45 protein-coding genes (2 of these 45 running past the window's edge) are annotated in these 57671 nt (G+C 63.4%); 27 read left to right on the forward strand and 18 right to left on the reverse strand.

All coding sequences use genetic code 11. The features are described from left to right. The 5 genes from ccoG to ccoN form a co-directional block, all read right to left on the reverse strand. On the reverse strand, nucleotides 1-475 hold the start of the coding sequence (gene ccoG / locus BO74_RS00850) for a cytochrome c oxidase accessory protein CcoG (protein ID WP_496439322.1). 932 nt of this gene lie to the left of the window's left edge; only the first 475 of its 1407 coding nucleotides appear in the window; its start codon is at nucleotides 473-475; the stop codon falls past the left edge of the window. A 70-nt stretch (nucleotides 476-545) separates the two neighbouring features. Next, on the reverse strand, nucleotides 546-1475 hold the full coding sequence (ccoP, locus tag BO74_RS00855; protein ID WP_496439324.1) for a cytochrome-c oxidase, cbb3-type subunit III: 930 nt from the start codon (nucleotides 1473-1475) through the stop codon (nucleotides 546-548). After that, nucleotides 1472-1675, reverse strand: coding sequence for a cbb3-type cytochrome oxidase subunit 3 (locus BO74_RS00860; protein WP_496439326.1), 204 nt, complete (start codon nucleotides 1673-1675; stop codon nucleotides 1472-1474). Before BO74_RS00860 ends, ccoP begins: the two co-directional genes overlap by 4 nt. Nucleotides 1676-1678: 3 nt before the next feature. Then, the gene (gene ccoO, locus BO74_RS00865) at nucleotides 1679-2293 is read right to left on the reverse strand and encodes a cytochrome-c oxidase, cbb3-type subunit II (protein ID WP_496439328.1); all 615 of its coding nucleotides are present in this window, start codon (nucleotides 2291-2293) and stop codon (nucleotides 1679-1681) included. A gap of 16 nt (nucleotides 2294-2309) precedes the next feature. Then, the gene (ccoN, locus tag BO74_RS00870; RefSeq protein WP_496439329.1) at nucleotides 2310-3734 is read right to left on the reverse strand and encodes a cytochrome-c oxidase, cbb3-type subunit I; all 1425 of its coding nucleotides are present in this window, start codon (nucleotides 3732-3734) and stop codon (nucleotides 2310-2312) included. A gap of 320 nt (nucleotides 3735-4054) precedes the next feature. On the opposite strand from ccoN, the gene BO74_RS00875 reads away from it, so the two are divergent. Beyond that, nucleotides 4055-4771 (forward strand): Crp/Fnr family transcriptional regulator, encoded by a 717-nt coding sequence (locus BO74_RS00875; RefSeq protein ID WP_496439331.1) that lies wholly within the window; start codon nucleotides 4055-4057, stop codon nucleotides 4769-4771. Between the two features lie 7 nt (nucleotides 4772-4778). Here the strand turns inward: BO74_RS00875 and ccoS are convergent, their stop codons facing one another. The 3 genes from ccoS to BO74_RS00890 form a co-directional block, all read right to left on the reverse strand. Continuing rightward, the gene (gene ccoS, locus BO74_RS00880) at nucleotides 4779-4946 is read right to left on the reverse strand and encodes a cbb3-type cytochrome oxidase assembly protein CcoS (protein ID WP_496439333.1); all 168 of its coding nucleotides are present in this window, start codon (nucleotides 4944-4946) and stop codon (nucleotides 4779-4781) included. A 6-nt stretch (nucleotides 4947-4952) separates the two neighbouring features. Next, the gene (locus tag BO74_RS00885) at nucleotides 4953-7391 is read right to left on the reverse strand and encodes a heavy metal translocating P-type ATPase (protein WP_496439335.1); all 2439 of its coding nucleotides are present in this window, start codon (nucleotides 7389-7391) and stop codon (nucleotides 4953-4955) included. Between the two features lie 138 nt (nucleotides 7392-7529). After that, a complete protein-coding gene (locus tag BO74_RS00890; protein WP_496439336.1) occupies nucleotides 7530-9746 on the reverse strand; it encodes a SulP family inorganic anion transporter in 2217 nt (738 codons plus the stop codon). A gap of 271 nt (nucleotides 9747-10017) precedes the next feature. Between BO74_RS00890 and BO74_RS00895 the strand changes: the two genes are divergently transcribed. The 5 genes from BO74_RS00895 to BO74_RS00915 all read left to right on the forward strand — a co-directional run bounded on the left by BO74_RS00895 (nucleotide 10018) and on the right by BO74_RS00915 (nucleotide 18746). Further along, entirely contained in the window at nucleotides 10018-12477 is a 2460-nt protein-coding gene (locus BO74_RS00895) for a glycogen/starch/alpha-glucan phosphorylase (protein ID WP_496439337.1), read from the forward strand. 1 nt (nucleotide 12478) lies between these two features. Next, nucleotides 12479-14671 carry a 1,4-alpha-glucan branching protein GlgB gene (gene glgB / locus BO74_RS00900; RefSeq protein ID WP_496439339.1) on the forward strand — a complete coding sequence of 731 codons (2193 nt, stop codon included), beginning with the start codon at nucleotides 12479-12481 and terminating at the stop codon, nucleotides 14669-14671. After that, nucleotides 14659-16647 carry a glycogen debranching protein GlgX gene (gene glgX / locus BO74_RS00905; RefSeq protein WP_496439340.1) on the forward strand — a complete coding sequence of 663 codons (1989 nt, stop codon included), beginning with the start codon at nucleotides 14659-14661 and terminating at the stop codon, nucleotides 16645-16647. Before glgB ends, glgX begins: the two co-directional genes overlap by 13 nt. 4 nt (nucleotides 16648-16651) lie before the next feature. Then, a complete protein-coding gene (gene malQ / locus BO74_RS00910) occupies nucleotides 16652-18211 on the forward strand; it encodes a 4-alpha-glucanotransferase (protein WP_496439342.1) in 1560 nt (519 codons plus the stop codon). A gap of 130 nt (nucleotides 18212-18341) precedes the next feature. Further along, nucleotides 18342-18746 (forward strand): DUF2934 domain-containing protein, encoded by a 405-nt coding sequence (locus tag BO74_RS00915; RefSeq protein WP_496439343.1) that lies wholly within the window; start codon nucleotides 18342-18344, stop codon nucleotides 18744-18746. A 133-nt stretch (nucleotides 18747-18879) separates the two neighbouring features. On the opposite strand, the gene glgA is transcribed toward BO74_RS00915, so the two are convergent. The 4 genes from glgA to pgi are packed head-to-tail and all read right to left on the reverse strand — an operon-like array spanning nucleotide 18880 to nucleotide 24977. Next, complete coding sequence (gene glgA, locus BO74_RS00920) at nucleotides 18880-20319, reverse strand: glycogen synthase GlgA (protein WP_496439344.1); 1440 nt, start codon at nucleotides 20317-20319, stop codon at nucleotides 18880-18882. A gap of 28 nt (nucleotides 20320-20347) precedes the next feature. Continuing rightward, on the reverse strand, nucleotides 20348-21619 hold the full coding sequence (glgC, locus tag BO74_RS00925; protein ID WP_496439345.1) for a glucose-1-phosphate adenylyltransferase: 1272 nt from the start codon (nucleotides 21617-21619) through the stop codon (nucleotides 20348-20350). 56 nt (nucleotides 21620-21675) lie between these two features. Beyond that, complete coding sequence (locus BO74_RS00930; RefSeq protein ID WP_496439347.1) at nucleotides 21676-23313, reverse strand: alpha-D-glucose phosphate-specific phosphoglucomutase; 1638 nt, start codon at nucleotides 23311-23313, stop codon at nucleotides 21676-21678. Between the two features lie 35 nt (nucleotides 23314-23348). Further along, the gene (gene pgi, locus BO74_RS00935) at nucleotides 23349-24977 is read right to left on the reverse strand and encodes a glucose-6-phosphate isomerase (protein ID WP_496439348.1); all 1629 of its coding nucleotides are present in this window, start codon (nucleotides 24975-24977) and stop codon (nucleotides 23349-23351) included. A 474-nt stretch (nucleotides 24978-25451) separates the two neighbouring features. On the opposite strand from pgi, the gene gap reads away from it, so the two are divergent. The 9 genes from gap to xth all read left to right on the forward strand — a co-directional run bounded on the left by gap (nucleotide 25452) and on the right by xth (nucleotide 36047). Beyond that, nucleotides 25452-26453, forward strand: a complete 1002-nt coding sequence (gene gap / locus BO74_RS00940; protein WP_496439349.1) for a type I glyceraldehyde-3-phosphate dehydrogenase — start codon at nucleotides 25452-25454, stop codon at nucleotides 26451-26453. Nucleotides 26454-26528: 75 nt separating this feature from the next. Beyond that, a complete protein-coding gene (locus tag BO74_RS00945) occupies nucleotides 26529-27698 on the forward strand; it encodes a phosphoglycerate kinase (RefSeq protein ID WP_496439350.1) in 1170 nt (389 codons plus the stop codon). Nucleotides 27699-27837: 139 nt separating this feature from the next. Beyond that, nucleotides 27838-28620 (forward strand): hypothetical protein, encoded by a 783-nt coding sequence (locus BO74_RS00950; protein WP_496439351.1) that lies wholly within the window; start codon nucleotides 27838-27840, stop codon nucleotides 28618-28620. A gap of 180 nt (nucleotides 28621-28800) precedes the next feature. Continuing rightward, nucleotides 28801-30225 carry a pyruvate kinase gene (gene pyk, locus BO74_RS00955; RefSeq protein ID WP_496439352.1) on the forward strand — a complete coding sequence of 475 codons (1425 nt, stop codon included), beginning with the start codon at nucleotides 28801-28803 and terminating at the stop codon, nucleotides 30223-30225. Between the two features lie 85 nt (nucleotides 30226-30310). After that, nucleotides 30311-31639 carry a DUF3422 family protein gene (locus BO74_RS00960; RefSeq protein ID WP_496439354.1) on the forward strand — a complete coding sequence of 443 codons (1329 nt, stop codon included), beginning with the start codon at nucleotides 30311-30313 and terminating at the stop codon, nucleotides 31637-31639. A 50-nt stretch (nucleotides 31640-31689) separates the two neighbouring features. Continuing rightward, the gene (locus BO74_RS00965; RefSeq protein WP_496439356.1) at nucleotides 31690-32628 is read left to right on the forward strand and encodes a phosphoribosylaminoimidazolesuccinocarboxamide synthase; all 939 of its coding nucleotides are present in this window, start codon (nucleotides 31690-31692) and stop codon (nucleotides 32626-32628) included. Nucleotides 32629-32698: 70 nt separating this feature from the next. Next, nucleotides 32699-34750, forward strand: coding sequence for a M3 family metallopeptidase (locus BO74_RS00970; protein WP_496439357.1), 2052 nt, complete (start codon nucleotides 32699-32701; stop codon nucleotides 34748-34750). A gap of 23 nt (nucleotides 34751-34773) precedes the next feature. After that, nucleotides 34774-35283 carry a DUF4124 domain-containing protein gene (locus tag BO74_RS00975; RefSeq protein WP_496439359.1) on the forward strand — a complete coding sequence of 170 codons (510 nt, stop codon included), beginning with the start codon at nucleotides 34774-34776 and terminating at the stop codon, nucleotides 35281-35283. Beyond that, nucleotides 35280-36047: an exodeoxyribonuclease III gene (gene xth, locus BO74_RS00980; RefSeq protein ID WP_496439360.1), complete on the forward strand. Its 768-nt coding sequence runs from the start codon at nucleotides 35280-35282 to the stop codon at nucleotides 36045-36047. Before BO74_RS00975 ends, xth begins: the two co-directional genes overlap by 4 nt. A gap of 15 nt (nucleotides 36048-36062) precedes the next feature. On the opposite strand, the gene BO74_RS00985 is transcribed toward xth, so the two are convergent. The 5 genes from BO74_RS00985 to BO74_RS01005 are packed head-to-tail and all read right to left on the reverse strand — an operon-like array spanning nucleotide 36063 to nucleotide 43125. Next, nucleotides 36063-36920 carry an oxidoreductase gene (locus BO74_RS00985; RefSeq protein WP_496439362.1) on the reverse strand — a complete coding sequence of 286 codons (858 nt, stop codon included), beginning with the start codon at nucleotides 36918-36920 and terminating at the stop codon, nucleotides 36063-36065. 38 nt (nucleotides 36921-36958) lie between these two features. Continuing rightward, the gene (gene rsmA, locus BO74_RS00990; protein WP_496439363.1) at nucleotides 36959-37738 is read right to left on the reverse strand and encodes a 16S rRNA (adenine(1518)-N(6)/adenine(1519)-N(6))-dimethyltransferase RsmA; all 780 of its coding nucleotides are present in this window, start codon (nucleotides 37736-37738) and stop codon (nucleotides 36959-36961) included. Further along, complete coding sequence (gene pdxA / locus BO74_RS00995) at nucleotides 37735-38718, reverse strand: 4-hydroxythreonine-4-phosphate dehydrogenase PdxA (protein ID WP_496439365.1); 984 nt, start codon at nucleotides 38716-38718, stop codon at nucleotides 37735-37737. The genes rsmA and pdxA overlap by 4 nt, the downstream gene beginning before the upstream one ends. Nucleotides 38719-38720: 2 nt before the next feature. Then, a complete protein-coding gene (locus BO74_RS01000) occupies nucleotides 38721-40031 on the reverse strand; it encodes a peptidylprolyl isomerase (RefSeq protein WP_496439367.1) in 1311 nt (436 codons plus the stop codon). Between the two features lie 10 nt (nucleotides 40032-40041). After that, on the reverse strand, nucleotides 40042-43125 hold the full coding sequence (locus BO74_RS01005; protein WP_496439369.1) for an LPS-assembly protein LptD: 3084 nt from the start codon (nucleotides 43123-43125) through the stop codon (nucleotides 40042-40044). 109 nt (nucleotides 43126-43234) lie between these two features. On the opposite strand from BO74_RS01005, the gene BO74_RS01010 reads away from it, so the two are divergent. The 12 genes from BO74_RS01010 to purD all read left to right on the forward strand — a co-directional run bounded on the left by BO74_RS01010 (nucleotide 43235) and on the right by purD (nucleotide 57314). Then, entirely contained in the window at nucleotides 43235-44254 is a 1020-nt protein-coding gene (locus BO74_RS01010) for an aminoglycoside phosphotransferase family protein (RefSeq protein WP_496439370.1), read from the forward strand. Beyond that, a complete protein-coding gene (murU, locus tag BO74_RS01015; protein ID WP_496439372.1) occupies nucleotides 44254-44934 on the forward strand; it encodes an N-acetylmuramate alpha-1-phosphate uridylyltransferase MurU in 681 nt (226 codons plus the stop codon). Before BO74_RS01010 ends, murU begins: the two co-directional genes overlap by 1 nt. Then, a complete protein-coding gene (locus BO74_RS01020; protein WP_496439373.1) occupies nucleotides 44931-46229 on the forward strand; it encodes an aminopeptidase P N-terminal domain-containing protein in 1299 nt (432 codons plus the stop codon). The genes murU and BO74_RS01020 overlap by 4 nt, the downstream gene beginning before the upstream one ends. After that, nucleotides 46222-47382, forward strand: coding sequence for an FAD-dependent oxidoreductase (locus BO74_RS01025; protein ID WP_496439374.1), 1161 nt, complete (start codon nucleotides 46222-46224; stop codon nucleotides 47380-47382). The genes BO74_RS01020 and BO74_RS01025 overlap by 8 nt, the downstream gene beginning before the upstream one ends. 132 nt (nucleotides 47383-47514) lie before the next feature. Beyond that, a complete protein-coding gene (locus BO74_RS01030) occupies nucleotides 47515-50643 on the forward strand; it encodes a bifunctional diguanylate cyclase/phosphodiesterase (protein WP_496439376.1) in 3129 nt (1042 codons plus the stop codon). 70 nt (nucleotides 50644-50713) lie between these two features. Next, complete coding sequence (gene minC, locus BO74_RS01035; protein WP_496439377.1) at nucleotides 50714-51508, forward strand: septum site-determining protein MinC; 795 nt, start codon at nucleotides 50714-50716, stop codon at nucleotides 51506-51508. A gap of 59 nt (nucleotides 51509-51567) precedes the next feature. Beyond that, nucleotides 51568-52389: a septum site-determining protein MinD gene (gene minD, locus BO74_RS01040; RefSeq protein ID WP_496439378.1), complete on the forward strand. Its 822-nt coding sequence runs from the start codon at nucleotides 51568-51570 to the stop codon at nucleotides 52387-52389. Next, a complete protein-coding gene (gene minE, locus BO74_RS01045) occupies nucleotides 52390-52656 on the forward strand; it encodes a cell division topological specificity factor MinE (RefSeq protein ID WP_496439379.1) in 267 nt (88 codons plus the stop codon). A 303-nt stretch (nucleotides 52657-52959) separates the two neighbouring features. Further along, nucleotides 52960-54000 (forward strand): tRNA dihydrouridine synthase DusB, encoded by a 1041-nt coding sequence (gene dusB / locus BO74_RS01050; protein WP_496439381.1) that lies wholly within the window; start codon nucleotides 52960-52962, stop codon nucleotides 53998-54000. Beyond that, nucleotides 53997-54233 (forward strand): Fis family transcriptional regulator, encoded by a 237-nt coding sequence (locus tag BO74_RS01055; RefSeq protein WP_496439382.1) that lies wholly within the window; start codon nucleotides 53997-53999, stop codon nucleotides 54231-54233. The genes dusB and BO74_RS01055 overlap by 4 nt, the downstream gene beginning before the upstream one ends. A gap of 147 nt (nucleotides 54234-54380) precedes the next feature. Continuing rightward, a complete protein-coding gene (gene purH / locus BO74_RS01060) occupies nucleotides 54381-55973 on the forward strand; it encodes a bifunctional phosphoribosylaminoimidazolecarboxamide formyltransferase/IMP cyclohydrolase (protein ID WP_496439383.1) in 1593 nt (530 codons plus the stop codon). Between the two features lie 72 nt (nucleotides 55974-56045). Further along, nucleotides 56046-57314, forward strand: coding sequence for a phosphoribosylamine--glycine ligase (gene purD, locus BO74_RS01065; RefSeq protein ID WP_496439384.1), 1269 nt, complete (start codon nucleotides 56046-56048; stop codon nucleotides 57312-57314). A gap of 43 nt (nucleotides 57315-57357) precedes the next feature. On the opposite strand, the gene BO74_RS01070 is transcribed toward purD, so the two are convergent. After that, a protein-coding gene (locus tag BO74_RS01070) for a heme biosynthesis HemY N-terminal domain-containing protein (RefSeq protein WP_496439385.1) crosses the window boundary here: on the reverse strand, nucleotides 57358-57671 show its 3' end. The gene runs 412 nt beyond the window's last position; the window shows 314 of its 726 coding nt (coding positions 413-726); the start codon falls outside the window, past its right edge; the stop codon is at nucleotides 57358-57360.

The raw sequence follows: 57671 nt of genomic DNA on the forward strand, positions 1-57671 counted from the left end.
AGAGCACGTGCTTGACCAGTTTCAGCCGGAACTTGCGCGCCGACGGGGGCTGGGCGTCGAGCTTCATCCGTGCCGGTCGATCGCCCTCGACCTTCCGCTCGATCCACATGAAGATCTCGGTATAAACCGTCTGCGGGCAGGCGTAGCCGCAGAACAGGCGCCCGCCGATGGCCGTGACCAGGAACAGCAGATACGCCGAAATCACCAGCAGGACGGCGAGGTAGATCGCGTCCTGCGGCCAGAAGACCATCCCGAAGATGTAGAACTTGCGCTCGACCAGATGGAAGAGCACGGCCTGCCGGTCGCCCCAGTCGAGCCAGCACAGCCCGTAGAACAGCGCCTGGGTGGCCCACACCATGATCCAGCGCCAGTTGTTGAACAGCCCGCGGACGCTGCGGGCATAGACCTTCCGCCGTTTTTCGTAGAGACCGGTCGTATTGACCGGTTGGGGTTGGGGCGTAGCCGTCTTGTTCATGAGGACGCTCTGTACCGAGTTGCCGAAAAAGGTTCGGGCGGCAGGGTGAAGCCGCCCGAACGTTAGCCGCTTATTTCCCGGCCGCCCCCGAGCTCAGGCCGAGCACGTAGGCCGCCAGCACGTGAATCTTCGCTTCGCCGAGGAAGTCCTTCCACGCCGGCATCTGGTTGTTTCGCCCGTTGACGATGGTCTCGACGATCTTCGCCTCGGCACTGCCGTAGAGCCAGACCCTGTCGGTCAGGTTCGGCGCACCGAGCGCCGCCATGCCCTTGCCTTCCGGCCCGTGGCAGGCGATGCACACCGCGCCGTAGCGCTCCTTGCCCTTGGCCGCCAGTTCGGCGTTATGCGAAAGGCCCGAGAGCGAACGGACGTAGCTGGCGATCTCCTTGGCGCCCGCCTCGCCGCCCACGGCGTCGGGGTTGCCGCCGTACGGCGGCATCATGCCGATCCGCCCGTTGGTGATCGTTTCGACGATCTGCTCCGGCTCGCCGCCCCACTGCCAGTCCTTGTCGGTCAGGTTCGGATACCCCTTGTCGCGCGAACCCTGTGCCGTCGCACCGTGGCATTGCATGCAGTAGGTCTGGTAGAGGCGCCCGCCCATCTCCATGGCGTCCTTGTCAGCCGCCACCGTCGCCAGATCCATCTTCAGGTATTTCTCGAACAGCGGCCGGATTTCCGCCTCAACGCGCTCGACCTCCTTCTTGTGCTCATTGGCCGTGCTCCAGTTGAACACGCCAGGGAAACGCCCGAGCGCCGGATAGAGCGCAACATAGACGAGAGCGAAAACAACGGTGGCGTAAAACAGCCACATCCACCAGCGCGGCAACGGATTGTTGTATTCCTGCAGCGTCTCGTCCCAGACGTGGCCGGTGGTATCGGTGGTTGGCCCGCCGCGCCGCGCCAGGCTCTGCGTCCACAGGAAGACGGCACAGGCGACGATGCTGATCAGGACGATCAGGACGATGTACCAGTTCCAGAACTCATTCACAAAGTCGCTCATGATGTTTTCCTTTGTCCCTCACCGGAAGAAAGCCCGCGTTCAGCGCGCTCGGCCTCGACGTCCGAAAACGGCAGATTGGCGGCTTCCTCGAAGCGTTTCTTGCTACCCCTGTAGCCGTAGGCCCACCAGACGATGCCGAGAAAGGTGATGAACGAGATCACCGTCACCGCGGAGCGCAAGTCGTTGATGTTGATGTCCATGGCCTAGCGAACGCCCTTCAGTTCAAGCCCGAGGCCCTGCAGGTAGGCAATCAGCGCGTCCATCTCCGTCTTGCCTTCCAGCTCCTTGGCGGCGCCGGCGATTTCTTCGTCCGTGTAAGGCACGCCGACCTTGCGCAGGGCTTCCATCTTGGCCGCAATTCCAGCCGAATCCGCGGGAGTTTTTGCGAGCCAGGCAAACGCCGGCATGTTCGACTCGGGAACCACGTCGCGCGGGTTGTTCAGGTGCGCGCGGTGCCACTCGTCGGAATAGCGGCCACCGACCCGGGCGAGGTCGGGCCCGGTACGCTTCGAGCCCCACTGGAACGGATGGTCATAGACGAACTCGCCGGCCACCGAATAATGGCCGTAGCGCTCGGTCTCGGCACGGAACGGGCGGATCATCTGCGAATGACAGAGGAAGCAGCCCTCGCGGATGTAAATGTCGCGCCCGGTCAGGCGCAAGGGACTGTAAGGCTTCAAGCCCTCGACCGGCGTCGTCGTCGATTTCTGGAAAAACAGCGGCACAATCTCCAGTAAACCGCCGACGCTGACCACCAGGACGGTCAGGACGATCAGCAGGGCCAGGTTGCGTTCGATCGAATCGTGGGTCAGTTTCATTTTCCGATTCCCCTTCTCAAGCGTGATGTCCCGCAGGCAACAGGACGGGCGCATCCTCGATCTTGCCGCCGGCCATCGTCTTGACCATGTTGTAGGCCATGATCAGCATCCCGGACAGGAACAGCACGCCGCCCATCAGGCGGATACCCCAGAACGGGTAGGACACCTTGACCGATTCGACGAAGCTGTAGGCCAGCGTGCCGTCGGCATTGACCGTGCGCCACATCAGGCCTTGCATCACGCCCGAAATCCACATCGAGGCGATGTACAGCACGATGCCGATCGTCGACACCCAGAAATGCACGGTGATCAGCTTGACGCTGAACATCTCCGGCTTGCCGAACAGGCGCGGCAGCAGGTAGTAGATCGAGCCGATGGAGATCATCGCCACCCAGCCGAGCGCGCCGGAATGCACGTGGCCGATCGTCCAGTCGGTGTAGTGCGAGAGGGCGTTGACCGTCTTGATCGACATCATCGGCCCTTCGAACGTGGACATCCCGTAGAACGACAGCGAGGTGATCAGGAACTTCAGGATCGGGTCGTCGCGCAGCTTATGCCAGGCGCCGGAGAGCGTCATGATGCCGTTGATCATCCCGCCCCACGACGGCGCCAGCAGGATCAGAGAGAAAATCATGCCCAGCGACTGCGTCCAGTCCGGCAGCGCCGTGTAGTGCAGATGGTGCGGGCCGGCCCACATGTAGGTGAAGATCAGCGCCCAGAAGTGCACCACCGAGAGGCGGTAGGAATAGACGGGGCGCTCGGCCTGTTTCGGCACGAAGTAGTACATCATCCCGAGGAAGCCGGCAGTCAGGAAGAAGCCGACCGCGTTGTGCCCGTACCACCACTGGATCATCGCGTCCTGCACCCCGGCGTAGGCGGAGTAGGACTTGGTCAGCGACACCGGTATCGCCGCGCTGTTGACGATGTGCAGCAGCGCGACAGCGAGAATGAAACCGCCGTAGAACCAGTTGGCGACGTAGATATGCGACACCTTGCGCTTGAAGATCGTGCCGAAGAAGACGACCGCGTAGGCGATCCAGACGGCGGCGATGAGGATGTCGATCGGCCACTCCAGTTCCGCGTATTCCTTGCCCTGCGTCATCCCGAGCGGCAAGGTGATGGCCGCCAGGACAATCACCAGCTGCCACCCCCAGAAGGTGAAGGCCGCCAGCTTGTCGCAGAAAATGCGGGTATGGCAGGTACGCTGCACCACGTAATACGACGTCCCCATCAAGGCACAACCGCCAAAGGCAAAAATGACGGCGTTGGTATGCAACGGGCGCAGCCGCCCGAAGTGCAGGAAGCCGAGATTGAGATCCGGCCAGACCAGCTGGGCCGCGATGATCACGCCCACGAGCATCCCGACGATGCCCCAGATCACCGCCATCACGGTGAATTGCCTCACCACCTTGTAGTTGTACGCCGACTGAGTATCCGCCATGGACCCACCTCATCAGTATCGAAGGAACCGGCGTATGCCGCGCACGACACCCGCCTTGAGAAACTATAGCCCGCCCGCTGTTGTTTTTTTGACTTCTGCATTCCCGGACGTGAAAAACCACTCCACCAGAAGTGCCATTGGCGAATCTTGATTGACCTGAATCAAACCGTCAACTCACCCGCCAGCAGCGTTTTCGTTGTTAGAGCTCGTTGCCGTCGGCAATTATCGCAATTTGCGATAAAAATTGACATACATCAATTGCAATTGGCAACATAGAATGCAATTCCATCCACCACCTGTGGTTTTTTGACAACCTGTCCGTGAAAGAACTGAGAATCTGCACCGCCTGGCGCGGCAACGCCGACTGCCTGGCCTGCGACGGCCACGAAAACGCCTTCTTCGCCGGGCTGCCGCCCGACGCCGTCGCGGGCCTGGACGTCGACGTGCACAACGTTGCCTTTTCGTCCGGCGAAACGCTCTACCCGGCCGGCACGCGGGCCGACCATCTCTGGGTACTGCGCACCGGCGCGGTCAAGCTGCTGGCCACGGCCTTCGACGGCGAGCAACGCATCGTGCGAGTGCTGAAACCGGGCGACATCGCGGGAATCGAGGGCTTGCTGGCAGGTAACTACGCACACACCGCGGTCAGCGTCGGCGAGGTTCACGCGTGCCGAACGCCGCTCCGCGCCGTGCAGCGCCTCTGCCTTGCCCAGGCCGGTTTCCAGTGGAGTCTGATGCAGCGCTGGCACGCCTCGGTGCGCGACGCGGAACAGTGGCTGGTGGACATGACCAGCACCGGCGCCACCGCCCGCGTGCGCATGGCGCGCCTGCTGCTCCGCCTGCGCGACGGCGAAAGCAACCGCATCTACAACTTCAGCCGCGAGGATCTCGGCCTGATGCTCGGCACGACGGTCGAGACCGCCAGCCGGATCATCGCCGCCTTCCTGCGCGAACGCCTGCTGGTCAAACGCGAACCGGCCGACGGCTTTTACGACGCAGACCTCGTGCGGCTTGAGATGGTCGCACGGGAAAACTGAAATCCCGTCACTCCTCCGACTTGTCCGGCTGAACCTTGTCGTTATCCATCAGGACGCGATGTCCTGGCCCTTCGAGGTCGTCGTACTGACCGCTGCGCAACGACCACCAGAACGCCGCGCCGATGACAAACACCAGAACCACGGACAGCGGGATCAGCAGATACAGGATTTCCATCGCCGCTCACCCCTTTCCCGGCTTCTGCAGACGCAGTGAATTGAGCACCACCAGCAGCGAACTGCCGGACATGCCGATGCCGGCCATCCACGGCGTGACCCAGCCGACCATCGCCAGCGGCAGTGCCACGACGTTGTAGCAGAACGCCCAGACGAGATTCTGCCGGATGACGCGCAGCGTCCGGCGCGCCAGCCGGTAGCCGTGTGACAGATGCGCCAGATTCTCCGACAACAGGACCATGTCGGCTTGCGTGCGCGCCAGTTGCGAGCCGCCGCCCATGGCCACCGAGACCTGCGCGCGGGCGAGCACCGGCGCATCGTTCACCCCGTCGCCGACCATCGCCACCACCGCCCCCCGTGCCTGCAGCGCTTCGACGTACGCATGCTTTTCCTGCGGCGTCGCTCCGGCGCGCACCGCGTCGATGCCCAGCGCCTCGGCGACCCGCGCCGCCACCGGAGCGGCGTCGCCCGTAAGCAAAGCCACGCGGCGCCCAGCCGCGCGCAATTCGGCGATCATTGCCGCCGCCTCGGGGCGAACCGCATCGCCGAAGCGGAACAGCGCCAGCCAGCCCGTGTCGTCGGCCAGCGCAACCACTGTGTCGCCGCAATCCACCAGCACCTGTGCGACCGGGGGCAGAGGCTGATTGTGCAATTCGCCGACCCACGCGGGACGACCGACGCGAACCGGCCTGCCCTCGCAAACCGCCTGCATCCCGCAGCCCAGCGTATTGCTTCCACCTTCGACGCAAACGGAGCCACTCGCCGCATCCCGCAAGGCAACACCGACAGGATGCTCGGACGTCTGCTCGATCGCCGCCGCCAGATCGGTGCACGCCGGTCCGTCCAGCCGTCCGAGCGGTAGCACCTCCAGCAGCACGGGGCGCCCAAGCGTCAGGGTGCCGGTCTTGTCGAAGACGAAATGCGTCGCCCGCGCCAGGGTCTCGACGGCATGACTGCGCGTCACCAGCAGGCCGATGTGCGCCATCGCACCGCTGGCGATGGTCAGCGCCACCGGCGTCGCCAGCGACAACGCGCACGGGCAGGTCACCACCAGCACCGAGACGGTGATCCACAACGCCTTGGCGGGGTCGAGGAACCACCACGTCACGGCCACCGCTGCCGCCACCAGCAGCAACGCCTGGAGGAAACGCGCCGCGATACGGTCCGCCAGCTGCACGATGCACGGCCGCTCCAGCGCGGCCCGTTCCATCAACTGGATGATCGCCGCCAGCCGCGTCGTTTCACCAACCTGCTCGACCCGCAGATAGAGCGGCCCCTCGACATTGACGCAACCGCCGATGACCGGCGCGCCCGGTGCCTTGGCCACGGGAACACTCTCCCCGGTCAGCAAGGCCTCGTTGGCGCAGCTCCGCCCCTCGACGACAACGCCGTCGGCTGGAATCGTCTCGCCCGGCCGCACCAGCACCACGTCGCCGGGCCGCAACTCGGCAGCCATCACCTGCGTGGCGGCCCGATCGTCCGGATAGGCGGCAACGCGCGTAGCGAAGGCCGGCATCAATTTGGCCAGCGCCTCGGTCACGCTGATCGCGCGCTGCCGTGCCGTCATTTCCAGGTAACGTCCGCCAAGCAGAAAAAAGACGAACATCGCCACCGAGTCGAAATAGACCTCGCCGGACGCCGTCAGCGTGGCCCAGACGCTGGCTGCAAACGCCGCGCCGACGCCGAGGGCCACCGGCACGTCCATCCCCACGCGCCGCAACCGCAGATCCCGCCAGGCACCGCGAAAGAACGGCGCAGCCGAATACGCCACCACCGGCACGGTCAGGACGAAGCTCGCCCAACGCATCAGCGATTCGATGTCGGCGCTCATGTCGCCCGCCCCGGCCAGATAGACCGGCACGGCGTACATCATCACCTGCATCATCCCGAAGCCGGCAACAAAGAGACGCCACAGCGCCTTGCGCCGTTCCTTGCGCGCCAGCTCCTCGCTGCGCGCCACGTCGTAGGGGTGCGCCGAATAGCCGATCGCCACGATCGCCGCCAGCACCGCCGAGAGTTTCGTCTGCGCTTCATCCCAGCGCACCCGCGCCCGCCGCGAGGCGAAATTGATCTCGATGCCGAGCACGCCGGGTTGCCGCGCGACATGCTGCTCGATCAGCCAGATGCAGGCGGCGCAGGTAATCCCGTCGACGATCAGCGCCGCCTCGCGCTCCGACTCGCCGCGTTCGCGCACGAAGGTTTTCTGGAACTCCGCATGATCGAAAAGTGCCAGCCCCGCGAGTTGCGCCGGCATTGCTTCGCGCGGCGACTCCGGCAGCGCATCGCGATTGCGATAGTAGTCGCCCAGGCCGTTATCGACGATCGCCTGCGCCACCGCCTGACAGCCACCGCAACACATGCGCTGCGGCCGCCCGTCGATATCAACGACTAGTTCCACGCTGCCCGGGATCGGCAACCCACAGTGGTAACAGCGATCCTCACTCATCAAAAATCCGGGGTCCCTGCAGAGAAATTTGTCGAAGGCGGCAACGAATCAAACGCGATTCTGAGTGCAAGGAGTATATGGCAGTTCCCTCTCCGGACTTTTCATCCAGAAAATACGCACCCACCCGAGGACACAGACTCAGTTGTCCTGCAGGATGCTCAACTCGTTGTTGGTATGCCGCAACCGGATGGCCAGCATCCGGGCCAGCTTGCCGAGCAGCACGAAAGCGATCCGTTTGTGCTGCTCGGCCAGGAAATCGAACTTCTCGATCGACAGCACGTACATGTCGCAGTCGGTAATCGCGATGGCGTCGTTGGTCCGCGGATAGCGGTCGAGAAACGCCAGCCCGCCGACGAAGTCACCCCGCCCGTACGTCGCGATGTGCTTGAGCGCGTTGCTGCGCCCGATGTACCCCATGACCCTGACCTGCCCCTTGCGAATCAGGAACAGTTCGTCGCCCCGCTCGCCGCGGGCAAAGATCGTCTCACCCGCCTTCACCGAGCGCTTCTCCAGGCACGCCTCCAGGTCGGTCAGCGTATCCGGCTTGCTGCCGCGGAACAGTTCGATCTCGTGCAGCTCGAGCGGCGGCGCATCTTCCTCCCTGACCACGTCGCTGCTTGCCGACAGGATCCGGGCCTCGACCCACTCGATCGCCGCCTGCAGCGTCGGCAGGTAAATCAGCCGCTCGCCGTCGCCCTCCAGACCGGAGAGCTCGAGGAATTCACGCAGATTGCGGCCGTTCGGCAAACGCTCCCGCACCGTCGACAGAAGGAGCGGTACGTGGCGCTCCGCCAGCGCATCGCTCACCCGCTTGAGCGTGTGCGCCGCCGTCACGTCGACCGACTGGACCCGCTGCATGTCGAGGATCATGAACGACGCCGTCGGCAGTTCGGGTTCGAGCAGCCGGTACAGTTGCTGCGCCGTGCCGAAGAACAGGCTGCCCTGCAGTTCTAAGATGACCGCCGACTGCCCCTTGGCTTCAAGGATGCGCATCTCGTGCTCCGGCCGGTACCAGGTCGAGGTCCGCTCGCTCACGCAACTCCGGCGCCGCAACACCACATTGCCGACCTGCTCGCGCAGAAACAGCATGATCGACAGCACCACCCCCGTCGCCGAGGCCGCGATCAGACCCACGCTCAAGGCAACGCCGACAACGACGAGCACCACGGAGAAATCGATCACGGTCGAGGTCGACTCGAGGAAACGCAGGGGATCGGAGTCGATCATGCGAATGCCGACGACAATCAGCACCCCGCTCAGCGCCGCGACCGGCACCCATGCGACGAACATGCCGAGGGCGAGCGCGGCGAGCACGGTCAGCACGCCCTCCACCACCCCGGACAGGCGCGTCTGCGCGCCGCTGTTCAGGTTGATCATGCTGGCGCCCATCGTTCCGGCACCCGGCATGCCGCCGATCCCGCAGGAGACGACATTGGCCAGTCCCTGGGCAACCAGCTCACGGTCCGAATCGTGCTGCGTTCGCGTCAATTGATCGAGGACCACGCAGGTTTTCAGCGTATCGATCGACAGCAGCGCCGCCAGCGTCAGGGCGCTGCCCACCAGCCCGCCCACCTGGGCCAGCTGCAGCGCACCGATCTGGTCCCAGCGATCGGTGATCACACCGAGGTAGCCGCGGCCGACCCGCCCCAATTCACCGATGACCAGCGGATTTCCTTCGAGCCGGAAAAGCGCCGGATCCGTCATACCGATGGCAAGAAACGCCAGAATGCCTGCGCCGATGCCGATGATCGTCGAGGGAACGCTTTTGGTGATCTTTCCCGCCAGGGACATCGCCAGCACCGTCACTCCGCCAATGACCAGTCCGCGCCAGTCCCACTGATGTGGCGCCAGCAGCACTTCCGCCCACGCGGAGCCGGGCGGCGCCCCGGCGAACTTCGGAATCTGGCTGCCGATGATGATCAACCCAACGCCGCTGAGATACCCGCTGACCACCGGATACGGGATGTATTTGATCAGCCGGCCGATCCCGAGGAAGCCGATCAGCATCTGCAACAGCCCGGTAAGCAAGCCGAGGACAGTCATCATCAGGACGATGTTTTCCGCGGCAACGCCTTGCTGCGTCATCGAGATGGCAAAAGCGGCCAGCACCGCGGCCGCCGGGGCGCAAGGCGCGCTGATCAGGCGATCGGTACCGCCGAATGTCGGCGCCACCAGGCCAAGCGCCATGGCCCCGAGAATCCCGGTCAAGGCACCGAACGCAGCGTAGCTCGGGGAAATGGTCGAGTAGACGGTCACCCCGAAGGCGATGGCCGCCGGCAAGGCCACCAGCATCGCCGCGAGCCCGCCCCAGAAATCGCCGGAGTAACGCATCCAGGTCCCTGAAAAGTAGCGCATGATTCGTCCGTGATAACCGTTTTGAGAATTCCCTGCAGGGACTGCAGCATAAGCTTAACGCCCGCCTTGGCAAAGCCGCATATAATTAACCACGCTGACGAGAGGAACATTTCCGGCCACTGCCAGTCTTTAAGGTGTTGCCATTTCAACCGCCCCCGGGGTGCCTGAATCCATGTACTAGTCCTCCATCTCCTACCACGCGGCCTCGAAGTGCCTGCATCCGTTTGCCCAACAGACGCTCAACGAAACCACTCCCAGGAGACACAGACCGATGTCTGAAACGTCCAAGAACAACGAAGGCGCTGCGTTCCGCGCCGAAATCGACGACAAGCTGCTGCACGCCGTCGCCGCCGAACCAGCCACGGCCAACACCAAGGAGCTTTACAAGGCGCTGGCCATCGTCGCCCGAGACCAACTGGCCCAGCGTTGGGTCCGGACCCAGATCGACGACCGCCGCAAGAAGTCTCGCCGCATCTACTACATGTCGATGGAGTTCCTGATCGGACGCACGCTGGACAATGCCTTGTCGGCACTCGACTTGCGCGAGAAAGCAGTGGCGGCATTCTCCGACGCCGGCGGGCCGAGTCTCACCGATGTCATCGAATGCGAACCGGATGCCGCGCTCGGCAACGGCGGTCTCGGGCGTCTGGCCGCCTGCTTCCTCGATTCGATGGCCACGCTGGAACTGCCCTCCTGGGGCTACGGCATGCGTTACGAATACGGAATGTTCGCCCAGTCGATCATCAACGGCGGCCAGGTGGAGCACCCGGACTCCTGGCTCCAGGATGGCACGCTCTGGGAATTCCCGCGCCCGGGCACGCTGTTCCCTGTACGCTTCGGCGGCACGGCCGAGCACCACGGCGAATGGGCGGAATGGAATGCCGCCGAGGCCGTCGAAGCACGCGCCTTCGACTACGTAATCCCGGGCCACGACACCGACCGGGTCAGCACGCTGCGCCTGTGGAAGGCCGGCGCCCCTGCGCATATCGACCTGAACGCGTTCAACTCCGGCGATTACGCGCGCGCAGCCGAATTCAAGAACCGGTTCGAGAACATCTCGTGGGTGCTCTACCCGAACGACAGCACGCCGGCCGGGCGTGAACTGCGTCTGCGGCAGGAATACTTCTTCGTTTCCGCCTCGCTGCAGGACATCATCTTCCACCACCTGGAAGAACACGGCCACCTCAACAACCTCGCCGATCAGGTCGCCATCCACCTGAACGACACCCACCCGGCGATCGCCGTCGCCGAATTGATGCGTCTGCTCTGCGACGAATACGGCATGCTCTGGGCAACGGCCTGGAGCCAGTGCAAGCGGATATTCTCGTACACCAACCACACGCTGATGCCCGAAGCGCTGGAGACCTGGCCGGTCAGCCTGGTGCATTACCTGTTGCCGCGGCACATGCGCATCATCTACCGGATCAATCAGGAGTTCCTGGCCGAAGTCGAGCAGCGCTTCCCCGGCGACATCGACCTGATCCGCCGCGTCTCGCTGATCGACGACGGCGATGGCAGCGAGGAAAGCAAGCGCGTCCGCATGGCGCATCTGTGCATCGTCGGCAGCCACCGAATCAATGGCGTCTCGCAGCTGCATTCGGACCTGATGATCAAGACGATCTTCTCGGGTTTTGCCAAGCTCTATCCCGACCGCTTCCACAACAAGACCAACGGCGTCACGCCACGCCGCTGGCTGGCCCAGGCCAATCCGGGACTGTCGTCGCTGCTCGATGCACACATCGGGCGTGACTGGCGCATCGATCTGGACAAATTGCAGAAGATTCGCCCGTTGGCCGACAACGAGAGCTTCCGCACCGGGTTCGCCGCCGCCAAGCGCAGCAACAAGGTCCGCCTGGCCGACTACATCCGGCGCGAAACGGGCATCGTGCTCAATCCGGACAGTCTGTTCGACGTCCAGGTCAAGCGCATCCACGAGTACAAGCGGCAACTGCTCAACGTGCTGCACGTCATCACCCACTACAACGCCATCCTGCACGGGCAGGCAGATGATGCGGCGCCGCGCTGCGTTATTTTCGCCGGCAAGGCCGCCTCCTCGTACCACATGGCCAAGCAGATCATTCACCTGATCAACGACGTCGCCAACGTGATCAACAACGACCCCCGTATCCAGGATCGCCTGAAGGTCGTCTTCGTGCCGAACTACGGCGTCTCGGTCGCCGAACTGATCATGCCCGCCGCCGACCTCTCGGAGCAGATCTCGACAGCCGGCACGGAAGCGTCGGGAACCGGCAACATGAAGTTCGCGCTCAACGGGGCGCTGACCATCGGCACCGAGGACGGCGCCAACATCGAAATTCGCGACAACGTCGGGACCGACAACATCTTCATCTTCGGCAAGAACGCGCAACAGGTCGAAGCGCTGCGAAACGCCGGCTACGATCCGCGTTCGATTTACCAGAACGACCCGCTGCTCAACGAAACGCTGAACAAGATCGATGGCGGCTTCTTCTCGCCGAACGACCGGCGCCGTTATCACGACGTGTTCAACAGCCTGGTCAATTACGGCGACCATTACATGTTGCTGGCGGACTATGCCGACTACATCGAGAAGCAAAAGTACGTCGACAGCGTGTACAAGACACCGGAGGCATGGCTGCGCAAGGCCATCCTCAACGTCGCCGGCATGGGTCAGTTCTCTTCCGACCGCACGATTCGCGAATACGCGGAGGACACCTGGAATCTCGGCACGTCACTAAGAAAGAAGGTCTGACATGTTAAGAAAAGCGGAAGCGCTGGCCTTGTGCCGTGCCGAACACGGCGACCCGTTCGCCGTCCTCGGCATGCATGCCGACAGCAAGGGGCGGCTGTGGATCCGTACCATGCAGCCCGGCGCGCTCGCCGTGTCGGTCATCGACGCGACGAGCGGCGAACAGGTGCTGGATCTCCCCGAGCGGAAGCTCGACGGCATACCAGGCGCTTCAGGCCTTTTCGAAGGTTCGCTGCTCGGACGCTCGAAGCCCTTCAAATATCGCCTGAAGATCACCTGGTCCGGCGGCGTGCAGGAAACTGAAGACCCCTACAGCTTCCCGACGATCATCGGCGACCTCGACGCCTGGCTGCTCGCCGAAGGCTCGCATCTGCGGCCGTTCGAGCGCCTCGGCGCGCATCTGCGCGAAATCGACGGAATCAAGGGCGTCACCTTCGCCGTCTGGGCACCTGACGCGCAACGCGTCAGCGTCATCGGCGACTACAACACCTGGGACGGGCGCCGCCACCCGATGCGTCTGCGCCGCGAATGCGGCGTCTGGGAATTGTTCATCCCCCGCCTGGAGGCAGGTACCTGCTACAAGTACGAGATTCGCGCCAAGGACGGCCGGGTCCTGCCGCACAAGGCCGACCCGTACGGATTTGCCGCCGAGCTGCGCCCGTCCACGGCCTCGATCGTCCACGGCCTGCCGGTCACCGAAAAGCGCCGGGCAATCGGCGCCAGCAGCCGCCTCGATTCACCGATCTCCATTTATGAAGTCCATCTCGGCTCGTGGCAGCGTGACGCGGACGGCGGTTTCCTCGACTGGAAGCGCCTGACCGAAACCCTGATCCCGTACGCCGTCGATCTCGGCTTCACGCACCTCGAACTCCTGCCGGTCTCCGAACACCCGTTCGACGGCTCCTGGGGCTACCAGCCGCTCGGCCTCTATGCGCCGACGGCGCGTTTCGGCTCACCCGACGGGTTCCGCGACTTCGTCGCCGCCTGTCATCGCGCCGGCCTGGACGTCATCGTCGACTGGGTCCCCGCCCACTTCCCGACCGACGAGCACGGACTCGGCCGCTTCGACGGGCAATGCCTCTACGAGCACGCCGACCCGCGCGAGGGCATGCACCAGGACTGGGGGACGCTGATCTACAACTTCGGGCGACGCGAGGTATTCAACTACCTCGTCGGCAACGCCCTGTACTGGATCGAGCAATATGGCGTTGACGGTCTGCGCGTGGATGCCGTCGCCTCGATGCTCTACCGCGACTACAGCCGCAAGCACGGCGAGTGGGTTCCCAACATCTACGGTGGCCGTGAGAATCTGGAAGCCGTGCATTTCCTGCGCCGGATGAACGAGGTGCTCGGCACGGAATGTCCGGGCGCCGCGACCTACGCCGAGGAATCGACCGCCTGGCCGGGGGTCAGCCGGCCGCCGTCGATGGGCGGACTGGGCTTCCACTTCAAGTGGAACATGGGCTGGATGCACGACGTGCTCGATTACATTCGCCACGATCCGGTGCACCGCCGCTACCACCACCATCAACTGACGTTCGGCCTGCTCTACGCCTTCACCGAGAATTTCGTCCTGCCGCTCTCGCACGACGAAGTGGTGCACGGCAAGGGCTCGATGATCGCCAAGATGCCGGGCGACTACTGGCAGAAGTTCGCCAACCTGCGCGCGCTCTACGGCTTCATGTGGGCGCATCCGGGCAAGAAGCTGCTGTTCATGGGCGGCGAGTTTGCCCAGTGGAACGAGTGGAACGACGCCGGCTCGCTCGACTGGAACCTGCTCGAGTTCCCGCAACACGACGGCATCCGCGCGCTGATCCGCGATCTCAACACGCTTTACCGCAAGACCCCGGCGCTTTACGAGATCGACTTCGACCATCACGGCTTCGAATGGATCTCGGCCAACGACTCCGACAATTCGATCATCGCCTTCCTGCGCCGCGGGAAGGATTCCTCGCGCGTCATGCTCTGTGTCTGCAATTTCACGCCGGTGGTGCGCGAAGGGTATCGCGTCGGCGCACCGGGACGGGGCACCTACCACGAGCGGTTGAACACCGATTCGCAGTACTACGGCGGCAGCAACGTCGGCAACCCGTTCGGCCGCGTAGAGGCCGAGCCGACGCCAGCGCACGGGCGCGAGTGGTCGATTTCGCTGACCCTGCCGCCGCTGGCCACGGTGTTTCTTGAATGGGAAGCCTGATCACGCACGCCGGTTTGCAGGAAGGGCGACCCTGGCCGCTCGGAGCACACTGGGACGGAGAAGGCGTCAACTTCGCCGTCTTCTCCGCCCATGCGGAACGCATCGAGCTGTGCATCGTTGAACAGGGGCGAATCTCCACGCTCCCCCTGCCGCGTTGTACCAACCAGATCTGGCATGGCTATCTGTCAGGCGCAACTCCCGGCCTGTGCTATGCCTTCCGCGCCTACGGTCCGAATACCGACGGCCACCGTTTCGATCCGCAGCACTTGCTGATTGACCCCTATTGCCGCGGGCTGGCCGGCCGCTTTGCCTATGACTCCTTCGTCCCTCCCGAGCAGCAACTGAAGTCCTGCGTCGTCCACGAGCCGTTCGACTGGGGCAACGATGCGCCGCCGGCGACGCCCTGGTGCGACACGGTGCTCTACGAAATCCACGTCAAGGGCGCGACTCAGGATCATCCCGACGTCCCGCAAGCACAGCGCGGCACCTACGCCGGGCTGACCTCCCCGGCCATGCTGGCGCACCTCAAGCGACTCGGCGTCACCGCCGTCAAATTGCTTCCGGTGCATGCCTTCCTCGACGAGAAGCGCCTGCTGCACGTCGGACTGAAAAACTACTGGGGCTACAACACGCTGGCCTTTTTCGCCCCGGAGCCGCGCTACGCCACGGCCGACTCGCCGTCCGTCATCAACGAGTTCCGTGCGATGGTCCGTACCCTGCACGCGGAAGGGATCGAGGTCATCCTCGACGTGGTGTTCAACCACACGGCGGAAACGGACGAATTCGGCCCGACGCTGTCCTTCCGCGGCCTCGACAACGCCAGCTATTACCGGCTCCGGTCCGACAACCCGCGCCTGTACGAAAACCATTCGGGCTGCGGCAACACCTTCAACTTGGCCCACCCGCGCGTGCTGCAGCTAGTCATGGACGCCCTCCGCTACTGGGTCAGCGAAATGCACGTCGACGGCTTCCGTTTCGACCTGGCAGCCGCGCTTACCCGCGACAGTGCGTTCCTCGCGACGCTCGGCCAGGACCCGGTACTGTCGCGCGTCAAGCTGATCGCGGAACCGTGGGATCTCGGCCCGGACGGCTACCGCCTCGGTCGCTTCCCCCCGGGCTGGAGCGAATGGAACGATCGTTTCCGCGACGACATCCGCGGCTTCTGGCTGACGGGAGAAGCCAGCATCGGCGCGTTGGCCCAGCGGATTTCCGGGTCGAGCGAGATTTTCCGCCACAACGGCCGCTCGCCGTTCGCCGGCGTCAACTTCATCACCGCGCACGACGGCTTCACGCTGCGCGACCTGGTCAGCTACAAGCACAAGCACAATCAGGCCAACGGCGAGAACAACCGCGATGGCCACGGCCACAACCTCTCCTGCAACTGCGGGGTAGAGGGCGAAACCGACAATCCGGCAGTGCTTGAACGGCGAACGCGTTTGCAACGCGCACTGCTGGCGACGCTGTTCGTTTCCCAAGGCATTCCGATGCTTCAGGGCGGCGACGAGATCGGCCGCACCCAGTCGGGCAACAACAACGCCTACTGCCAGGACAATGCCTTGGCCTGGCTCGACTGGCAACACGCCGACAAAAGCCTCGCCGAATTCTGCGCCAACCTGATCCGCCTGCGACAACGCTTTGCGCAACTGCGGCGGCACGACTGGCTCACCGGCACGCCGGACCAGAAAGGGCAGCGTGACGTCATCTGGTGGCACTTCGACGGACGGGAAATCCGCGCCGAGGACTGGAACGCTCCCCACGCCGGAACGCTCGGCGCCATCCTGGCGCCCTCCGGCCCCGGCTGCGAAACGCTTCTCCTCCTGTTCAACCGCACCGCCCTTCCGCACACGGCGGCACTTCCGGCCGGCGACTGGCGGCTTTGTTGCGACACCGGAACGGACCGACCTTTCGCCGCAGATTCGCGGCATACGCATGCATCCCTTGCTGCCTGCAGCGTGCAACTTCTTTCGCAAGGATAAGGCCATGACCTACAACCGACACAGTGGCATCCTGCTCCACCCGACCTCGCTCCCGGGCCGTTTCGGTTCCGGTGATCTCGGACCGGCCGCCTATCACTTCGTCGACTGGCTGGTCGCCGGCGGTCAGACACTTTGGCAGATCCTCCCGCTGGGTGGCGTCGGCCCCGGCAACTCGCCGTATATGAGCCCATCGGCATTCGCCGGCAACGAACTGCTGATCGATCTGGAACACCTGCGCGACTGCGGCTGGCTGACCGACGCCGACATCGCTCCTGATCCGCTGTTCAGGAATGACCGGATCAACTACCCGGCCGTCAAACCTTTCCGCATGTCCCGCCTGCGACTGGCCGCGGAGCGATTCTTCACCGACCCGCGTCAGGATGCCCACAAGGCTTTTCTGGCGTTTTGCCAGAGGGAGTGCGACTGGCTCGAAGACTATGCGCTGTTCATGGCGCTCGACGGCAGGTTGAATCCGTACGGCAAGGTCTGGCAGGATCTGCCTGGCGAACTCGTCCAGCGCAAGACCAAGGCACTGCGTGAAGCCGCGAAATCGCTGGCCGATGAGTGCAACTTCTGGCGTTTCTGCCAATGGTGTTTCGACGAGCAGTGGATGGCGCTCAAGCGTTACGCCAACGAACGAAGCATCCGCATTGTCGGCGACATGCCGATCTTCGTCTCGGCGCACAGCGCCGACGTGTGGGCACATCAACGACTGTTCGACCTCGATGCCGGCGGACACCCGCGCGTCATTGCCGGTGTCCCGCCCGACTATTTCAGCGCCACCGGCCAGCGCTGGGGCAACCCGCTCTACCGCTGGGAAGAACACGCGAAAGACGGCTACACCTGGTGGACGGAACGGCTGCGCCGTGCGCTCAAGCTGACCGACATCGTGCGCATCGACCATTTCCGCGGCTTCGAATCGTATTGGGAAATACCCGCCACCGCCCCGACAGCCATCGACGGACGCTGGCTTCCTGGTCCGGGACAGGCGCTTTTCGCCGAGATGCGCAAGGCACTGGGAATCAAAAACACAAAAGACCGGGGCGATATCAGGATCATCGCCGAGGATCTCGGCGTCATAACCCCGGAGGTGACTGCGTTGCGCAAGGCCGTTGGTTTTCCCGGCATGCGCATCCTGCAGTTTGCCTTCGATGGTCACAGCGACAACCTGTATCTACCACACAATTTCGAGCCGCACACCGTCGTGTACACCGGAACACATGACAATGACACAACCCCCGGCTGGTGGCGGTCGCTTCCCGAGCAGGACCGGCACTACGTTCGCCGCTATCTCGGTGTCAGTGGCGAGTCGATCCACTGGGACCTGATTCGAGCCGCTTCGGCATCGGTCGCCGCCATTTCCATCGTCCCCATGCAGGATGTGCTTGGTCTCGATGCCTCGGCACGCATGAACCTCCCCGGCACCGACGAGGGTTCCTGGGAATGGCGTTTTACATGGGATCAGGTCGCCCCGTGGCATGCCGAGCGCCTCGCCGAACTGGGACGTCTTCATGGCCGCACGCCACGCAGGAGAACCGATGAGCATGCCGTTTCGGCACATTAACCACAGTCTTTCGTCGCGAAGCGGCACCAAGGTAGCCGCATGACATTCTCTACCCCTCAGATGTAGTAGGATTGAAGCGTAGGTTTGATCGATGGAAAGACTTTCATCCACCTTTGCAAAAGGAATGATCATGGCTGAAGAAACCGCGAAAACCCCCACCAAAAAATCGACGACACGGACGAAGAAGGCGGATACCGCCGCCGCTACAACCGTTGAAGTCAAAGCCAAGAAACCCGCAGCAGCGAAGACGGCTACAAAAAAGGCAGCGGCAGCAGCGGCTGCCGACAATCCAGTCGTAGAGAAGAAGGCTGTCGCGAAGAAACCCGCTGCGACCAGGACCGTTGCACCGCGCAAGACTGCCGAGAAAAAGGCGCCCACCCAGGTGGCAGGAATCACCGCCGAGCAGCGCTACAGGATGATCGCCGAAGCCGCCTACTACCGGGCCGAAAGCTGCCAATTCATGAGCGACCCGCTACGCGACTGGATCGAAGCCGAGCGCGATATCGCGATCCTGCTCAGCGGAACTGCAGAGTAATCACCTAAAGCGCACGGCCAAAGGCTCGTGCGGCTTTGAGGCAGAAAAAAGAAGGGAGTCCGGCGTTCAGGACTCCCCTTATAGAGCATCTGTCGCGCCTCGCCAAAACGGTGATCGCGCGGAACGGAACGACTCAGAAACCCCGGTAAAGCTCCTCGTAGTGAGCCGCCGCATCGTCCCATGAGAAGTTCTGGCGCATTCCTCGCCGCTGTACCTTCCCCCACGCTTCCTGGTTCTGGTAGAACTCGCAGGCATTACGAATGCGTGCACCGAGGGCATGACGCGCGGCATCGTCGAAAACGAACCCTGTCGCCCGATCTGCCGCCAAGTTATCGTCATTTACGTCGACCACCGTATCCGCCAGACCGCCCACCCGCCGCACAAGGGGTAGCGTCCCGTAGCGCAGCGCATACAACTGCGTCAGCCCGCACGGTTCAAAACGCGACGGAACCAGCAGGACGTCCGCTCCGGCCATGAACCGGTGTGACATCTCCTCGTCATAACCGATGTACACGGCGACATTACCCGGATTGACCGAGGCCGCATAACGGAAGCCGGCTTCAAGGTCGCCCTCGCCTGTTCCGAGGACAACCAGTTGCGCGCCTTCCCGAAGCAGTTCCGGCAATGCGGCGAGCAGCAGATCCATTCCCTTTTGCGAGGTCAAGCGACTGACCACGGCGAACAACGGCCCACGCGCGTCGGGGGACAACCCGAATTCGGCCTGCAAGGCCGCCTTGCAGGCTTTTTTCCCCTCCGGATTGTCAGCCGTATAGGAGGCGGCAATCTTTGCATCGGACGGATTCCAGACCGAATAATCCACCCCGTTGAGAATCCCGGACAGGTCACTGCCCCGATCACGCAGGACGCCGTCAAGACCACAGCCGAACTCCGGGGTACAAATTTCGCGGGCATAGTTCGGACTGACCGTGGTGATCTTGCTCGAGTACACCAGGCCAGCTTTCAGGAAGGAAATCTTGCCGTGAAACTCCATCCCATAAGGTGTCAGCTTGCGCATCGGCAAGCCGAGGTCGAGGTGACACTCCATCGGGAAGATACCGCGGAATGCGAGGTTATGGATGGTAAACACGGTCGGCGTTTTGAGGCCGGGATTCTGGACGATATAGGCAGACGCGAGGCCTGCATGCCAGTCGTGCGCATGCACAACTTCCGGAACCCACTGGCTGTCCAACTCCCCGGACGCCAGATGGGCCGCCACCCAGCCCAGCAAGCCGAACCGGCGATGGTTGTCACTCCAGTCATGGCCATCCGGCCCGACATAGGGATTTCCCTCACGCCGATACAGGAAGGGGGCCTCGATCACGTAGGCAGGCAAACCACTGTCGGGCAAGCGACCGAAACTGAGCGTCACGACTGCCGCACCAAATACCGGCCCGATTTGAAGCACCGGCTTCAGGCCGACGACGCCCGCGAGAACACCGGGCAGTCCGGGGAGCAGGACACGAACGTCCAGTCCCCGATTCGCCAACGCCGGCGGCAAAGAACCCATGACGTCGGCCAGACCGCCGGTCTTGACGAGAGGAAAAAGCTCCGAAGCAACGTGTAGTATGCGCATGTAATCTACGAACCAATATCCGGAAAAGTCACCGCAGCCGCTCGATCATCTGCCGCGTAACGAGAGTAACGCCGTTGTCGGTCCGGCGGAAACGACGCGCATCTTCCGCGGGGTCCTCGCCGATGACCATCCCCGCCGGAATGCTTACACCGTGATCGATGATGCAGCGGTTCAGACGCGCCCCCCGCCCGATTTCGACTTCCGGCAACAATACCGACCAGTTGATCTTGGAATAGGAATGCACCCGGCAGGCGGAGAACAACAGGGATCGATTCAACTCGCCTGAGATTATGCAACCACCGGAAACCGTCGACTCGATGGCCACGCCGTGCCGATCGATCTGGTTATGCACGAACTTGGCCGCCGGCAGTTGCTGCTGGTAGGTCCACACCGGCCAACTTGAATCGTAGAGATTCAACGCCGGATCGGTTGCCGTCAGATCGATGTTGGCCTCCCAGTAGGCATCGACCGTACCGGCATCCCGCCAGTAATCTTCCTTGCCCGGCCCCTCTTCCGGTGCATGCACACAACTCCGGGAGAAGGAGTGCGCATAGACGCATCCGGCCTTCACAGCGTAGGGAAGGATGTCCTTGCCGAAATCGTGATTCGATGTCGGATCGGCAATATCGCGGCTCAATTGCTCGTACAGGTATTTCGCATTGAAAATGTAAATTCCCATGCTGCAAAGAGAAACATCGGGTTTGCCGGGCATCGGTGGAGGATCGGCAGGCTTCTCGATGAAGTCGGTAACACGGCTACTGTTGTCCACCGCGATGATGCCAAACCCTGACGCTTCCTTGCGGGGCACTTCGATGCAGGCGACCGAACACTCCGCACCACTTTCGACATGGTCGACCAGCATCGCCGCGTAGTTCATCTTGTAAACGTGGTCGCCCGCCAGAATGAGTACGTACTGCGGAGACGGATGGTAGGTCTCAAGGATGTCAATGTTCTGATACACGGCATCTGCCGTCCCGCGGTACCAGGATTCTTCGTCAACACGCTGCTGCGCCGGCAGGAGATCGACGAACTCGTTGTTCTCGCCGCGCAGGAACCCCCACCCGCGCTGAATATGCCGCAGCAGGCTGTGCGACTTGTACTGGGTGACGACCCCGATACGCCGGATGCCCGAATTGACGCAGTTGGACATGGCGAAGTCTACGATCCGGTATTTCCCCCCGAAGTAAACCGCCGGCTTGGCGCGACGGTCCGTCAACTCGTACAACCGGCTCCCACGCCCGCCGGCCAGCACCAGCGCCACCGTTCTTCCGGGCAATTGAAAAGTTCTTCTTTCGATCATGTCGCCGCTCCTTTTATTCCCTGATCCAATCATCAAACACGTGATCGCCGTGCAACTTAACTGATCACATCCGGTGCACTTCTTCCAGTAATCCCGTTGATATTGGCTAACTGTTCCGCCAGCGCGATGAGCGGCGCCAGCGACGTCTGCGTCGGCACTTCGTGCAGAGAGGCATCGGCGACATAGCGCTCGAGATAGACGCGCAGAGTGGCGCCTTCCGTTCCCGTTCCCGACAGACGGAACACCACGCGTGAGCCTCCATCCAGAAGCACACGCACGCCCTGCTTCTCGCTGCGAGAGCCATCGATGGGATCGGTGTAGGCGAAGTCGTCCGCGGCAGCAATGCGCAAGCCTGCAATCTCGCGCCCCGGCAATTCCGGCAGTTTCGCGCGCAGTTCAGCAAAAAGCCGGTCCGCCTTTTCCGTCTCGATCCCTTCGTAATCATGACGGGAGTAAACGTTGCGTCCGTAGGTCTTCCAGTGCTCGCGCACGATCTGCGCGACTGGTTCATTCCGGGCTGCCAGGATGTTCAGCCAGAAAAGTACCGCCCAAAGCCCATCCTTTTCGCGGACGTGGTTCGACCCCGTCCCGGCGCTCTCCTCGCCGCACAAGGTGACCTTGCCGGCATCCAGCAGGCTGCCGAAGAATTTCCAGCCGGTCGGCGTCTCGAAACAGGGGATACCCAACGATTCGGCGACGCGATCGACCGCGCAACTCGTCGGCATGGATCGCGCCACGCCGGCCAGGCCGGCCGCATAGGCTGGCACATGCATGTAATTGGCGGCCAGAACAGCCAGACTGTCGCTTGGACTGACCACGAAATCACGCCCGACGATCATGTTGCGATCGCCATCCCCGTCGGAAGCGGCGCCGAACGACAGGCCGGAACGCGGATCAGCCAGCGCAGCGACCAGATCCGCCGCATAAACGGGGTTCGGATCAGGATGCCCGCCGCCGAAATCGGGTAATGGGAGCCCATTGACCACCGTCCCGACTGGCGCACCAAGCCGCTGCTCGATGATCGCCCGCGCGTACGGCCCCGTAACCGCGTGCATCGCGTCAAAGCGCATCCGGAATTCGGGGCGCATCAGCAGGTTGGAAATCCGTTCGAAATCGAACAGCGTTTCAAGCAATTCGGCGTAGTCCGCGACGGAATCGATGACCTGCACCGTCATGTCGCCGACACGCGTTTCACCGAGATGACCAAGGTCGACATCATCCGACTCGACCCGTTTATAACAGGAGATTTCCTGAGTCCGCCGATATACCTCCTCGGTAAATGTCTCGTTGGCCGGTCCCCCGTTGCCAAGGTTGTACTTGATGCCGAAGTCGCCGTCCGGCCCGCCCGAGTTATGACTGGCCGACAGGATGATCCCGCCGAAGGCCTGATGCTTGCGGATGACCGCGCTCGCCGCCGGCGTCGACAAGATCCCATTCTGGCCCACGAGGACACGCCCGAACCCCGCCGCGGCCGCCATGCGCAGGATGATCTGGATCGCCACGTCATTGAAATAACGCCCGTCGCCGCCAAGCACCAGCGTCTTTCCCTGCTGCCCGGACAGCGTGTCGAAGATCGACTGGACGAAATTCTCCAGATACCCCGACTGGGCAAACACCTTGACTTTCTTTCGCAAACCCGATGTGCCGGGCTTTTGTCCGGCGAACGGAGTGGTTGGAACTGTCACGACATGCATCTCAAAGCTCTCCCTGTATTTGTCAGCAATCAGATTTACCTGCGGCAATAGGCCAGCAATCCCTGCGTCGACGTATCGAACCCGGAGGCCAGCGACGGATCGGCAAAGGCCGGCAGAATCTGGCTCGCCATTGCCTTGCCGAGTTCAACACCCCATTGATCGAACGAATTGATGCCCCAGATGGCGCCCTGGACAAAAACCTTGTGCTCGTAGAGCGCGACGAGCGCGCCGAGCGTGCCGGGGCTGAGGCTTTTCAGCAGCAAGGTCGAAGAAGGCTGATTCCCGGCAAAAACGCGATGCGGCAACAAATCGACCATCTGCTCCGGCGTCAGCGCTTCTTTCTCCAAGCTCTCGCGCACTTCGCTCTCCGTCTTGCCGAACGCCAGCGCGGCACTCTGCGCAAAACAGTTCGACAGCAACGCCTCCTGATGCCCCGGAAGCGGATAGTCCGAACGTACCGAGGCAATGAAATCACACGGAACCAGTCTTCCGCCCTGATGCAGCAACTGGAAGAAGGCGTGCTGGCCGTTGTTGCCGAGTTCGCCCCAGACGATCGGTGACGTCGCGCAATCAACCGGATCACCGCTGATGCTCACCGATTTGCCGTTGCTCTCCATCTCGAGTTGCTGCAGGAACGACGGGAAATATTTCAGCGATTCGTTGTACGGCAGCACGGCGTTGCTTGTCGCACCGAGGAAATTGGTATTCCAGATGCCGATCAGCGCCATGATCACCGGCAGGTTCTGCGCCAACGGTGCTGAACGGAAATGCTCGTCCATGCGTTCCGCACCCCGCAACAATTCGCCGAAGGCATGCGGCCCCACGGAAATCATCAGCGCCAGCCCGACGGCCGACCACAGGGAATAGCGCCCGCCGACCCAGTCCCAGATCGGGAACACGCGCTCGCTGCTGACACCGAACTGCACCGCCCGCTCCGGACGACTCGACACGGCGGCGAAGTGATTCGCCAGATCGACATCATCGCCGAGATTGGCCTTCAGCCAGTTGCGCGCCGTCTCGGCGTTCAGCATCGTCTCCTGGGTGGTGAAGGTCTTGCTGACCAGGATGAACAGGGTGGTCCGGGGATCGAGCGTCTGCAGCAACGGGGCCAACTGCGCCCCGTCGAGATTCGACACGTAATGCACACCGAGCGCCGGGTGGCTGATGGATCGCAACGCCTGGTTCACCATCTTCGGCCCCAGATCAGAGCCGCCAATGCCGATATTAACGACGTCGTGGATCGCCATGCCCTGATGCCCCACGCACTTGCCGGCGCGCAGCGCTTCCGCGAACTCCGCCATCCGCTGCCGGGTATGCCGCACCTCGGGCATCACGTCGCCCTGCGCATCGGGAAACGGAGCAAGAGAGTGGCGTAACGCGACATGCAGCACGGCACGATCTTCGGTGACATTGATGTGATCGCCGGCGAACATCCGCCCGATCCACTCAGGGAGGAACGCTTCTTCCGCCAGCTTGACGAGCAACGCCAGCGTCTCGGGCGTCACACGCTGCTTCGAAAAATCAAAAAGAATGTCGTCGAACGCGAGGCTGAGCTTTTCAGTACGCTGCGGGTCGCCGGCGAACAGTTCGCGGAGATGCGCATTCTCTGTTTTCAGACGATGGGCGCAAAGATCCGCCCATGTCCGCGTGGCCGTAATTGTCATTGAGGCAACCTCCACTTGTTCTTGATGGTTTTCCGGCCACCGGCCGCAAGCCGCTCTAAACAACGAATCCGAACCTATTCTATGCCTAATGATCGTCGTTCAGCGACTCTTGAATCATAAAAATGTTTGCGTCAGAATCCCTCTGATTCAGCGCCTCCCGCCAGGTTCCCGCACGAGTGAACCGCCTTCCGGGCAGCCGAGCCGGACATTTGATTCCCATGCAACAAAAATGTAACGGTCGCGACTGGAAATCTGACGCCAGTTGTCGGATAATATCGGCCCCTAATAGGTGATTCGCAGTACCCCCGCTGCCGGGGGATATCGTGTCTTTGTGGTTCGCGTGCCAACCGGGTTTTCGCACGTTGGCGCGCAACGAGAGCAGTCTGGCCCCCAGTCCCCAAGGGGTCGCCAAGACCATACCACAAGCATAATCGCCCATTTTGAAGTCTGTTTTTTTAACGAGGAAAGTGAATCATGACTATCAAAGTAGGTATCAATGGTTTTGGCCGTATCGGACGCATGGTTTTCCGTGCCGCCGTGCAGAATTTCAGCGACATCGAGATCGTCGGCATCAACGACCTGCTCGAGCCTGACTACCTTGCCTACATGCTGACCTATGACTCCGTGCATGGTCGTTTCAAGGGCGACGTCAAGGTCGAGGGTAACGACCTGATCGTCAATGGCAAGAAGATCCGCCTGACCGCCGTCAAGGACCCGGCCGAACTGAAGTGGAACGAAGTCGGCGCCGACGTCGTCGTCGAATCCACCGGCCTCTTCCTGACCAAGGAAACCGCTGCCAAGCACATCGCCGCTGGCGCGAAGAAGGTCATCATGTCCGCTCCTTCCAAGGATGACACCCCGATGTTCGTCTACGGCGTGAACGACAAGACCTACGCCGGCCAGGACATCATCTCCAACGCCTCCTGCACCACCAACTGCCTGGCCCCTCTCGCCAAGGTCATCAACGACACCTTCGGCATCAAGCGCGGCCTGATGACCACGGTGCACGCTGCCACCGCCACCCAGAAGACCGTTGACGGCCCGTCCAACAAGGACTGGCGTGGTGGCCGTGGCATCCTCGAGAACATCATCCCGTCCTCGACCGGTGCTGCCAAGGCCGTTGGCGTCGTCATTCCCGAGCTGAACAAGAAGCTCACCGGCATGGCCTTCCGCGTGCCGACCTCCGACGTTTCCGTGGTCGACCTGACCGTCGAGCTGAACAAGGAAGCCAGCTACGAAGAAATCTGCGCTGCCCTCAAGGCCGCGTCGGAAGGCCCGATGAAGGGTGTTCTCGGCTACACCGACCAGAAGGTTGTGTCGACCGACTTCCGCGGCGAGTCGATGACCTCCGTCTTCGACGCCGAGGCCGGCATCGCGCTGGACAAGACCTTCGTCAAGCTGGTCTCCTGGTACGACAACGAATGGGGCTACTCGAACAAGGTTCTCGAGATGGTCCGCGTAATCTCCTCGAAGTAATGTAAGACCCGGAAAAAAGGGCACTGCAAGGTGCCCTTTTTTTGTCTTGAATTCCTGCAAAAAGAGAGTACTGCCATGACTTTCAAACGCCTCACCGACCTCGACGTCGCCGGCAAGCGCGTCTTCATCCGCGCCGACCTGAACGTCCCTCAGGACGACAACCTGGCGATCACCGACGACACCCGCGTCCGCGCCGCCCTCCCCGGCATCCAGTACGCGCTCTCCAAGGGCGCCGCCGTGATGGTCACTTCGCACCTCGGCCGCCCGACCGAAGGCGAATTCAAGCCCGAAGACTCGCTCGCGCCCGTAGCCAAGCGCATGTCCGAATTGCTCGGCAAGGACGTCCGCCTGATCCAGAACTGGGTTGATGGCGGCTTCGAAGTCAAGCCCGGCGAAATCGTCATGCTGGAAAACAGCCGCTGCAACAAGGGCGAGAAGAAGTGCAACGACGAACTGTCGCAAAAGATGGCCTCCCTGTGCGACGTCTGGGTGATGGACGCCTTCGGCACCGCGCACCGCGCGGAAGCCACCACCTACGGCATGGGCAAGTACGCCAAGATCGCCTGCGCCGGCCCCTGCGTCGCCTCCGAGCTCGAAGCGCTGACCAAGGCGCTGGCCCAACCGGCCCGTCCGATGGTCGCCATCGTTGGCGGCTCGAAGGTTTCGACCAAGCTGACTGTGCTCGAAAGCCTGTCCGCCAAGGTCGACCAGCTGGTCGTCGGCGGCGGCATCGCCAACACCTTCCTGCTCGCCTCGGGCAAGAAGATCGGCAAGTCGCTGGCCGAGAAGGACCTCGTTGACCAGGCCAAGGCCGTAATGGCCAAGGTCGCCGTGCCGCTGCCGACCGATGTCGTCTGCGCCAAGGAGTTCTCCGCCACGGCCGAAGCCACGATCAAGAGCGTCGACGACGTTGCCGACGACGACATGATCCTCGACATCGGCCCGCAGTCCGCCAAGGCGCTGGCCGAGATCATCACCAAGGCCGGAACTGTCGTATGGAACGGCCCGGTCGGCGTGTTCGAGATGGATGCCTTCGCCAACGGCACCAAGGAACTGGCGAAGGCCGTCGCCGAATCCAAGGCTTTCACCCTGGCTGGCGGCGGCGATACCGTCCTGGCGATCAATGTCTTCAAGATCGAGGACAAGGTCGGTTACATCTCCACCGCCGGCGGCGCCTTCCTGGAGTTCCTGGAAGGCAAGCGTCTCCCGGCTGTGGATATTCTCGAATCGCGCGCCAAGGACTGATTCCTGGCGACCTGCGCCGCCTGAGCCTGGCTCCGGCGGCGCCGATTCGTGAGGCGGCACCGCTATCGCTGACGATACCGGTGCCGCTGCTCTTCCGCCGATCCGCCCCAAACTGCATTTTTCTCGAGGATTCGCCCGCATGGACGTCCATCTGTATTTCTCGCTGATCCCCGAAGCATTGATTGCCTCGAATCTTCCCCCGGAGAAATTCGGCCAGTATTACGCGACCGGCAGCGGCTATAAATCCAAGGGCCAGAGCCTGTTTTTCGAGGTCGATCCCGCCTTTCGCAGCGAGCACTTCGAAATCGAAACAGCCATTGCCCGTTGCGTGCCCGCCGACGACGGAACGCCCAAGCACTCGGTCTATATCGCGGTCTACCGCGTGCTGGAGCACCTGCCGATCACTGCGCTGGGCAAGCTCTACCTGACAACGTCCTACGGGCACACGCTGGGCTTGGAACGGGGCGAACTGCCCGGCGAAACGGATCAGGACCTGCACCTTTACCAGGATCTCGTTCCGGTCAACAGCCTGGTCGTCAGCAACCTTGAACCGAATGCCTTCTATCGCAGCGTCACGGTCAATCCGGCGAAATTCATCCAGTTTCCGGCGCTGTTTTTTGTCGAACTGGAACTGGGCGAACTGGCGACCGACCCGGAAAACGGGAAAGTCGGCGACCTGCCCTACCCGTTCATCCACCATCTGCGCGAGGCGCTGATGACGCTCAAGCCCGCCACCGGCGAGCAGCCCAGCCCGAAGGACAGCAAGATGGTCCATCGCGTGCATTCGCTGGACTTCCCTTACCGCATGGTCCGGAAGGGCTTCTACGTCGGCAACGGTCCCGACGTCGCGTTCTACCCGATGCTTTCGCACAAGGAACTGCGCGACAAGCACGCCCAGTGGTGGCGCTCGGCCGGCCTGTAGAAACCGTCCAACGATCCGGATACCTTTTCGCGTGGTATCCGGAAAAGAATTGGGGCATCATCCTGAATTATTCGCCCGGACTGCGTGCCAAAAAGGGCGTTCATCAACGCGAAACACGATTATTGGATTCTGGGACGATCAAATCACTGACACCTCCCGTCATTTAGCACAAGGACTTCCATGGCCCGCCATACAAAAATAGTTGCCACCCTCGGCCCGGCGTCGCGAGACCCGCAGATCCTCGAAACCCTGATTCGCACCGGCGTCGACGTCGTGCGCCTGAACTTCTCGCACGGCAAGGCGGAAGACCACATCCAGGCAGCGACCGAAGTCCGCCGGATCGCCGCGAAGCTGGGGCGCTCGATCGGCATCCTCGCCGACCTGCAGGGCCCGAAGATCCGGATCGGCAAGTTCGAGGAAAGCAAGATTTTTCTGGAGACCGGTGACAAGTTCGTTCTTGATGCGCAGTGCGAATTGGGCAATCGCGAGCGGGTCGGCCTCGACTACAAGGCGTTGCCGGGCGACGTCGCGAGCGGCAACATCCTGCTGCTCGACGACGGCCGCGTCGTCCTGGAAGTCGAAAAGGTCATCGGACATGAGATCTTCACCGTGGTGCGCCACGGCGGCCCGCTGTCCAACAACAAGGGCATCAACCGCCAGGGTGGCGGACTCTCCGCGCCGGCACTGACGGCGAAGGACATGGACGACATCAAGACGGCCGCGCAGATCGGCGCCGACTTCCTCGCCGTCTCCTTCCCCAAGAGCGCTTCCGACATGTACATGGCGCGCCAGCTGATGCTGGCCACCGGCGGCCACGCACTGACCATCGCCAAGATCGAACGGGTCGAAGCGGTCGCCGCGCTGGACGAGATTCTCGACGCCTCCGACGGATTGATGGTGGCCCGCGGCGATCTCGCCGTCGAAGTCGGCGATGCCGCGGTCCCCGCATTGCAGAAGCGCATGATCCGGCGCGCCCGCGAGAAGAACAAGCTGGCCATCACCGCGACGCAGATGATGGAATCGATGACGCATTCGCCGGCGCCGACGCGGGCGGAAGTCTCCGATGTCGCCAACGCCGTGCTCGACGGCACCGACGCGGTCATGCTCTCCGGCGAAACGGCCGCGGGCGAGTTCCCGGTGCAGACGGTCGAATCGATGGTCCGAATCTGCGAGGAGGCCGAGAAATCGCTGCCGGTGACGCTTGATCGCGGTTTCCTCGATCGCTCGTTCACGCGTATCGACCAGTCGATTGCCATGGCCTCGCTCTTCGCCGCCTACCATCTGGAAGTAAAGGCCGTCGCTGCGCTGACCTCGACCGGCTCGACCGCGCTCTGGATGAGCCGTCTGAACTGCGGGATTCCCATTTTCGCCCTGACCGAGAACGCGGTCGCCCAAACGCGCATGACGCTCTTCCGGGAGGTCTTCCCCCTCCTGATGACCAACATGAATGCGGACCGCGACGTTCTGCGCCGCAACGCCGAGCAACGGCTCATCGAGGCCGGCGTGGTGAAGAAAGGCGATCTCATTGTCATCTCCTACGGCGACCGCATGGGTCTCGCGGGCGGAACCAACACAATGACCATCGTGCGCGTCGGTGACAAGTAAGAGGGCTGAACAGCCAGATAGCGTTGGCGCAACGCCGCGACCCTTGCTCTGTATCGTGTCGCGGCTTTTCTTTTCTGGAGCCTGCATGCTTCCCGGATTCAACCTGAGCAGTGTCGAAGAACACCCGCTACGCGAGCATCTCAACCGGGAATTCCACGCCCGCTCGCCGATTCCGTTATCCAGCCCGACGCTGGTCTCGCACCTCGCCTTTCACCATGACGTGACCTCCGTCGAAGCGGAGCGCGAGAACGTGCTGCGCCTCTGCCAGACCAGTGCCTGCAAGTTTCTGGAAAACTCGGCGACGCACATGCTGGTGGACGCCGGAAATTTTCTGCTGCGCTGGGAACTGCACACTGAGTATTCGAGCTACACGTTTTTCCAGCCGCTGACCGAAGGCGAGCCGCTCGATCCCGCCACGACCGCCCTCGACGCGGTCTTTCCCGGCTGGCTTGTCGGCATTCCCGGCAAGTTGCTGGTAGCCACCCACGTCGAACTGCGCTCGACGAAGGAAATGTCGCCGGAAAAGGTGCTGGAAGGGCTCTCGCCGACCGCCGACCGGCAAATGGTCGTTTCGCGCATCGCCAACGGCGCGGCGTGGGTGTTCACCGATTTCATGCTCGACAACCGGTTTTCCCGCTTCCTGGTCCTTGACGACAGCATGGTCGGTCGGCAGCCGGGACGCGCGGTCCAGCGCCTTTTCGACATCGAGACCTACCGCATGCTGGCCCTGCTCGGCCTGCCGGTCGCCAACGAGGTCGGGCGCTGGCTGACCGGTGCGGAGCGGCGTCTGGCCGAACTGATGGACCATATCGGGAAAGCCGACTGCCCGGAAGAAGAACGCGCCGTTCTCGAAGATCTTTCGAAGATCGCCGCGGAGGTCGAGCACTCGGTCGCCCGCACCACCTTCCGCTTCACCGCCTCGCGCGCCTACGGCAACCTCGTGCTGCAGCGCATCGACGAGTTGCGCGAAATCCGCGTTCCCGGTTATCCGACGCTGCACGAATTCATGCAGCGCCGCTTCCAGTCGGCGATGAGCACCTGCGCCGCGATGGCCAGCCGGCAACAGGATCTCTCCAGCCGGGTGGCACGCAACAGCCAGTTGCTGCGCACCCGCGTCGACATCGAACTGGAACGCCAGAACCAGGAACTGCTGGCGCAGATGAACCGGCGCGCCAAGGTGCAACTCCGCCTGCAGGAGACAGTCGAAGGCCTTTCGATCGCCGCCATCACCTACTATTCTTCGCAGCTGGTGTATTACCTTTCGAAGGGCGCCAAGTCAGTCTTCCACTCGCTCTCGCCGGAAATCGTCGTCGCCTGCTCGATCCCCGTCATCGCGGCTCTCGCGCTGTTCGGCATCAAGCGGATGCGCAAAGCCCTTGCCGCCGAAGAAGCAGGTTCCGATGCCGAACACTGAAACTATTTTATAATCCGTTGTTTTTGCGAATCTCTTTCGGGACCCACGCCATGACTCAAGCCCTGTACGAATCCTCCATCAAGAGCCTGCCGCTGCTCGGCCGCGGCAAGGTGCGCGACATCTACGCCGTGGGCGACGACAAGCTGCTGATCGTCACCAGCGACCGCCTTTCCGCGTTTGACGTCGTTCTGCCGAACCCGATCCCGGCCAAGGGCATCGTGCTCACGCAACTGGCCAATTTCTGGTTCGACAAGCTGGCGACCATCCTGCCGAACCAGCTCACCGGCATCGATCCGGAAAGCGTCGTCGCCGAGGACGAGCGGGCGCAGGTGCGCGGACGCGGGCTGGTCGTCAAGCGCCTGAAGCCGCTGCCGATCGAGGCCGTGGTACGCGGCTACCTGATCGGTTCGGGCTGGAAGGATTACCAGCAGACCGGCGCCGTCTGCGGCATCAAGCTGCCGGCCGGCCTGCAACTCGCCGCCAAGCTCCCGGAGCCGATCTTCACCCCGGCGACCAAGGCCGAACTGGGCGAACATGACGAGAACATTTCCTTCGAGCAGGCGCAGGTCAACTGCGGTGCCGCCCTTGCCGAGGTGCTCAAGGGAACTGGCAAGAATGGCGCACAGATCGCCACCGAAGCCCGCGACGCCGCCATCTCTCTCTACAGCACGGCCGCCGACTACGCGCTGACGCGCGGCATCATCATCGCCGACACCAAGTTCGAGTTTGGCGTTGACGCCTGCGGCACGCTGCACCTGATCGACGAGGCGCTGACGCCCGATTCGTCGCGCTTCTGGCCCGCCGACTCGTACCAGCTCGGCAGCAACCCGCCGTCGTACGACAAGCAATACGTGCGCGACCACCTGGAAACGCTCGACTGGAACAAGAAGGCCCCCGGCCCCACGCTGCCGGCCGACGTCGTCGCCCGCACCAGCGCCAAGTACATCGAGGCGTACGAGCAACTAACCGGCAAGAAGCTGGTCGGTTAAGCATCGTCCCGATCTTTTTCCCGAGTCGGGCGGCTGCGGCCGCCCGCTTTATTTCCGGAACACACAGACCATGACCGACACCAATCCCCTCCTCGACTTTTCCGGACTGCCCCGCTTCGACGCCATCCGGCCGACCCACGTCGAATCGGCGATCAACGACCTGCTCGCCGAGAACCGTGTGCTGATCGACCGCCTGGCCGACGACCCGCAGCCCGCCACCTGGGACAACTTCGCCGGCCCGCTGACCGACGGTATCGAGCGCCTCTCGCGCGCCTGGGGCATCGTCGGGCATCTGCATTCGGTCAACGACATCCCCGAATGGCGCGAGGCGTACAACCAGATGCTGCCGGACGTCAGCCGCTTCTATGCCGAACTCGGGCACAACCTCAAGCTGTTTGCCAAGTACAAGGCCCTGCGCGACAGCGCGGAATACCCCACGCTGTCGCCGGCCCGGCGCCGGATCATCGACAACGAAGTGCGCGACTTCCGCCTCTCCGGCGCCGAGTTGGCGGACGCGCAAAAGCCGCGCTTCCAGGCCATCCAGGAGGAACTCGCCTCGCTGGCCGCCAAGTTCTCGGAAAACCTGCTCGACGCGACCAATGCCTTCGCCGAATTCGTCACCGACGAGGCCGAACTCGCCGGGCTGCCGCCCGACGTGATCCATGCCGCCCGCGAAGCCGCCGAGAAGGACGGCAAGGAGGGTTGGAAATTCACCCTGCACATGCCCTCCTACTGGCCGGTGCAGCAATTCGCCGACAGCCGCCGCCTGCGCGAAGTCCTCTACCGCGCCTCGGCCACCCGCGCCTCGGAATTCGGGCCGGAAAACCTCGACAACACGCCGCTGATCAAGCGCATCCTGGAACTGCGCCAGGAGGAAGCGAAAATGCTCGGCTATCGCAACTTTGCCGAAGTGTCGCTCGTCCCCAAGATGGCCGAATCGGTGCAGCAGGTGCTCGCCTTCCTGCACGACCTGGCGAAAAAGGCCAAGCCGTTCGCCGAGAAGGACGTCGCGGAACTACGCGACTTTGCGCGGCGCGAACTCGGGCTGGAAACGCTCGAATCGTGGGACATGGGCTACGCCTCGGAGAAATTGCGCCAGGCGCGCTACGCCTTCTCGGAACAGGACGTCAAACCCTACTTCACCGAACCCAAGGTGCTGGCCGGCCTGTTCCACGTCGTGGAGGCGCTGTACGGCGTGCAGATCCGGCCGGACAGCGCGCCGGTCTGGCACGAGGATGTGCGCTTCTTCCGCATCGAGAAGGACGGCGAACTGGTCGGCCAGTTCTACCTCGACCCCTACGCGCGCGAAACCAAGCGCGGCGGCGCCTGGATGGACGAAGCAATCTCGCGGCGGCGCGTCGGCAACAACGACAACTCAGGCATCCAGAAACCGGTCGCCTACCTGGCCTGCAACTTCCCGCGCCCGGTCGGTGGCAAGCCAGCTACGTTCTCCCACGGCGACGTCGAGACGCTGTTCCATGAAGCCGGTCACGGCCTGCACCACCTGCTCACACGCGTCGAGGAACTCGGCGTCTCGGGCATCCACGGCGTCGAATGGGATGCCGTCGAGCTGCCGTCGCAGTTCATGGAGAACTACTGCTGGGAATGGGACGTGCTGCGCCAGATCTCCGGCCACGTCGACAGCGGCGAGCCGCTGCCGCGCGAGCTGTTCGACAAGATGCTCGCCGCACGCAACTTCCAGAGCGGCATGCTGACGGTGCGCCAGATCGAGTTCGCGCTGTTCGACATGTTGCTGCATAGCGACTTCGAACCGGCTCGATCGCGCAGCGTGCTCGACCTGCTCGACGCGGTCCGCAAGGAGGTCGCGGTAACGTTTCCGCCCGAATGGAATCGCTTCCCCAACAGCTTCTCCCACATCTTCGCCGGCGGTTACGCGGCGGGCTACTACAGCTACAAGTGGGCGGAAGTCCTCTCGGCCGACAGCTACGCCGCTTTCGAAGAAGCTGGCGACCCGTTCGACCCGGCGGTCGGCAAGCGTTTCCTCGACGAAATCATCGCGGCGGGGGGAGCGCGCCCCGCGCTGGAGAATTTCCGCGCCTTCCGCGGCCGCGATCCGCAGGTCGATGCATTGCTTCGGCATAGTGGTATGATCGCCGCCTGATTGCCGTTCAGGGGGATAACGTCATGAACACCTACCGTTTCGTCGTGCTGGCCATCGCGCTGGCATTCTCGTCACTGGCCACGGCGCAGACCACCTACCGGTGGATCGACAAGACGACGGGACGGACGGTGTATTCCGACCAGCCGCCACCTCCGGGGGCGAAGCTGATCGAAACGCGTGAAGGCCCGGCCGCCGGTGACGAGCGGCAACTGCCCTTCGCCACCCGCCAGGCCATTCAGAAGTACCCGGTCACCCTCTACACCGCCGCCAACTGCACCGAGGTATGCGCCAATGCCCGCGCGCTGCTCAACGGTCGCGGCGTGCCCTTCACCGAAAAGCTGCTGAAGAGCGAGGAAGAATTCGCCGAAGCGGCCAAGCTGATGGGCAACGAGTCGTTCCTTCCCGGGCTGACGGTCGGTACGCAACATTTCCCCGGCTTCGAGTCGGGCGCCTGGAACAACCTGCTCGACCTGGCCGGCTACCCGAAGACGGCACCGTACGGAGCAAAACCCTCCGGCGTTTTCGCGCAATGAAGCTGGCGAGTTGGAACGTCAACTCGCTCAAGGTCCGTCTGCCGCAATTGCTCGACTGGCTGGCGAACCGCCAGCCCGACGTGGTCTGCCTGCAGGAAACGAAGCTGGAGGATGCGAATTTCCCACGCCTCGAACTCGAAGCCGCCGGCTATGACGTCGCCTTTTCCGGACAGAAGACCTACAACGGCGTCGCCCTGCTGTCGCGGCAGACGCTGCAGGACGTGGCGTTCGGCAATCCACGCTTCCTGGATGAACAAAAGCGCCTGATCAGCGCGACGGTCGGATCGACGCGGATCATTTGCGCCTACGTCCCCAACGGTCAGGAAGTCGGCAGCGAAAAGTACGCCTACAAGCTGGCCTGGCTCGACGCGCTCGGCCAATGGCTCGGCGACGAACTGGCATCGCACCCGAACCTCGTGCTGGCCGGCGACTTCAACATCGCGCCGGACGACCGGGACGTGCATGATCCGGCGGCCTGGGCCGGGCAGGTGCTCTGCTCCGAGCCGGAGCGCGCTGCCTTCCGGCGGCTTGAATCGATGGGCCTGAAGGACAGTTTCCGCTTGTTCGAGCAGCCGGAAAAAAGCTTCTCTTGGTGGGATTACCGGATGCTCGGCTTCCAGAAGAACCGCGGCCTGCGCATCGATCACATCCTCCTGTCGCCTCCGCTGGCCGGGCGCTGCGTCGCGGCCGGCATCGACCGCGAGATGCGCAAACGGGAACGCCCGTCCGATCATGCCCCGGTAACGGCGGACATCTCCGATTAGGGCAGCCTTTCGAGCCTACTCTTTCGGGAAATCCGCGGCACGCGCCACCGCCTCGCCGGCGCGCAGCTGCCCGAGCAAAGACTCCAGATAGGCCGTCGACACGTCGAAGGCGGCATTGCCAAGCGGCAGATGACGCGGCGGATTCCCCGACTCGACGGCGGCAATGATCGCCTTGACCGCGCGCACCGGATCGCCCGGCTGATTGCCCGAGACGGCGCGCAACTGGGCGCGCTTGGCGCCGGCAGTCGACGCGTAATCGTCGATCACGACCGGGCTCTCGTCCGCCGAACGTCCGGCCCAGTCGGTGCGGAAACCGCTCGGCTCGACAACGATGACCTTGATGCCCAGCGGCTCGACCTCCTGCGCCAGCGCCCCGGAAAGCCCTTCCACGGCGAACTTGGTCGCGCAGTAGTAGCCGAGGCCCGCGAACGGATGGAGGCCGGCCAGCGAGGCGATGTTGATGATGCAGCCGCTGCGCTGCTCACGCATCCCGGGCAGAACGGCTTTCGTCATGCGCCCGAGGCCGAACACGTTGACGTCGAACATCCAGCGGACCTTGTCTTCCTCGCTCTCCTCGACCGCGCCGAAGTAGCCGAGGCCGGCGTTGTTGACCAGCACGTCGATCCGCCCGAAGCGTTCCTGCGCCGCCTTGACCACGGCGTCGACCTGCGCGTTGTCGGTCACGTCGAGCTTCAGCACGAGCGCCTGCGCCGAATCGGCAAACTCCTTGAGGTCTTCGGGCTTGCGCGCGGTAACCACCACACGGCAGCCGTTCGCCAGTAGATGCCGGGCAAGTTCCCGGCCGAATCCGGTGGAACACCCGGTAATGAACCAGACGCGGCTATCGCCAGCCGCCGAGACGCCATTTGCCATCGATCACTCCTTTGCCAACGTTGTTTTGAAACAGCGTTTTATTTTACTGCGTTGGCCAGGGCGATGTAATCGGAAAGGGGCAATTCCTCGGCACGGGCGGTCGGCGCGATGCCCAGGCGCTCGAGCAGGCCGTCGTCAACCAGGCCCTTGAGATTGTTGCGCAGCATCTTGCGCCGCTGCCCGAAGGCCGCCGCGACCAGCGCGGCGAAACGCGCCTCGTCGCGCACCGTCAGGTCGTCCTGTGCCCGTGGAATCAGGCGGACGACCGCGGAATCGACCTTCGGTGCCGGATCGAAGGATTCCGGCGGCACGTCGAGCAGCCAGTCCATCACGAAACGATACTGGAGCATCACCGAAAGCCGCCCGTAATCGGCCGTTCCCGGCTCCGCGACCATCCGCTCGACGACTTCCTTCTGCAGCATGAAGTGCATTTCGCGGGTGCGATCGGCGAACTGCGCGAGGTGGAACAGCAACGGCGTCGAAATGTTGTAGGGCAGATTGCCGACCACGCTCAGTTTCTTGCCGGCGCCGTCGGCGAGGGTGCCGAAATCGAACGCCAGGGCGTCGCCCTCATGGATCGTCAGGCGCTCGGGCGAATAGCGTTGCCGCAAGCGGGCGACGATGTCGCGGTCGATTTCGACCACGTGCAGATGATCAAGCCGCGCGAGTAGCGGCCCGGTCAACGCGCCGAGTCCGGGACCGATTTCGACGACCAGATCGTCGCGCTTCGGTGCAACCGCGGCGACAATCTCGCCGATGACCTGTGCATCGACCAGGAAGTTCTGCCCAAACCGCTTGCGGGCGACGTGCTTGCTCATCGGCGCGATCCGGCGAGGCGGGCCATGGCGATGGCCTGTTCGACGGCGACGAAGAGGCTGCCCGGGTCGGCGCGACCGCTACCGGCGAGTTCCAGCGCCGTGCCGTGGTCAACCGAGGTACGGATGATCGGCAGGCCGAGCGTCACGTTGATGCCGTTGCCGAAAGTGGCGTACTTGAGCACCGTCAGCCCCTGGTCGTGGTACATGGCCAGCACGCAGTCGCCCTGCGCCAGCAACGGCGGGGTGAACATCGTGTCTGCCGGGAGCGGACCGAGCAGCGTGATGCCTTCGGCGCGCAATTTTTCCAGCACCGGCGCGATCACCCGGATTTCCTCGTCGCCGAGGTAGCCGCCCTCACCAGCGTGCGGATTGAGGCCGGCAACGAGGATACGCGGCCGGTCGATCCCGAATTTGCCGCGCATGTCAGCGTGCAGGATGCGCAGTGTCGTTTCCAGCGACTCCGCCGTGATCGCCGCCGGCACGTCCTTCAGCGGCAGGTGCGTCGTCGCCAGCGCCACGCGCAGATTGCCGCCCGCGAGCATCATCACCACCTGCGGCGTATGCGTCTTTTCGGCGAGGTACTCGGTGTGCCCGGTGAAGGGAATGCCGGCATCGTTGATCACTGCCTTGTTAACCGGCGCCGTTACCATCGCCGCGAACTCTCTGGAGCAGCAGCCTTCCAGCGCCCGGTCGAGCAGGCCAAGAACGTACGGCGAGTTGGCTGGATCGAGCTTTCCTGCCACGGACGCAACGCCCAGCGGCACATGGATCAGGTCGAGGACACCTGGTTCCGGCAACACCGCCGGGCCCCATTCGCGCAACCGCACGGTTGAACCGGTCTGCGCCGCACGCGCACGCATCATGTCCCGGTCTGCCAGGACAACGAGGCGTGCAGCGAAATCCTTCTCCGCGAGGCGCAGGCAGAGTTCAGGGCCGATGCCGGCCGGCTCGCCCGAGGTGACGGCGATGACCGGCGCCACGGTCAGCGTTCCTCCAGCCGCAGGTCGACGTAGGCACGGTCACGTGCCTGCCGCAACCAGTCCTGATACGCCTCGTCCAGCTTGCGCTCGCGCAGCACCTGGCGCGCCGCGGCCTTTTGCCGGTCGGCCGATACGTCCTGAACGCGACGCTCCAGCACCTCGATCAGATGGAAGCCGAACGGGGACTTGACCGGGCGACTGACTTCACCGGGCTTCAGATTGTTCATCGCGCGCTCGAACTCCGGCACCGTATCGCCCGGATAGATCCAGCCCAGATCGCCACCCTTGGGCGCCGAGCCGTCCTGCGAATGCAGCTTGGCCAGTTCGGCGAACTTCTCGCCGTGGATAATCCGGTCGTACAGCCCCTCCAGCTTGTGCCGCGCCTCGCTTTCGGAAACCAGTTCGTTGACCCGGACCAGGATATGCCGGACGTGCGTCTGCTGCACCGGCGGCAACGCCGCGCCGCCCTTCTTGTTTAGCAGCTTGACGATATGGAACCCGTTCGGGCTGCGCAGCAGCGGACCGACATCGCCCGCGTTCATCCTAGCCACGACGTCGGAAAAGATACTCGGCAACCGGTCGATGGGCCGCATTCCCAAGCTTCCGCCCTGCAACCCGTCGGGCGCGTCGGAGTACGCCGCCGCCAGCTGCGCAAAGTTCTCGCCTTTGCGCGCACGCTCCAGCACCTCGTCGGCCTTGGCCTTGAGTGTGGCAAGCTGTTCAGGCGCAGCCGATTCCGGCGCGCGCAGGAGAATGTGCGCCACCTCGTATTCCTCGCCGGCGCCGGCGGCAGACTGCCCTTCGAGGTAATTCTCGATCTCGCTGTCGGAAACGGCGATCTTGTTCTCCACCTCTCGCTCGCGCACGCGGGCGATGAGCATTTCGTTGCGGATGTCCTCGCGGAACTTCGGGAAGGCAATGCCGTCGCGCTGCAAGACCTCACGGAACTGCTCCATCGACATCTTGTTCCCGGCGGCGATGCGCTGCAGCGCCTGGTCGAGCTGCGTGTCATCGACGCGCAGGCCGGTTTCGCGCGCGTGCTGCAACTGGATCTTGTCCATTATCAGACGTTCGAGCATCTGCCGCTCGAGCACGTCGCGCGGCGGCAACGGGGTACCCTGCCGGCGCAGCTGACCAACGGCCCGCTCCAGGCCGCGGTTCAATTCATGCAGGGTAATCACCTCGTCGTTGACCACGGCGACGATCCGGTCGACGGGAATCGGCTCGGCGGCGGGACGCTGCGGCGCCTGTGCAGAGGCGACGGCACTCTGCAAAAGAACCAGCAGCAAGGCAACACGCAGCAATCGCATCATCTTGAACACCTCAGTTTTCAAAAGCGGCGCTCTCGCCGGAGCCACCGATCAGGCTGTAGCCCTGAATATTGTCTTTCAGCACGCCGAGCGGATTGGAGCCGATCCGCCCCAGGCCGCCCAGTTCGAGCTGGACGAAGAAGGAGGTCGACGCGTCCTCGGAGGTAAGCGCCTGACGACGCAACACGCCGCGCAGCACCCAGCAGCCGCCGTTGTATTCCAGGCCGGCAACCGATTGAATGACCCGGCCACTGGTCGATCCCGTTGACGTAACAGTCCCGTCATCCTTGAACGCGTAGTTGAAGCGGCCGACGGCATACCACGGGCCGGATATCGGCCACTGTCCGGAAAGATCGACCTGGTTGATCGGCGCCGTTTCAACGCGGTTGTAACGATAAGCGGCATTCAGCACCTTGCCCGGCTCGGGCTGGTAGCGAAGACCGACCGAATAGCGCTCGGTTTCCTGGTCGGCGAGGTCGTACTGCCAGGCGGTGTCGGCATAAACCCGCGGGAGAATCTGGCCACTGAACGCCGCGAGGAAGTCGGAGCGGTCCCACTTGTCGCTGTCGCTGGTCGTCGTCGCCGAATTATTGAGCGCGACTCTGCTCTTGGTAAAGTAGAAGCGCTGCCCGATCAGCGCACGGATGACTTCGTTGCCGGTATCCGGCTCAATCAGACGGCTGGTCAGCGCTGCTGTCAATTGGTTCGCGTTGTTCAGCTTATCCCAACCGGAGAACTGATTCTCGGAAAAAATCTGAGCGAAGTTGAAATCTGCCAAATCAGTATCGAAATCCTTGATTGCACTCTGATCCTTGTACGGGATATTCAGATAGTAAAGGCGCGGCTCAAGGGTCTGCGTATAGTCCCGTCCGAACCAATTACTTGAACGCTCGAAGGTCATCCCCGAATCCAGGCTGAACACCGGAAGCGTGACCGAGGTGGATTTAGCGAAATCACCAATTTCACCAGAGAGCGAATAGCTCCGGTAATTAACACCGAATTTGGGCGTGACGTACCAGCCGGGAGTCACGTAGGGCACAGCGATCTGCGGATAAAGCACCAGCCGGTTGCCGTCCGGGTAGATTTTCCCGGACTGCTCGTGTTCACGAATCGAGAAGCTGGTGTACTGCCCGAGGAAACTCAGATCGGTGTGGTGGAAATCGGGTTTGCGCGCGTTGAAGGTGATTTGCGGCAACATCCGGTACTGTTCGAGAACCGGATTATCCTCGTCCGGCTGCAGGGTCTGGTACTGCTGGAAGTTGATCGACGTGTTCCACCAGCCGCCGCCGCTGTAGGTCAACATCCCCTGTTGCAGCAACTGCGTCTGCGACGTCGACGCGATGTCGGACGACAGGTCCGTGTAGTAATCGTCGTCGGATACCTTGTTGTAGTTGATCAGGCCGGTAAAGCCTTTATTCGTGGTCTGATTATGCAGCAACGAAATCCCGTAGCGACGATCACCATCGCGCAGTTTGTCGTCCGGCAGCAACTCCGCCTGCAGCTTGCCGGTGTAGGCGCCGCCGAAAGCCGTATTGAGATAGCGGAACTCGTTGTTCAGCTGGATGCCCCGCTTGCTCATCAGCCGCGGCGTGAAGGTGGCGTCCATGTTCGGCGCGATGTTCCAGTAGTACGGCAGTTCGAACTCGAAGCCGTTGTCGCTGCTGGTACCAAACGAAGGCCGGAGGAAACCGGACTTGCGCTCGCCGCTGAGCGAGAAGGAAATCCACGGCGAGTAGAGGAACGGCACGTCCTTGAAGTAGACCGTCGCGTCGTCGCCTTCGCCAACCTCGCGGTCGTAGTCGAGACGCATCTCGGACGTTCGCACGTACCAGTCGTTGTTGTCGATCGGGCAGGTCGTGAAGGTGTTGTTCAGCAAGCGATAGTGGTTTTCTCCCTCGAACTCCATCCGGTCCGCTTCGCCGCGTGTTTCGGTCACCTGCGCCAGGCCCTGCTTCTCGCCGACGCGGGTCTGTCCGGGGGCGATGTCCGTTGCCTGCGGCGAGGCAAACCCGGAATTCCACCAGGACTGCCGGCCAAGTTCTTCGAGTTGCTGGCTGGAATTCGCCCGGTCGTCGGCGGTTGCCCCGCCCATCAACTGCCGCTTGAGCTGATAGGACGGCTGCTCGAAATAACCCACCTGATCCTCGATGCGCAAGCGCATCTTGGGGCCGGTCACGACATCCTCGCCCTGCTGCAGCCGAACGCTGCCTTCGGCCTCCATTTCGTCGTCAAGCGGCCAGTACGTCAGACGATCCGCGTTGACCACCGTACCGATCTTGCGCAGTTCGGCCTCGCCCTCGGCATTGAATTCACGGTTCACTTCGCCGGACATGCGCTGCGCGCTGAGGAAGGCCGGTCGTGGCGCTGTTTCGTCCTTCGGTGGCGTTTCCATCTTGCGCACCGCGCGCAGTGCCAGTGCCGGCTGACCATCGTCGACCACGTCGATTACGTCGGACTGGAACTGTCCCGGCGCGAATTCTCTGGATACCCCAGCCGCCCCGACCCGACGTGTCGGGGCAACGCCCGTAGCCGCGACGCCTGTCTGTGCCACCGGCGCCATCGGCGGCAAGCCGAGCAGCGCCGGATCGACGCGCAGCGGTTCGAGCGTGGAGACCTTCGCCGCGGGCAAAGCCGGCGCCGAAACCGGTTTCGGGGCAGTCAGCGGAACCGCTGGTTTTTCCGCAGGGGTCGCAACAACGCTGGCGGAGGGTCGCTGCGGCGCGACTGTCGCCGGAGAAGACTCCGCAGGACGGGCCGGAACCACAGGGGCTTTTTCCCCGGCAGCCGGAGCGGCATCCCCTTGCTCACTGCGGGTTGACTCAGGCTCGGCAACGACTGTCCTGACCTCGACGGCCGCTGGTTCCACCGGGACGACCTCGACCCGCTCCTTCGATGCCTCCGGCTGGGCAGAAACGGGAGCAGTTTCTTCCTTTGGCTCGACCTTCTTGACCGGCGGCAACCCGAGCAGCACCGGGTCAACACGTAACGGGGCCGGCGCTTGAGCCACGGCATCGCCCGCGTGCACGGCAGCCAGCGTGCCGGCGAAGCTGCAGCACAGAATCAGCACGAGTTGTTTGCGTCGGGCAGTCCGAGTCATCCGAAACGTCGATAAAGTCACACAGTGCTCACGGGGCCGCCCGCGCAGCGCGTAAGGGGGCGAATGGTAAAATCGCCGCATTCTAGCATTTAGCCCGAGGAGAAGCGGCATGCCGCGTACCATCCTGCTGCGCGAGTGGCTCAACCGCTTGTTCCCGCGCCAGCATCACGAACAGGAGCTGCGGATCGAACCGGCGTCGGCCGACGCCAGCTTCCGCCGCTATTTCCGCGTGACGCTGGAGAACGGCGACACGCGCATCGTCATGGATGCCCCGCCCGAGCATGAGGATTGCCGGCCGTTCCTGCACGTTGCCACACTGTTCCGCGATGCCGGCGTGCATGCCCCGGAGGTCTTCGCCCAGGATCTGGAGCAAGGCTTCCTGCTGCTCTCCGACCTCGGCAACACCACCTACCTGAACGTGCTCGACGCAACGACGGCGCCGGCGCTCTATCGCGACGCCAACGCCGCGCTGGTGGACATCCAGCGCGCCAGCCGGGCCGGCGTCCTGCCCGCCTACGACCGCGCCCTGCTCGAACGCGAACTCAACCTGTTTCCCGACTGGTACGTGGCCCAGCACCTCGGCCTGACGCTCGACGCGCCGCAGACGGCAGCGCTGTGCAACGTCTTCGAAACGCTGCTCGCCAACAACCTCGCCCAGCCGCAGGTCTTCGTGCACCGCGACTACCACTCGCGCAACCTGATGGTCATCGACGGCGCCTACCCTGCCAACCCCGGCATCATCGACTTTCAGGACGCCGTCTACGGTCCGATCACCTACGACCTCGTCTCGCTCTACCGCGACGCGTACATCACCTGGGAAGAAGAACGCGAACTCGACTTCGTCATTCGCTACTGGGAAATGGCGAAGAAGGCGGGCTTGCCGGTCAGCCCGGATTTCGACGCCTTCTACCGCGACTACGAATGGATGGGCGCCCAGCGCCAGATCAAGGTGCTCGGCATCTTTGCCCGCCTGTATCACCGCGACGGCAAGGACGGCTATCTCAAGGACATGCCGCGCGTGATGGCCTACCTGCGCCGCACCTGTACCCGCTACAACGCGCTGGCCCCCCTGGCCCGGCTGCTCGACCAGCTGGAGAACCGCGCCGTGGAAACGGGACTGACCTTCTGATGAAAGCGATGATTCTCGCCGCCGGACGCGGCGAACGCATGCGCCCGCTCACCGACACGACGCCGAAGCCGCTGCTCATGGCCGGCGGCAAGCCGCTGATCGTCTGGCATCTGGAACGCCTCGCGGCCTGCGGTTTCCGCGAGGTGGTGATCAACCACGCCCACCTCGGCGACCAGATCGAGGCGGCGCTCGGCGACGGTCGCGCCTTCGGCCAGTCCATCCGCTACTCGCCGGAACCGCCGGGCGCCCTGGAAACCGCCGGCGGCATCGCCCATGCCCTGCCGCTGCTAGGCAGCGACCCGTTCCTGGTGGTCAACGGCGATGTCTGGTGCGACTGGGATTTCCGCCGCGCGCACGCCTTGGCGCACAAGCGCGCGCACCTGGTTTTCGTCGACAACCCGCCGCAGCACGCCGGCGGCGACTTCTGCCTCGACGGCGAAACAGTGCGCTACGCCGCCGAGCGTATCGGCACGACCTACACCTACGCCGGAACGGGCGTCTTCGCCCCCGAATTTTTTGCCGACGTACCCGACGGCGCCGTCATGAAGCTGCGCCCGTTGCTCGACGCGGCGATCGCCCGGCGCGAACTCAGCGGGGAACACCACGCCGGCCGCTGGGTCGACGTCGGCACGCCGGAACGGCTGGCCCAACTCGATCAGGAACTGAGGCAACCCGCATGAAACACGAACCGTATTCCTCACGCCGGCAAACCCTGCTCACCACGATCGGCGACGGCGTGGCGATCATCCCGACCGCGCCGGAACGCATCCGCAACCGCGATTCGCACCATCCCTACCGTTTCGACAGCTATTTCTGGTACCTCACCGGTTTCCCCGAACCCGAAGCCGTCGCGGTGCTGGTCGGCGGGAAAGAACCGCGCGCGATCCTGTTCTGCCGCGAGAAGAACGAAGAGCGCGAAGTATGGGACGGTTTCCGCCACGGCCCCGTCGCCGCGCAGGACGCCTTCGGCTTCGACGAGGCATTCCCGATCGACGAACTCGAGCAACGCTTGCCCGACCTGATTTCCGACCGCGACACCTTGTGGCATGCGCTCGGCCACGACCCGGATTGGGATGCAAAAATCGTCGCGGCCCTGAATACCGTGCGCACGCAGACGCGCGCCGGCAAGCGCGCGCCCGCGCAGCTCCGCGACCTGCGCCAGCCGCTCGACCGCATGCGCCTGATCAAGGACACACACGAACTCGACATCATGCGTCGCGCCGCCACGATCACCGCCGCCGGCCACGTGCGCGCCATGCGCGCCAGCCGGCCGGGGCTTGCCGAATACGAACTCGAAGCCGAACTCTCCTACGAGTTCAGGAAGCGCGGCGCCGACGGCCACTCCTACGCGCCGATCGTCGCCGGCGGCACCAACGCCTGCGTGCTTCACTACGTCGAGAACGACAAACTGCTCGCCGACAACACGCTGGTGCTGATCGACGCCGGCTGCGAACTCGCCGGCTACGCTGCCGACATCACGCGCACCTTCCCGGTCAACGGGCACTTCACCGGCCCGCAGCGCGACGCCTACGAAATCGTCCTCGCCGCGCAAGCCGCTGCCGTCGCTGCGATCCGCCCCGGCGCGCCCTTCTCCGCGTATCACGACGCCGCCCTGCGCGTGCTGGTGCAGGGCATGGCCGATCTCGGCCTGCTCGCCGGCACGATCGACGACCTGATCGAGAACGAAGCCTACAAGCCGTTCTACATGCACCGCACCGGTCACTGGCTGGGGCTCGACGTGCACGACGCCGGCGAGTACAAGTCCGGCGACGAGTGGATCGCCCTTGCTCCCGGAATGACGCTGACAGTCGAGCCCGGCCTGTACATCCGTCCCGGCGAGAACATTCCGGAACACCTGCACGGCATCGGCATCCGCATCGAGGACGACATACTCGTCACCCCGGACGGCGCCGAGGTTTATACCAGTGCGCCGAAGACGGTCGCCGAGATCGAGGATGTCATGCGCCATGAGTGACGCACTGGAAACAATCCACACCGACGTGCTCATCGTCGGCGCCGGCCCGGTCGGCGTGACCCTCGCGCTGGCGCTGGAGAAAAGCGCCCTGCGCGTATTGCTGGTCGACCGCCAGGCCGACGGCGCCTGGCAGAAGGACCCGCGCGCGCTGGCCTTGTCGCACGGCAGCCGGCAACTGCTCGAGCGCCTCGGCGCCTGGAACACCCCCGCCGGCACTCCCATCCGGCACATCCACGTCTCGCAACGCGGCGGTTTCGGCAGTACGCAGATCGAGGCCGCCGACTACGCCATCCCGGCGCTCGGCTACGTCATGCGCTACCGCGACCTGCTCGCCGGACTCTATGCGCAGCTGCCGCCAGACCGGCTCATCGCGCCCGCCACGGTTACCCGCATCGAGACAGCGGCGGAAACAGCCACGGTCACGATCGATGCTTCAGGGAAACGACAGCGCATCGAGGCCCGCCTCGTAGTACACGCCGAAGGCACGCCGTCGGACGACCCCGACGTGGCGGTCCGCGACTACGATCAGCACGCGATCGTCTGCGAAGTCACCCCGGCCGCCCCGCACGAAAACCGCGCCTGGGAACGCTTCACCCCGGACGGTCCGCTGGCGCTGCTTCCGGTCGACAAGGGTTACGCGGTGGTACTGACCGTGGCGCCGGACAAGGCGGCACGCATCCTCGAACTTTCCGACGGCGATTTCCTCGCCACGCTCAACGGCCAGTTCGGCGGCCGCCTCGAACTGGTCGCCACCGGCCCGCGCGCCGCGTTCCCCCTCGCCCTGCGGCTGCGCCGGCGGCTGACCACCGAACGCCAGGTCTGGCTCGGCAACACCGCGCAGACGCTGCACCCGGTTTCCGGCCAGGGCTTCAATCTCGGCCTGCGCGACGCCTGGGAACTGGCCGAAACGCTGCTCGACACCGCCCCGGGCGACCCCGGCCAGGCGGCGCCGCTCGCCGCCTACGCGCTGCGCCGGCAGCCGGACCGACTGGGCAGCGCCGTGTTCACCGACGGAATCGTCCGCCTCTTCTCCAACGACATTCCGCCGCTCAAGGCGCTGCGCGGGCTGGGCCTGCTCGCGCTCGATCTCGCACCGCCGCTCCGGCACTTCGTCGCCCGCCGGATGATCTGGGGCGCCCGCGCCTGGTTCTGAATTCGGCCGTCGGGTGACAAACAATCGCTTTCTGGTCGAACCGGCAGGTGTTGCTTATACTGAATCCACAACAAAGCCAGAGGGCAAAACGGTTACGTCGCATCCGTAGCCGGGAGCGCGAAGGAAGAACAGATGATGGATTTCCAGGCATTCCGCCGCCATTCACTGAAGACGCGCATCCTCGTCGTCACACTCTGCCTGATCGTTGCCTCGGTCTGGTCGTTGTCGTTCTACGCCAGCCGATTGTTGCGCGAAGGCATCGCTCATCTCCTCGGCGAACAACAGCGCTCGACAGTGGCCTTTGTCGCGAAAGAGATCGATTTCAACATCAACAATCAAATCAAGGCTCTGGAGCTGACAGCCGCCAATCTGGGGCCTGCACTTCTTTCGCAGCACCAGGCGCTACAAAGCCGTCTTGAGCAACAGCTCGCTCTCTTGAGTCTGTTCAACACCGGAATCTGGCTAACCGATGCCGAAGGCACAACCATCGCCGATGTCCCGCTTTCCACAGGGCGTCTTGGTGTCAATTACCGTGACCGGGAGTATTTTTCAAAGACAATTCGAAATAACCGGCCAACCGTCTCGGACCCGATTAAAGGGCGCATCGTAAACGCAACCGTTATCGTGATTTCTGTCCCCATCCGCGACGCCCGGGGGAACGCTATCGGAACACTGTGCGGCGGCACCCGCCTCGATCAAGCCAGGTTTTTTGAACCGATTACCGAAACTCGCTATGGAAGGACCGGCGGGTTCCTCGTCATCTCGCCGAAGACCCGACTGATCATCAAAGCGACGGACAGCCGCCGCGACATGGAGGAACTCCCGCCACAGGGCGTCAACCCGAGCACGGACCGGGGGCTGGAACGCCCCCCAATGACGCAGATCCAGAAAAATGCTCATGGCGTTGAAATTCTCGTTTCGAGCCACGCAATTCCCTCCGCTGGGTGGGTCGCGGCGGCGACGTTAACTACGGAAGAAGCCTTCGCGCCGATCAACGATATTCATCGGAGCATCCTCCTCGCGGCAGCGCTGGCGAGCCTGGTGGCGGGAGGCATCATATGGTGGCTCCTGAATCGGCAACTGAATCCTCTCGACGAGGCCGCCAGGACACTCGACAAAGTCAAGAGAACCGGAGATGCGCTCCCTCCCTTGCCGGTAACCCGCAACGACGAAATCGGCATCCTCATTACGGCTTTCAACGAGTTGCTTGGGCAGTTCCAGCAACGAGAGCTGGCGCTGAGCGAAAGCGAAGAGCGCTTCAGGGCCCTGCACGACGGCTCGTTCGGTGGAATTTCGATCCACGACAAGGGCACCATCCTGGACTGCAACCAGGCGCTGGCCGAGATGTCCGCTTTTTCCCTCGACGAACTCGTCGGCATGGACGGCCTCCAGCTCATCGCGCCAGCCTGGCGCGACTGGGTTAGGGGCAACATCAAGAGCGGCCATGACCGCCCTTACGAGGCAGAAGGCTTGCGCAAGGATGGCTCGGTCTACCCGTTGGCGATCCGCGGCAAGAACATCCCCTACAAGGGCAACACCGTACGGGTCACCGAGTTTCGTGACATCAGCGACCAGAAACGAGCCGAGCAACAGCAGCGCATTGCCGCCACGGCCTTCGAATCGCGGGAAGGGATGTTCATCACCGACGCCGAGCACCAATTCGTGCGCGCCAACCGCGCTTTCCTGCAAATGGTCGGTTACACCTTTGATGAACTGCAGCCACACCCCCCGGGGGTCATCCATTCCGAGCGCAACCCGCCCGGACTCCTCGCTGACATGTTACACAGCATCGAAAGCGAAGGTACTTGGCAGGGCGAATTCTGGGCGCGACGCAAAAACGGCGAGGAGTTCCCCGCCAGACTCAGCGTCACCGCGGTCCGCGATGGTACCCGGGTCACGACCCACTACGTCTCAGGAATCGAGGACATCACCGAGCGGAAACTCGCGGAAGAGGAAATACGGCACCTCGCCTACTTCGACCAACTCACCGACCTGCCCAACCGCCAGCTCCTCGCCGACCGATTGCAGCAGGCGCTGGCGTCAAGCTGCCGCCACCACCAGTGTGGTGCGGTGCTGTTCATCGATCTCGACAACTTCAAGACGCTCAACGACACGCTCGGACACGAGCAGGGCGACGTCCTCCTGCGCCAGGTGGCGCAGCGGCTCTCGCTCTGCGTCCGCGAATGCGACACCGTCGCGCGCCTGGGGGGCGACGAGTTCGTGATCATGCTCGAGGCGCTCGGCGAATCGCAGCCCGACGCGGCCAATCACGCCGAACGGGTTGGCGAAAAGATCATTGCCAGCCTCAGCCAGCCCTACCACTTCCCCGGCTATGAACATCACAGCTCGGCCAGCATCGGCATCGCCATGTTCTCCGGCTGCGACGAAGTCGCCGATGAACTCCTGAAGCGCGCCGACATGGCCATGTACCAGGCCAAGTCGGCCGGCCGCAACACGCTGCGCTTCTTCGACCCCGAAATGCAGGCGGTCGTCTCCGCCCGCGCATCGCTCGAAGCCGGACTGCGCGAGGCGCTGCAGCGTGGACACTTCGTCCTCCACTTTCAGCCGCAGGTCGATTCTGCCTGCCGGCTGACCGGCGCGGAAGTTCTCCTGCGCTGGCACGACCCGCGCTACGCTTCGGTACCGGCACGGATTTTCATCGATGTCGCGGAGGAGTCGGGGCTGATCATCCCGATCGGCGAATGGGTGCTATCGACCGTATGCGCCCAGCTGGCGAAATGGGAATCCGACCCGGCCCTGGCGCAACTGACCGTCTCCGTGAACATCAGCCCCCGACAGTTCCAGCAGAAGGCCTTCGTCGATCGCCTTTTCGACATCATCGAGCGGAGCGGAGCCGACCCCCGGCGTCTCAAGCTGGAGCTGACCGAGGGCATCATGGTCAAGGACATCGACGACGTCGTCGCCAAGATGGACGCGATCAAGGCACGCGGGATCGGTCTCTCCCTCGACGATTTCGGCACTGGCTACTCTTCGCTCAGCTACGTCAAGCGGCTGCCCCTCGATCAGTTGAAGATCGACCAGGGCTTCATTCGCGACATCCTCACCGACCCGGACGACGCCGCAATCGCCCGGATGATCATTGCGCTCGGGGAAAATTTCGGGTTGAACATCATCGCCGAAGGCGTCGAGACGGAAGCGCAGTTGCTCAAACTCGCAGAACAGGGCTGCAATCACTATCAGGGCTATCTGTTCGGCCGCCCGATGCCGCTCGAGGATTTCGAGGCCTACGCCCATCGCTAAGCTTTCGCCCCCGGACGGAGTCGGCTAGACTGCTGCGATTTTCGCCCCCAATCAACCACTCCAACGCCCCATGGCCCGCACAAACAAGAAGCCGCAACTGATCGAATTCAAGGGAACGACACTTCCCGTCGTCAGCGTCACCCTGCACACACTGAGCCCGGAACAACTGGCAATAACAGCCAACGAACTCTTCGGCGACGCGGCCTTTTTCGACGGCGACGCGGCGGTGCTCGAACTGGAACAGATCGACCCGGTGGTACGGGATGCGCCGGACTGGACGGCGATCCGCTCTATTTTTTTGCAGCACGGCCTGCACGTCGTCGGCGTGCGCGGCGCCGGCGAGGCGCTGAGCGCTTCCGCTGCCGCCGCGGGACTGCCGGGCATCACCGCGCTCAAGCGGCCATCCCGCCCCGTGGCGGAACCCGCAACGGCCAAGCAACCCGAAACTCAGGTCGTGCCGCCCCCGGCACCGGCTGAACCTTCGCCAGCGCCACCACCGCCCGCCGCCGCTCCAACCGTGATCATCGACCGCCCCCTGCGGTCCGGTCAGCAGGTCTACGCCCGCGGCGGCGACCTCGTCGTCCTGGCCGCGGTCAATGCCGGCGCGGAAGTCATCGCCGACGGCAGCATCCACATCTACGCCCCGCTGCGCGGCCGGGCGCTGGCCGGCGCCAGCGGCGAAGCCAGCGCGCGCATCCTCACCACCCGCTTCGAGGCGGAACTGGTGTCGATCGCCGGCGTCTATCGCACCTTCGAGGCCGGCATCCCCGACGCCCTCGCCGGGAAGCCGGTGCAGGTGCAACTGGGCGAGGCAACGGAAGGCGGCGCCAGCCCGTTGCTCATCAAGGCGCTGAAAACCGATTGATGCCATTCGGAAAAGCGCATTCAGCAGGTAAAATTCTGTTTTTTTGACGAAAGACCGCCGTGACAAGAATCATCGTCGTGACCTCCGGCAAGGGTGGCGTGGGCAAGACCACCACCAGTGCCAGCTTCGCCTCCGGCCTGGCGCTGCGCGGCTTCAAGGCCGCCGTGATCGACTTCGACGTCGGCCTGCGCAACCTCGACCTGATCATGGGCTGCGAACGCCGCGTGGTCTATGACCTGATCAACGTCCTCAACGGCGAAGCGACGCTGACGCAGGCGCTGATCAAGGACAAGCACTGCGGCAACGACAACCTCTACGTCCTGCCCGCCTCGCAGACGCGCGACAAGGACGCGCTGACCGAGGAAGGCGTCGAGAAGGTGCTGAAGGAGCTCGAACACATGGGCTTCGACTACGTCGTCTGCGATTCGCCGGCCGGCATCGAGCGCGGCGCTGTGATGGCCCTGACCTTCGCCGACGAGGCGCTGATCGTCACCAACCCGGAAGTCTCGTCGGTGCGCGACTCCGACCGCATCCTCGGCATCATCCAGGCCAAGTCGCGGCGCGCCATCAAGGGCGACGAACCGGTCAAGGAGCACCTGCTGATCACCCGCTACTCGCCCAAGCGCGTCGAGGAAGGCGAAATGCTTTCCTACAAGGACGTGCAGGAAATCCTGCGCGTGCCGATCATCGGCGTGATTCCCGAGTCGGAATCGGTGCTGCAGTCGTCCAACCAGGGCACGCCGGCCATCCACCTCAAGGACAGCGACGTCTCCGAAGCCTACTTCGACGTCGTCGACCGCTTCCTCGGCCAGACCAAGCCGCTGCGTTTCGTCGATTACGAGAAACCCGGACTGTTCAAGCGACTCTTCGGAGGGAAATAGATGTCCCTGCTCTCTCTTCTCTTCGGCAGCAAACCGAAATCCGCCGCGCTGGCCAAGGAACGCCTGCAGCTGATCATCGCCCACGAGCGCAGCGGCCTGTCGGGCAAGAAGGAATTCCTGCCCGAGATGCAGAAGGAACTGATCGCGGTCATTTCCAAATACGTGGCGATCAACCCGGACGACATCAAGGTCTCGCTGGAAAAGCAGGGAAATTACGAAGTTCTGGAAGTCAATATCGTCCTGCCCGAGCCCGACGGCGAGCACTGACAAGGCTGACTCCCGCAGACTTGCAGCACCCACGAGGCACGCCGGCTCTCGCCGGCGTGCCTCGTTCGGTTTTCCGCATCGCGGGCGCCTGTACGTGCATTACAGAACTTCGATCTTTACCTGAATTTTCCCGGACTAACGCCCTGTTTCCTTGGAAATCGCCGACCGGATCGGCCACATCAACGCACAAAAAATTGAAAAATCAAGCGTTTTTTTGCTTTCCCAAATGACTATTTTGTCTATTTTTTAGGCAGCAACGAGAGTAAAATCCGCTCCCTTCGCTGTTCGCCCGCTACTACTCCCATGCAATTCGTCGGCTATTCGCTCCGGAATAATCTCTTCGTCGCGCCCATGGCCGGGGTGACGGACCGTCCGTTCCGCCAGTTGTGCAAGAAGATGGGCGCCGGGCTGGCCGTTTCGGAGATGGTCACCTCGAACTCGCTGCTCTACGGCAGCGCCAAGACGCAGCGACGGGCCAACCACGACGGCGAGGTTGAACCGATTTCGGTGCAGATCGCCGGCTCGATCCCGGAGATGATGGCCGACGCGGCGCGCCACAACGTCGACCGTGGCGCACAGATCATCGACATCAACATGGGCTGCCCGGCCAAGAAGATCTGCAACGTGATGGCCGGCTCCGCCCTGCTGAAGGACGAACCGCTGGTCGGGCGGATTCTCGACGCGGTGGTAAAGGCAGTGCCGGATACGCCGGTAACCCTGAAAATCCGCACCGGCTGGGACAAGGGCAACCGCAATGCGCTGGCCATCCTGAGAATCGCCGAGCAGTCGGGCATCCGCGCGCTGGCCGTGCACGGGCGCACCCGCGCCTGCGGCTATACCGGTCACGCCGAATACGAGACGATCGCCGCGGTGAAGGCCGCCGCGCGCATCCCGGTCATCGCCAACGGCGACATCACTTCGCCGGAGAAGGCCAGGCAGGTGCTTGACGCCACCGGCGTCGACGCGCTGATGGTCGGCCGCGCCGCCCAGGGCCGCCCCTGGCTGTTCCGCGAGATCGAACACTACCTGGCGACCGGCACGCACCTGCCGCCGCCGCGCGTCAGTGAAATCCACGCCATCCTCCTCGCCCATCTCGAAGACCTGTACGACTTCTACGGCATCGAGACCGGCGTGCGCGTCGCGCGCAAGCACATCTCCTGGTACACCAAGGGGCTGGTCGGCTCGGCGGCCTTCCGCCATCGCATGAACCAGCTGCCCACCGTCGAGGAACAGCGCGAAGCCGTCAACGCTTTCTTCCTCGGCCTCGCCGAGCACAGCGACCACCTGAATTACGAGATTAACGACACGGCCGAAAACAATAACATGGGGGAACTCGCCGCATGAACAAGACGAACGACATCGCCGCCTGCATCCGCGGCGCCCTGGAAACGTATTTCCGCGATCTCGACGGCGAAGCACCGACCAATGTTTACAACATGGTGCTGAAGAGCGTCGAGCGTCCGATGCTCGAAGTCATCCTGCACCAGGCCGGCGGCAACCAGACGCTGGCGGCCGAGATGCTCGGCATCAACCGCAATACCCTGCGCAAGAAGATCACCGAACACCAGTTGTTCTGAAGCCAGCCATAACCTAACACCCACCGCAAAGACGCGAAGGAACAAAGGCGACGCAAAGAACTACAACGCAGTTCTGTAGCAGTTCTGTTTTTCTTTGCGAACCTTTGCGGTGGAATCCAAAATCCAAACCATGAGAAAGCTCTCGTCATGAAGATTCGCCAAGCTCTGATCAGCCTTTCCGACAAACGCGGTGCGCTCGAATTCGCCCAGGGCCTCGCCGCCCAAGGCGTCAAGCTGCTGTCCACCGGCGGCACCGCCAAGCTGCTGCGCGACGCCGGTCTTGCCGTCACCGAAATCGGCGACTACACCGGCTTCCCGGAAATGCTCGACGGCCGCGTCAAGACGCTGCATCCGAAAGTGCATGGCGGCATCCTCGCCCGCCGCGACCTGCCTGAGCACATGGCGACGCTCGAACAGCACGGCATTCCGACCATCGACCTCGTCTGCGTGAATCTCTATCCGTTCGCCGCGACGATCGCCAAGGACGGCGTGACGCTCGAAGACGCGATCGAGAACATCGACATCGGCGGGCCGACGATGGTCCGCTCGTCGGCCAAGAACTACACCGGCGTCGCCATCGTCACCGATCCGGAAGACTACGCCGCGCTGCTCGACGAGATGAAAGCCAGCGATGGCGCCCTCTCGCTGGCCACCCGCTTCAACCTCGCGAAGAAGGCCTTCACCCACACCGCCCGCTACGACGGCATGATCGCCAACTGGCTGACCGGCCTCGACGACGGCGTCGAAGCCAAGGCGGAAGAAGCCGCGCCGACGCCGGCCATCTTCCCGGCCAGGCTGCAGCTCGCCTTCGACCGCGTCGAGGTGCTGCGCTACGGCGAGAACTCGCATCAGTCGGCTGCGTTCTACCGCGACATCGCTCCGATCGCCGGCAGCATCGCCGCCTACACCCAGCTGCAGGGCAAGGAGCTCTCGTACAACAACATCGCCGACTCCGATGCGGCGTGGGAATGCGTCAAGACCTTCGACGCACCGGCCTGTGTCATCATCAAGCACGCCAACCCGTGCGGGGTGGCCATCGACGCCAACCTGCTCGGCGCCTACGAAAAAGCCTTCAAGACCGACTCAACCTCGGCCTTCGGCGGCATCATCGCCTTCAACGGCGAGGTCGGCATGGACATCGTCGAGGCACTGAACGCGCGCAAGCACTTCGTCGAAGTGCTGATCGCCCCGTCCTACACCGCCGAAGCCAAGGCCGCGCTGGCTGCCAAGCAAAACCTGCGCGTGCTCGTCGTGCCAATGGCGCGCGACCTCAACAAGCTCGAATTCAAGCGCGTCGGCGGCGGCCTGCTGGTGCAGACAGCCGACGATTTCACCGCGCAAGCCAGTGGCCTGAAGGTCGTCACCAAGGTGCAGCCGACCGCGCAACAGATCGAAGACCTGCTCTTCGCCGAACGCGTCGGCAAGTTCGTCAAGTCGAACGCCATCGTCTTCTGCGGCGGCGGCATGACGCTCGGCGTCGGCGCCGGCCAGATGAGCCGCGTCGATTCGACCAAGATCGCCAGCATCAAGGCCCAGGCCGCCGGTCTCGACCTGAACGGCTCGGTCGTCGCCTCCGACGCCTTCTTCCCGTTCCGCGACGGGCTGGATGTCCTCGCCGAAGCCGGCGCCAAGGCAGTCATCCAGCCGGGCGGCTCGATGCGGGACGACGAAGTGATCGCCGCGGCCGACGAACACGGCATCGCCATGGTGTTCACCGGCGCCCGCCACTTCCGCCACTGATATCGCCCCACCGCGAGGAGTAGAATCCCAGCATTCTCCTCCTCCCCTCTTTCTCATCCATTTCACTTGCTTATGAACCTACTTGTCATTGGCTCTGGCGGCCGCGAACATGCGCTGGCCTGGCGCCTCGCCAAATCGGCCGGCCTGCAGAAGATCTACGTCGCCCCCGGCAACGCCGGCACGGCCCACCAGATCGAGATGGAAAACCTGCCCATCACCGACCCCGAAGCGCTCGCCGACTTCGCGGAAAAGGAAAAGATCCACCTGACCGTCGTCGGCCCGGAAGCGCCGCTTGCTGCTGGCGTGGTCAATGTCTTCCGCGCACGCGGACTGAAAGTCTTCGGACCGACCAAGGAGGCCGCGCAGCTGGAAAGCTCGAAGGACTTCGCCAAGCGCTTCATGGCCCGACACAAGATCCCGACCGCCGCGTTCGAGACTTTCTCCGACACCGCCGCCGCGCACGCCTACGTCGACCAGAGGGGCGCGCCGATCGTCATCAAGGCCGACGGCCTGGCGGCCGGCAAGGGCGTCGTCGTCGCCATGTCGCTCGACGAAGCGCACAGCGCCATCGACGACATGCTCTCCGGCAACAAGCTCGGTGATGCCGGCGCCCGCGTGGTCATCGAAGACTTCCTCGACGGCGAGGAAGCCAGCTTCATCGTCATGGTCGACGGCAAGAACGTCCTGCCGCTCGCGTCCAGCCAGGACCACAAGCGCATCTTCGACGGCGACACCGGGCCGAACACCGGCGGCATGGGCGCCTACTCGCCGGCGCCGGTGGTCACGCCGGAAATCCACGCCAAGGCGATGCGCGAGGTGATCCTGCCGACAGTGCGCGGCATGGCCGCCGATGGCATGCCCTACACCGGCTTCCTCTACGCCGGCCTGATGATCGGCAAGGACGGCTCGGTCAAGGTCGTCGAATTCAACTGCCGCATGGGCGACCCGGAAACGCAGCCGATCATGATGCGCCTGAAGTCCGATCTCGTGACGCTGATCGAGCACGCCATCGACGGAAAACTCGATCAGATCGAGGCCGAATGGGACCGCCGCGTGGCCCTGGGTGTCGTACTCGCCGCCGCCAACTACCCTGATTCGCCAAGGAAAGGCGACGTGATCAGCGGTCTGCCCAAGGAAACGGACAGCGTTTGCGTCTTCCACGCCGGTACGGCGGAACAGGACGGCAAGGTGGTCACGGCCGGCGGCCGCGTACTCTGCGTCACCGCGCTCGGCGACAACGTCAAGCAGGCGCAGAAGCTCGCCTACGACACGATCACCGGCATCCACTTCGACGGCATGCAGTTCCGCCGCGACATCGGCCACCGCGCCATTTCACGGTAACAGGCTACGATGCGACTGCCGGTCGGGCAGTCGCATCGATTCGTCAACGGGCCGGCGCTTCGTCCGAAACGTCGGCAGGCACTATGGCCGGCGGCAGTTCTACCGCAACACCGTGTTTCTTTAGCCGACGCACGACCCGGTCGACCTCGTCCTGATTCCCGCAGCCCTGCTGCGCACGCAGTTCCAGCCGCAAGGCGGCGGCATTCTCGCGGGACGATTCACGCAAGCGCTTCAGCACCTCGGCCGCCTCGGCAAAACAGGACGTATCCAGCAGCAGTTCGGCCTCAAGCATCAGGCTCGCCGCGCGGGCGTCCTGCCCCTTCTTCCCCTGCACCGCCCGATCGAGCCACTCGCGCA

This window comes from Propionivibrio pelophilus DSM 12018 (assembly GCF_059569095.1).

Excerpts from the sequence above, each read along its gene's own strand:
- BO74_RS01000 (WP_496439367.1), bottom strand. The coding sequence starts at position 40,031 with ATGATGCGATTGCTGCGTGTTGCCTTGCTGCTGGTTCTTTTGCAGAGT.
- BO74_RS00975 (WP_496439359.1), top strand. The coding sequence starts at position 34,774 with ATGAACACCTACCGTTTCGTCGTGCTGGCCATCGCGCTGGCATTCTCG.
- ccoP (WP_496439324.1), bottom strand. The coding sequence starts at position 1,475 with ATGAGCGACTTTGTGAATGAGTTCTGGAACTGGTACATCGTCCTGATC.
- ccoN (WP_496439329.1), bottom strand. The coding sequence starts at position 3,734 with ATGGCGGATACTCAGTCGGCGTACAACTACAAGGTGGTGAGGCAATTC.
- BO74_RS00960 (WP_496439354.1), top strand. The coding sequence starts at position 30,311 with ATGCTTCCCGGATTCAACCTGAGCAGTGTCGAAGAACACCCGCTACGC.
- dusB (WP_496439381.1), top strand. The coding sequence starts at position 52,960 with ATGCAATTCGTCGGCTATTCGCTCCGGAATAATCTCTTCGTCGCGCCC.
- BO74_RS01055 (WP_496439382.1), top strand. The coding sequence starts at position 53,997 with ATGAACAAGACGAACGACATCGCCGCCTGCATCCGCGGCGCCCTGGAA.
- pgi (WP_496439348.1), bottom strand. The coding sequence starts at position 24,977 with ATGACAATTACGGCCACGCGGACATGGGCGGATCTTTGCGCCCATCGT.
- BO74_RS00950 (WP_496439351.1), top strand. The coding sequence starts at position 27,838 with ATGGACGTCCATCTGTATTTCTCGCTGATCCCCGAAGCATTGATTGCC.
- BO74_RS01005 (WP_496439369.1), bottom strand. The coding sequence starts at position 43,125 with ATGACTCGGACTGCCCGACGCAAACAACTCGTGCTGATTCTGTGCTGC.
- BO74_RS00890 (WP_496439336.1), bottom strand. The coding sequence starts at position 9,746 with ATGCGCTACTTTTCAGGGACCTGGATGCGTTACTCCGGCGATTTCTGG.
- ccoO (WP_496439328.1), bottom strand. The coding sequence starts at position 2,293 with ATGAAACTGACCCACGATTCGATCGAACGCAACCTGGCCCTGCTGATC.
- minE (WP_496439379.1), top strand. The coding sequence starts at position 52,390 with ATGTCCCTGCTCTCTCTTCTCTTCGGCAGCAAACCGAAATCCGCCGCG.
- glgB (WP_496439339.1), top strand. The coding sequence starts at position 12,479 with ATGTTAAGAAAAGCGGAAGCGCTGGCCTTGTGCCGTGCCGAACACGGC.
- glgX (WP_496439340.1), top strand. The coding sequence starts at position 14,659 with ATGGGAAGCCTGATCACGCACGCCGGTTTGCAGGAAGGGCGACCCTGG.
- glgA (WP_496439344.1), bottom strand. The coding sequence starts at position 20,319 with ATGCGCATACTACACGTTGCTTCGGAGCTTTTTCCTCTCGTCAAGACC.
- BO74_RS01020 (WP_496439373.1), top strand. The coding sequence starts at position 44,931 with ATGAAACACGAACCGTATTCCTCACGCCGGCAAACCCTGCTCACCACG.
- gap (WP_496439349.1), top strand. The coding sequence starts at position 25,452 with ATGACTATCAAAGTAGGTATCAATGGTTTTGGCCGTATCGGACGCATG.
- xth (WP_496439360.1), top strand. The coding sequence starts at position 35,280 with ATGAAGCTGGCGAGTTGGAACGTCAACTCGCTCAAGGTCCGTCTGCCG.
- minC (WP_496439377.1), top strand. The coding sequence starts at position 50,714 with ATGGCCCGCACAAACAAGAAGCCGCAACTGATCGAATTCAAGGGAACG.
- BO74_RS00965 (WP_496439356.1), top strand. The coding sequence starts at position 31,690 with ATGACTCAAGCCCTGTACGAATCCTCCATCAAGAGCCTGCCGCTGCTC.
- BO74_RS00930 (WP_496439347.1), bottom strand. The coding sequence starts at position 23,313 with ATGCATGTCGTGACAGTTCCAACCACTCCGTTCGCCGGACAAAAGCCC.
- BO74_RS00945 (WP_496439350.1), top strand. The coding sequence starts at position 26,529 with ATGACTTTCAAACGCCTCACCGACCTCGACGTCGCCGGCAAGCGCGTC.
- murU (WP_496439372.1), top strand. The coding sequence starts at position 44,254 with ATGAAAGCGATGATTCTCGCCGCCGGACGCGGCGAACGCATGCGCCCG.
- BO74_RS00885 (WP_496439335.1), bottom strand. The coding sequence starts at position 7,391 with ATGAGTGAGGATCGCTGTTACCACTGTGGGTTGCCGATCCCGGGCAGC.
- BO74_RS01010 (WP_496439370.1), top strand. The coding sequence starts at position 43,235 with ATGCCGCGTACCATCCTGCTGCGCGAGTGGCTCAACCGCTTGTTCCCG.
- BO74_RS00970 (WP_496439357.1), top strand. The coding sequence starts at position 32,699 with ATGACCGACACCAATCCCCTCCTCGACTTTTCCGGACTGCCCCGCTTC.
- BO74_RS00860 (WP_496439326.1), bottom strand. The coding sequence starts at position 1,675 with ATGGACATCAACATCAACGACTTGCGCTCCGCGGTGACGGTGATCTCG.
- BO74_RS00985 (WP_496439362.1), bottom strand. The coding sequence starts at position 36,920 with ATGGCAAATGGCGTCTCGGCGGCTGGCGATAGCCGCGTCTGGTTCATT.
- BO74_RS01030 (WP_496439376.1), top strand. The coding sequence starts at position 47,515 with ATGATGGATTTCCAGGCATTCCGCCGCCATTCACTGAAGACGCGCATC.
- BO74_RS00895 (WP_496439337.1), top strand. The coding sequence starts at position 10,018 with ATGTCTGAAACGTCCAAGAACAACGAAGGCGCTGCGTTCCGCGCCGAA.
- purD (WP_496439384.1), top strand. The coding sequence starts at position 56,046 with ATGAACCTACTTGTCATTGGCTCTGGCGGCCGCGAACATGCGCTGGCC.
- BO74_RS00915 (WP_496439343.1), top strand. The coding sequence starts at position 18,342 with ATGGCTGAAGAAACCGCGAAAACCCCCACCAAAAAATCGACGACACGG.
- purH (WP_496439383.1), top strand. The coding sequence starts at position 54,381 with ATGAAGATTCGCCAAGCTCTGATCAGCCTTTCCGACAAACGCGGTGCG.
- glgC (WP_496439345.1), bottom strand. The coding sequence starts at position 21,619 with ATGATCGAAAGAAGAACTTTTCAATTGCCCGGAAGAACGGTGGCGCTG.
- malQ (WP_496439342.1), top strand. The coding sequence starts at position 16,652 with ATGACCTACAACCGACACAGTGGCATCCTGCTCCACCCGACCTCGCTC.
- BO74_RS01025 (WP_496439374.1), top strand. The coding sequence starts at position 46,222 with ATGAGTGACGCACTGGAAACAATCCACACCGACGTGCTCATCGTCGGC.
- ccoS (WP_496439333.1), bottom strand. The coding sequence starts at position 4,946 with ATGGAAATCCTGTATCTGCTGATCCCGCTGTCCGTGGTTCTGGTGTTT.
- pyk (WP_496439352.1), top strand. The coding sequence starts at position 28,801 with ATGGCCCGCCATACAAAAATAGTTGCCACCCTCGGCCCGGCGTCGCGA.
- rsmA (WP_496439363.1), bottom strand. The coding sequence starts at position 37,738 with ATGAGCAAGCACGTCGCCCGCAAGCGGTTTGGGCAGAACTTCCTGGTC.